This is a genomic window from Lachnospiraceae bacterium KGMB03038, assembly GCA_007361935.1.
In the GTDB taxonomy this organism is placed as follows: domain Bacteria; phylum Bacillota; class Clostridia; order Lachnospirales; family Lachnospiraceae; genus Massilistercora.
On record CP041667.1, the window covers coordinates 230,686 to 288,356 of the forward strand.

Sequence of the window (57,671 nt, forward strand, 5' to 3'; positions counted from 1 at the left end):
CTGGGAAGTTGTAAAAGAACTTCACATCGATATGGAGAATTTTGCCGTACTTTCTTATCCAAAGCTTTTTCACAATCTGAAAGCAGCGGTGAAAGAAGCGGCCGTATCTGACGGGAACCGACATATCTACTATGATGATGTGTCTATTCCGGGAGATGTGATGCGGGAGATCGTCAAAGAGAAAGATTTCTATAAACTTCCCGCAAACATGCAGCATGCGGCGCAGGAGGCGTATGAAGCGCTGCTCCACACGGGAGACGGTCAGTTGTGTGATGTGATCATTGACAGGGCGGCATTGGAAGCGATCTATCAGGCCGGGAAGGAAGCGAAAGCGGATATTATCCGGGCTTACGCAGAGTCCACGGTAGGAGTCGCGGACATCAAGATTGCCGTGCGTTCGCAGAAAACCGCGAAATCGGTAGAGTTTATGAAAAGGGCAATGGCGGAGTGTGACAGTATTAATGTGGATCAACTGTCAAAAGCCGCGCTTGCCGGGATGGAGGCCATCCGGGACTATCTGATGGGGACGGCATACGCGGGGGGAGCGGAAGCGCTTGCCCAATCGCCGTCGGCATTTGAACGCTGGTGTGACAACCGGATCATCGAAACGATCAGTCCTCAGAAATATAACGCATTTACGATAGGTCCTGTGATCGCCTATGTAATTGCGAGACAGAATGAGATCAAAACGGTACGGATCATACTTTCCGGAAAACTGAATGATTTGCCGGAAGATTCCATCCGGGAAAGGGTAAGGGAGATGTATGTATAAGATAGCGGTATTGGGCGACTATGACAGTATTTATGGCTTCGCTGCGCTGGGACTGGATACATTTCCCGTAACGGCCCAGGAAGAAGCAGGAGAAAGATTGCATCAGCTCGCCGCGCAGGGATATGGAATCATCTATATCACGGAAGCGCTTGCGGCTGAATTGAAACATGAGATCGTGAGATATCAAGACCAGATCCTTCCGGCGATCATCCAGATTCCGGGAATCTCCGGCAACACGGGCGATGGTGTGCTGGGAGTCAAGAAGTCTGTGGAACAGGCAGTAGGGTCTGATATCTTGTTCAGTAACTAAGAAAGTAGAGGTGATTCGTCCATTATGAGTAGTGTAGGTACGATAAAAAAAGTTGCGGGGCCGCTGGTCATCGCATCTGGAATGCGCGATGCCAACATGTCTGACGTTGTACGCGTAAGCAGCCAGCGTCTGATCGGGGAGATCATCGAGATGCATGGGGATGAAGCGTCAATCCAGGTATATGAAGAGACATCGGGACTTGGACCCGGCGAACCGGTGGAATCTACCGGGGCGCCAATGTCTGTGGAACTGGGACCAGGACTGATCGCGAGTATCTATGATGGAATCCAGCGTCCGCTCGATGATATCATGAAGATTTCCGGAAATAACCTGCAAAGAGGGGTTGAGGTTGCCGCTCTGAAGAGGGATAAGAAATGGGAGTTTGTTCCTGTGGCAAAAGTCGGTGATGCGGTAGAGGCCGGCGATGTGCTTGGGACTGTCCAGGAAACTGAGATCGTGCAGCAGAAGATCATGGTTCCCTATGGTGTAGAAGGAATAGTAAAAGAGATCAAAGCAGGGGAATTTACGGTAGAAGAAGTGGTGGCTGTCCTTGAGACAAAAGACGGAGACCATGAACTGACCATGATGCAGAAATGGCCGGTCAGAAGAGGCCGTCCTTATGTGAAGAAGCTGCCGCTGGATGTACCGTTGGTAACTGGTCAGAGGGTGGTTGATACCTTCTTCCCTATCGCGAAAGGCGGTGTGGCCGCGGTGCCCGGACCTTTTGGAAGCGGTAAGACGGTCATCCAGCATCAGTTGGCGAAATGGGCAGAGGCGGACATTGTTGTCTACATCGGCTGCGGCGAGCGCGGCAATGAGATGACAGACGTTCTGAACGAGTTCCCAGAACTGAAAGATCCTAAGACCGGCCGGTCTTTGATGGAGCGGACGGTGCTGATCGCCAATACGTCAGATATGCCTTTCGCGGCCCGTGAAGCTTCCATTTATACGGGAATCACTATTGCGGAGTACTTCCGTGATATGGGCTACTCGGTAGCTTTGATGGCAGACTCCACATCCCGATGGGCAGAGGCCCTGCGTGAGATGTCCGGACGTCTGGAAGAGATGCCTGGAGAGGAAGGATATCCGGCGTATCTTGGGTCACGTCTGGCAGAGTTCTACGAGAGAGCTGGACATGTGATCTCTCTTGGAAAAGAAGGAAGAGAAGGTTCTCTTTCCGTGATCGGAGCGGTGTCTCCTCCGGGCGGAGATACTTCGGAGCCTGTTTCTCAGGCAACGCTGCGTATTGTAAAGGTGTTCTGGGGATTGGATTCTAACCTGGCGTATAAGAGGCATTTCCCGGCGATCAATTGGCTGACCAGTTATTCGCTGTATCTTGACAATGTCAGCGGCTGGTTTAACAGTACAGTGGCGCCGGACTGGATGGAGGACCGTCAAAAGATGATGAGTCTTCTTCAGGATGAGGCGGAATTGGAAGAGATCGTGCAGATGGTAGGTATGGATGCCCTGTCTCCGGCAGACCGTCTGAAGATGGAAGCGGCAAGATCCATCCGTGAGGACTTCCTGCATCAGAACTCCTTCCATGAAGTGGATACTTACACGCCGCTCAGGAAACAGTATCTGATGATGAAATTAGTGCTGGCATTCTACGAGAAGTCTCTGGAAGCGTTAAATAAGGGCGCTTCTATGAGGGCGCTTCTTGGAATGGATGTCAGAGAGAGGATCGGCCGCTATAAATATACCGCGGTAGATCAGATTGAGACAGAATACGAGAAGATCATGAGTGAACTTGACGCGGAAATCGCGGGCGCGTTCGGAAAGGAGGACTTCTAATGCCAAAGGAATATAGAACCATACAGGAAGTTGCCGGACCGCTGATGATGGTAAAAGGCGTAGAAGGCGTAGCTTATGATGAATTAGGGGAGATCGAACTCGCCAATGGAGAGAAACGCCGCTGCAAGGTGCTGGAAGTGGACGGAGATAATGTGGTTGTACAGCTCTACGAGAACGCGGCTGGTATCAACTTGAGCAATAGTAAAGTACGTTTCCTGGGAAGAAGCATGGAGCTGGGCGTGTCCGGCGATATGCTGGGACGTGTTTTCGATGGGCTGGGACGCCCCATTGATGATGGACCGGAGATCCTGCCGGAGGAGAGAAGAGATATCAACGGCCTGCCTATGAATCCGGCGGCTCGTGTGTACCCGTCCGAGTTTATCCAGACTGGTGTGTCGGCGATTGACGGACTGAACACTTTGGTACGAGGCCAGAAGCTGCCGATCTTTTCCTGTTCCGGTCTGCCCCATTCACAACTGGCGGCTCAGATCGCGAGACAGGCGAAGGTAAGAGGAAAAGATGAAAACTTTGCTGTTGTATTCGCGGCTATGGGTATTACTTTCGAGGAATCTAACTTCTTCGTAGAATCCTTCAAGGAGACGGGAGCCATCGACCGTACCGTTTTGTTTGTCAATCTGGCGAACGACCCGGCGGTAGAGCGTATCTCAACGCCGCGTATGGCGCTGACGGCGGCGGAATACCTGGCTTTTGAGAAGGATATGCATGTGTTGGTCATTTTGACGGATATCACAAACTACGCGGACGCGCTCCGTGAGATCTCCGCGGCGAAAAAGGAGGTTCCGGGACGCCGTGGATATCCGGGCTACATGTATACAGACCTGGCTCAGATGTATGAACGCGCGGGACGTCAGAGAGGCAAGATCGGAAGTATCACTATGATCCCGATCCTGACTATGCCGGAAGATGATAAGACCCATCCGATCCCTGACCTGACCGGATATATTACGGAAGGACAGGTAATCTTAAGCCGTGACCTGTACCGGAAGGGACTCCAGCCGCCGATCGATGTGCTGCCATCTCTTTCCCGTCTGAAAGATAAGGGAATCGGCGAAGGAAAGACAAGAGCGGACCATTCCAATACTATGAACCAGTTGTTTGCGGCATATTCACGAGGAAAAGACGCTAAAGAGCTGATGACGATCCTTGGCGAGGCGGCGCTGACGGAGATCGATTTGATCTATGCCCAGTTCGCGGACGCTTTTGAGAAAGAATATGTAAACCAAGGGTACAATACAGATAGGTCCATCGAAGAAACTCTGGATATTGGCTGGAAACTGCTGTCCATTCTGCCGAGGTCCGAGCTGAAGCGAATCGATGATAAATTCTTGGATGAATACTATGGGAAACAGTAAGCCATGCGCAGGCGTACAGGTGTAGCCATGCAGGCTTGCCTGCAAATGGATGCACCTGGGCGGATGCATAGGGCGGACGCCCGCCAGCGAGATGGAGCGAAGCGGAATCAAGCTGGGGCATGGCTGTGAAAAGATTCATGCATAGGGCGGACGCCCGCCAGCGGTGCTTGAACACTTGGCGAGGTATTATCGAGCCTAGTGTGAAAGTAGATATCCAGAGCGAAAGCGAAGGATATCTTCCGAAAAGATAAGAAATCAAGCTGGGGCATGGCGTTATGCAACAAAAAGGAGGCAGATATAATGGCATCTACACAGATCACTCCTACTCGTATGGAGCTGACCAAGACTAAGAAAAAGCTTGCCACCGCCAGAAGAGGCCACAAACTTCTGAAGGATAAGCGTGACGAGTTGATGCGTCAGTTCCTGGAGCTGGCAAAGGAGAATATGGCGCTCCGTGAGAAGGTAGAAGCCGGAATCCTCTCTGCAAATAAGAACTTTGTCATCGCGAAAGCCGGAATGGACGCGGCTACCTTGAACACCGCTTTGATGGCGCCGAAACAAGAGGTGAGCCTGGGAGTTGGAAAGAAAAATGTCATGAGCGTGAATATACCGGCCTTTGAGACGAAGACCAGAACGGCGGACGCCAATGATATCTATTCTTATGGATTTGCTTTTACATCCAGTGATTTGGATGGGGCGGTGAAATCCCTGGCAGATATTCTGCCGGATATGTTGAAACTTGCGGAGACGGAGAAGGCGTGCCAGTTGATGGCGGCGGAGATTGAGAAGACCAGACGCCGTGTAAACGCTTTGGAGCACGTGATCATTCCGGAAGCACAGGAGACCATCAAGTATATTACTATGAAGCTGGATGAGAATGAGCGAAGCTCACAGATCCGGCTGATGAAAGTCAAAGATATGATGTTGGAAGAGGCGCATCACTACAGCGAAAGAGCTTAAAGAAAGTGCTGCGAAAAACAGAAGATCAGAAAAGGGACTGCTGTATTTCAAAGATATATAGCAGTCCCTTTTTGCAGATTCAGGTGGGAGACGATCGATGAATTAAAGTATTATATATACGCCTATTCTGATCTAGATACACATACGCCGTTTTATGTGGGAAAGGAGAGACGGAGCGCTTGCTTGACTTACGCGGACACGAGTCAGAAAAGTCGGATCATCCAAGATTTGCTAAAAAGAGAGAAGAGTAAGGGAGGCCCAATACGCGGTGGCTGTATATTTTGGAATGGTATCAGAAGTGCGCGAAATTCAGGAGCAGTTCCCCGCATTTGCGTCTATGACGAATAGAGCGGCAGAAAATCCGGGCGATCTAAAAGGCCGTTTTGAATTTGTAAAAAGGCACATTTGTCTGAGGAACGCATATAATAAGACAGATAGATCATTCAGGGGTGCAGGTAGATGAAGGAAAGACTGCCTTTTTATATGGTTTACCAGACGCCGTTTCTTGGCGATGACGAAGAAAGAACCGCAAGGCGGGATTATGATTATATGAAGAGCATATACCCGGCCACGGCCAAACGGATGATGCCATTTGTGGAAGAGGAATGCGACCGGCTGATGTATGATGGGAGTATGATCTATGACGAATATCCGGATCAACTCCAAATGCGCCTGATGTGCGCGAGAATCTACGACCGGGCAAAGGATGGAGAGGAAAATCCAGGGAAATGGCTGCGGGATCTTACACAGGTCATGGTCTGCCAGGAGCTTTGCCAGAGACGCCGTGAGTACAGGAAGTATAAGAAAACATTCTATATGGGGAAATGATAGTTTTTATTTTGCTGTCGGCAGGAGAGCGCCAAAGAGAAATCTCTTGGACGGCTCTCCTGTCTTTTTCGGTGGACGGATAGGGGAAGATGTGATAAAATAACGTCTGAACATAGGAAAAGGAGTTCTTACATGGACAATATCATCTTGATCGGAATGCCTGCGGCAGGTAAAAGTACGATAGGCGTCATCATCGCAAAGAGGCTTGGATATCGTTTTATCGATGTGGACCTTTTGATACAGGAATCGGAAGGAAAACTTTTGAAGGAAATCATTGCGGAAAAAGGGATCAAGGGATTTCTTGAGGTTGAGGAGCGGATCAACGCCGGCCTCAAAACAGAACATACAGTAGTATCACCAGGGGGAAGCGTTGTCTATTGCGAAAAAGCGATGCGGCATTATCAGCAGATCGGAACGATCGTGTATCTAAAGGCATCGTTTGAGACGATCAATAAAAGGCTTAAAAATGCCAGAAGCCGGGGCGTGGTCTTGGAGGACGGCCAGACACTAAGAGATTTATATGAGGAGCGCTGCGGACTGTTTGAAAAGTATGCGGATATCACTGTCTGTGAAGATGGACTTCGTTTGGATGAAACGATTGAAAAAGTAATTGAAATTCTACAGAAATCGTGAAAATATTACAGAATAGTTACATACTTGTAAAAAATGTTTTACAAACAGAGATTCTGTGTTATAATATCGTGGAATACGAATAAGAAATACGGAATATGGGAGAGTAATAGTAAAGGAATATCGAGGTGTGACATGGAGCAATATATTATAAAAGGCGGGCATCCGCTCGTCGGAGAGGTGGAGATCGGGGGAGCCAAAAATGCGGCGCTCGCGATTTTGGCGGCGGCGATCATGACGGACGAGACTGTTCGGATTGAGAACCTGCCAGATGTGAATGATATCAATGTGCTGTTAGATGCGATCGCTGGGATCGGGGCCTCTGTTCATCGGGTCGACAGACATACGGTGACGATCAACGGCAGAGGAGTCACAGATTTTAATATTGAATATGATTATATCAAGAAAATCAGAGCTTCTTATTATCTTTTAGGAGCGTTGCTTGGAAAATATAGACGAGCGGAAGTTGCTCTTCCGGGAGGCTGCAACATTGGAAGCCGTCCGATCGATCAGCATTTGAAGGGATTTCGAGCGCTGGGAGCGGAGGTTGAGATTGAACACGGGAAGATCATCGCGGAGGCAGAGCGCCTCAAAGGAGAACACATTTATTTTGATGTGGTCAGCGTAGGAGCTACGATCAATGTGATGATGACGGCAACAATGGCGGAAGGCATCACAATCTTGGAAAATGTGGCGAAAGAGCCTCATGTCGTTGATGTGGCAAACTTCCTGAACAGCATGGGGGCGAATATCCGAGGCGCCGGGACGGACGTGATTCGGATCCGCGGGGTACAGAGCCTGCACAGGACAGAGTATTCGGTCATTCCAGATCAAATCGAGGCGGGTACCTTTATGTTTGCAGCGGCAGCGACCAAGGGAGACGTGACCGTTATGAATGTAATCCCCAAACATCTGGAAGCAACAATCGCGAAACTGGTAGAGATGGGATGCGAAGTAGAAGAGTTCGATGATGCGGTAAGAGTGGTTTCCAAGGGCGATTTAAAAAGCACGCATGTGAAGACTTTGCCATATCCAGGATTCCCGACAGATATGCAGCCGCAGATTGGTGTGACGCTTGCGTTGTCTAAAGGAACCAGTACGATCACTGAGAGTATTTTTGAAAACCGGTTCAAATATTTAGATGAATTAGCCAGAATGGGGGCTAACGTTAAAATAGAAGGAAATTCTGCCACGATTGAAGGGGTGAAAGCGCTGTCAGGAGCAAGGGTCAGCGCGCCGGACCTGAGGGCTGGAGCAGCGCTGTGCATTGCCGGTCTGGCTACAGAAGGAATCACGATCGTGGATGATATTGTATATATTCAGCGTGGATACGAGAGATTTGAAGAAAAACTGCGCGGGATTGGAGCATTGATTGAAAAAGTATCCACAGAGAAAGAAATCCAGAAATTTAAATTGAAGGTTGGATAGATTAAAAAGGGACAGGGCATTTTCAATTGGGGCCGGGGGCTTTTTAAAAAGCCCCCGGCCCCAATTGATATAAAGGAGGATTTATAATGAGCCGGAGGAGGGAACAGAATCGGTACTGGATTCTTTTTGTCGCATCTGTCGTGAATTTTGTTCATGGGAATCCTTACATATGGACGGTATTCCAGCCCTATGTAAAAGAAGAATTTCATTTATCAGATGCGGCGTCCAGCCAGCCGTTTACAATTATTATTGGTATTTTTGCGCTTGGAAATATGGCGGGAGGATGGCTTCAGCAGAAGATAGGGGCCAAGAAGACAATTCTGGCGGGAAGTCTATTTATGTGCGCGGGATTTCTTTTGGCGGGAATCGCACCCTATAATATGCCCTGGCTGGTTTCCCTGGGATATGGAGCGATTGGAGGATTTGGATCTGGATGTGCGTTTAGTATGCTGACGGCGGTGCCTCTTGCCTGGTTTCCTGAGAAGCGAGGCCTTGTGTCTGGGATTACAGTGGGAGTTGTGGGAATCTCAGGGATTGTGATGAATCCGTTTTGTGATTTCTTGCTGGCATCTTTCGGATACCGGTTCGCAATGTTGGCTACTACCGCAATCTATGCGGTTTTATGTCTGGGGGGATTTTGGATTGAGGAAAATCCGCAGAACATAAAAGAAACAGCGGGAGATGGAGGAATCGAACGGACAATATCGATCAAACAATACACGACACGGGAAATGATAAAGACAAAAACTTATTATACGATCAGCCTTACAATGGCACTGGCTGTGCCGGCCTATGTCCTGGTCAATCCATTGATGAAATCTCTTGGGATGGAACGAGGACTGACAAATACAGAGGCGCTGGCTGGGGTTACGATTGCTTCTGTCGCGAATATCATCGGCAGGTTCGCGATGCCGTGGCTGTCCGATAAAGTAGGAAGAAAAGCAGTGATCCGCGGGATGTACGTGGCGGCGGCCGCCGCGGTGATCGGCCTCATGGGGGCGGAAGGAGGAATCTTTGTGCTGTTGATTTCCGTAGTCTGTCTGGTTTACGGAGGCGTTGTCAGCGTATTTCCGGTAGTCGTTTCCGATCATTTTGGATTGAAATATCAGGGGATCAATTATGGCGCGGTGATGATCGGATATGGACTCGTATCAATCTTATGTCCGTATGTCCTGGATAATCTCGGATTGGAGATGTCGTTTTTGGCGGCAGGAATCGCATGTGCGGCAGGACTGCTTGGGACGCGGCATTTTTAAAAAGGGACAGGGTATTTTTAATTGGGGCCGGGGGATTTTTAAAAATCCCCCGGCCCCATTGACAATTTGCACAAAAAGGTGTACAGTCTTATGCGTACATAATAAATTTAATAAAGCAAACTTTCTCTTATTCAGAGCAGTGGAGATACAAAGGATCTGTGAAGCTGCGGCAACCCCCGCGAAGCGGGAAGGTGCCAACCTGAGCGAGCGATCGAACAATAAGAGGATTGTTTATGGTGATATAAAACAGTCCGCTTATGCGGACTGTTTTTTTGATCATTGCGATCTCGGCAGAGAAAGAGTGCGGCGAGAAGAAAGGTGAGGAGAAGAATAATGGAGAGACGTTTATTTACTTCGGAATCAGTAACAGAAGGCCATCCGGATAAGATGTGCGATCAGATCTCAGATGCGATCCTGGACGCGCTGATCGAACAGGATCCTATGAGCCGTGTGGCCTGTGAGACCTGTACGACTACAGGAATGGTGCTCGTTATGGGAGAAATTACTACTCAGGCTTATGTGGACATTCAGAAGATCGTGCGGGATACGGTGCGTGAAATCGGCTATACAAGAGGGAAATTTGGCTTTGATGCGGAAACCTGCGGCGTGATCGTGGCTATCGACGAGCAATCTCCGGATATTGCCCTCGGCGTGGATAAAGCGTTGGAGGCCAAAGAAAAGAAAATGTCGGAGGAAGAGATTGACGCGATTGGGGCCGGAGACCAGGGGATGATGTTTGGGTATGCTTCTGATGAGACGCCGGAGTTTATGCCTTATCCGATCGCTTTGGCCCAGAAGCTGGCCAGAAAGCTGGCGGAAGTCAGGAAAAATGGAACGCTGCCTTATCTGCGGCCAGATGGGAAGACCCAGGTGACGATCGAGTATGATGAAAATGGAGCGCCGGCAAGAGTAGATACGGTAGTCCTTTCTACGCAGCATGATCCGGGGGTGTCCCAAGAGCAGATTCACCAGGATATCAAGAAATACGTGTTTGACCCTGTGATCCCGGCAGATATGACGGATGAAAAGACCAGATATTTCATTAATCCTACGGGGCGCTTCGTGATCGGCGGACCTCACGGAGACAGCGGTCTTACTGGCCGGAAGCTTATTGTGGATACATATGGCGGAATGGCGCGGCACGGCGGCGGCGCGTTTTCTGGAAAAGACTGTACGAAGGTAGACCGATCCGCGGCTTACGCAGCCCGGTATGTGGCGAAAAATATTGTGGCGGCAGGACTTGCCAGGAAATGTGAGATACAGCTGTCCTATGCGATCGGTGTGGCGCATCCAACCTCGATTATGGCAGATACTTTTGGGACGGGCAGGATCTCCGATGAAAAGCTGGTAGAGATCATCCGGGAGAACTTCGACCTGAGACCGGCTGGCATTATCAAGATGCTGGATCTGCGTCGTCCGATCTATAAGCAGACTGCCGCATACGGACATTTTGGACGTACAGATCTGGACCTTCCCTGGGAGAAGACTGATAAGGCAGAATTGCTGAAGAAGTATTTATAAAATTTTTATAAAAGTTTATGGGCGCTTTGGTGTGAAGCGCCCATATTCATGCTATACTTACTTTCGGAGGAAAGTCGCATGAAACTGAGGACAAGACTGTTTATCGCTTTTTTGACGGTGATCTTGCTGCCCATTTGTCTGACGCTGCTCATGTTTTTCGCGTTTTCACGCTATCAGATGGGGGCAATCGAGAAGACTTATGGAATTGAAAATACAACAGTGGAAACCCTATCGAACTCTATGCAGGTATTATCCAGATTGACGGAAAGATCCTATCATAATCTGGAGGCGGCCATAGAGAAAAATCCAGATGACTTGGAAGACGCCACGTATTTGGAAGATTTTAACGATAATCTTGAGAAGAAAAACTCCTATCTGCTGGTGCGCAAAGGGAATACACTTATTTATATCGGGACAGACCGGGAAAAGGCAGATCCAGTGATCTGTCAGCTTCCAGAATACCAGGATGCGGATACAAGCTCGGAAAATGGGATTTATCTTGGGGGAGAGGCTCATTCACTGGTGAAACAGATTGATTTTCTATATTCTGATAATGAAGAAGGCAGCGCCTTTATTGTGTCAGACGTAAGCGATGTGATCCCGGAAGTGGAAGAATTGTTTCTGGATACATTGCTTGGGGTGGTCTTGATCCTGGTGCTGACCGCCTCGGTGCTGATGTTCTGGATCTACCGGAGCGTAAAATTGCCGCTGAAGCGGATGCAGGTGGCGGCCAAGAATATCAAAGAAGGAAACCTGGACTTTGAGCTGAAGGCTCAGGGAGATGATGAGCTTGGCCAGTTGTGCCGGGATATGGAGGATATGCGCAGGAGACTGAAGGACAGCGCGGAAGAGAAGGTAGTGTTTGACCGGGAAAATAAAGAACTGATCAGCAACATCTCTCATGATCTGAAGACTCCGGTGACAACGATCAAAGGATACGCGGAAGGGATTATGGACGGGGTGGCGGACACGCCGGAGAAAATGGAAAAATATATCCGGACCATCTACAACAAGGCCAGCGAGATGGATCTTTTGATCAATGAATTAACACTGTATTCCAAGATTGATACCAACAGAATCCCCTATAACTTTAATATTTTGTCTGTCAATGAATATTTCAACGACTGTGCGGAGGATCTTTCGATTGAACTGGAGTCCAAAAACGTAGAGTTTGGATATTTTAATTATGTGACGCCGGATGTGCGGGTCATCGCGGACGCGGAACAGATGAAGCGGGTCATCCACAATATTGTTAATAATTCATTGAAATATATGGATAAAGAAAAAGCGAAGATCAACCTGCGGATCAAAGACGTGGGAGATTTCATCCAGGTAGAACTGGAGGATAATGGCAAAGGGATCGCGGCCAAAGATCTGCCCAATATTTTCGACCGCTTTTACCGTACGGATGCTTCTCGAAATTCTTCAAAAGGCGGAAGCGGGATCGGGCTTTCGATCGTAAAGAAGATTATTGAAGAGCACGGGGGAAAGATTTGGGCGACCAGCCGTGAAAATACGGGGACGACCATGTATTTTGTACTTAGAAAATATCAGGAGGTACCGATTCATGAGTAGGATATTGATCGTAGAAGATGAAGAAAGTATTGCGGATTTGGAAAAAGACTATCTGGAGCTGAGCGGATTTCAGGTAGAAGTCGCGAATGACGGGGAGACGGGACTTAGAAAAGCGTTGGAAGAGGAATATGATCTGTATATTCTGGATCTCATGCTTCCGGGTATTGATGGGTTCGATATCTGCCGGCAGATTCGGGATGTAAAGAATACGCCGATCATTCTAGTATCAGCGAAAAAGGATGACATTGACAAGATTCGGGGGCTTGGCCTTGGAGCAGATGATTATATGACAAAGCCTTTCAGTCCCAGTGAGCTTGTGGCCAGAGTGAAAGCGCATATGGCCAGATACGACCGGCTGACGGAGAGCGCGGTACCCAAGAATAAGGTCATCGAGATCCGAGGACTTAAGATTGATACTACCGCAAGAAGAGTTTGGGTAAACAGCCAGGAAAAAACATTTACTACAAAAGAATTTGATCTGCTTACTTTTCTTGCAAGTCATCCCAATCATGTGTATACTAAGGAGGAATTGTTCCGGGAGATCTGGGATATGGAATCCATCGGGGATATTGCCACTGTCACGGTACACATTAAAAAGATTCGGGAAAAAATTGAAGTGGATACCTCAAATCCCCAGTATATAGAGACGATCTGGGGAGTCGGATACCGATTTAAAGTATAGATTCCAGATGGGCGGGACATTTCCAAAATTTGGCAAAAGGAGGAGGGGGAAATGAAATATAGACGTAAAAGCGTTCGGTGGAATACGATGCGGATTCTGGCGGCGGGATTCCTGGGAGTGATTCTCTTGGGCGGGGTTCTTTTGTGGCTTCCGATCAGCAATCAGCAGCCTATCGCGTTTATCGATGCGTTGTTTACATCTACATCGGCGGTATGTGTGACGGGACTTGTTACCATAACACCGCAGGTGCAATTTACTTTATTTGGGAAAATCGTTCTGCTGCTGCTGATCCAAGTGGGAGGCCTGGGAGTGGTGGCGTGTATCGCTTCTTTTTTCTTCCTGCTTAGGAAACGGATTACAGTAAAAGAGCGGATCGTTATCCAAGAAGCTTATAATATGGACCGGCTGGGCGGAATCGTAGGGATGCTTCGCAGAGTGATCGTGGGCGTCTTCCTGGTGGAAGGAGCGGGCGCGCTTTTCTACGCATTTCAGTTTGTGCCGGAATACGGATGGATCAAAGGGCTGGGGTATTCTATTTTTCATGCGGTTTCAGCGTTTTGCAACGCAGGGATCGATGTGTTGGGAAGCACCAGCCTATCTGTCTATTCGGCGAATCCGCTGGTCAATCTGACGACAATGGCGCTGATCGTTTTGGGCGGCCTTGGGTTCGTGGTCTGGTTTGATGTGCTGGATAATTTCCGGCGGCTGCGGAAACGCCGGAAAACGGTGGGAGCAGGGATCGCGGGTTTGAAATTACATTCTAAACTGGTGATCCTTATGACGGCAGTCCTTCTGGTTGTAGGAACCGTAGTGATCTTTCTGATGGAATACAGGAATCCGCAGACTATGGGTGGAATGTCGACAGGCGAAAAGCTGCTGGCTTCAGCCTTTCAGTCAGTGACTACTAGGACGGCTGGATTTTTTACAATGCCCCAGGGGGAACTCTATGATGAAACAAAACTTTTCTGCAGTATCTTGATGTTTATCGGAGGCTCTCCGGCGGGAACGGCGGGCGGAATCAAGACAACGACCATAGCGATGCTTCTGCTGAGCTGTTTGGCGGTTGTGCGCGGCGGAAAGGACATCGAATGTTTTGGCAGGAAGATCACGTTTGAAAATTTCAGGACAGGATTTGCGGTAACAGTCCTGGCTTTTGGGATTTTTATTGGCGGGACGATGCTGATCGCGGTTTTTGAGGCGGACAGTGTGGCGTTGGTCGATATCATATATGAAACTACGTCAGCCATAGGAACGGTGGGATTGACGGCGGATCTGACGCCGCATCTTGAAAGAGCAAGCCAAGTAGTCTTAATGCTTTTGATGTACACAGGGCGGATCGGACCTATTACATTAGCGCTGGTGTTTGCGGGGAAAACGGATCCGAAAGCCAGGCTGAGGGAACTGCCTGGCGAAAGAGTGATGGTTGGTTAATGGAGGATATGAGATGAAGAAACAGTATGCGGTATTTGGACTTGGGAGCTTTGGCGAGAGTGTCGCCATTACACTGCAGGGGCTTGGATGTGAAGTGATCGCGGTGGATAATCACATGGAACGAATCGAAGAGATTTCGAAATATGTGTCTTATGCGATGAAAGCTGATATTGAAGACCCAGAAGTGATCCGGTCTTTGGGGGCGAGAAACCTGGATGGGGTGGTTGTCGCTATTGCGGATAATATGGAGGCAAGCATTATGGCAACCCTGGTGTCAAAAGATGAAGGAGTCCCTTATGTCCTAGCAAAGGCTAAGAATGATCTTCATGCCACGGTTCTTAGAAAAATAGGGGCAGATTCGGTGATTTTCCCGGAAAAGGAAGCGGGAAGCCGGGTGGCTAGGAGTATGGTTTCGGCAAATTTCGCCGATTGGATCGCTCTTTCACCGGAATACAGTGTGATGGAGGTGGCGCTTCCAGATGCCTGGATAGGAAAATCTTTGGAAGCGCTGGACGTCAGGAAGAATCACGGAGTAAATGTGATCGGAATTCGAGAAAATGATGATGTAGAAGTAAATCCGGAGCCCAAGAAGCCTTTAAAGCGCGATATGATACTGATCCTGGTGGGGGCGAACTCTGATCTGGAGAAATTTGCCAAATACGAAAGGAATAAGTTGGATCATGATAACTAGTACAGCAAACGCTAAGGTAAAGCGGCTTGTTGGTCTGATGAAAAAACGAAGGCTGCGGGATCAGGAAAACGTATTTTTGACAGAAGGACCGCGGATGTTCCATGAGGCGCCGAAAAAACGGGTGCGGGAGGTTTACCTGTCGGAAGGGTTTTTAAAGAAAGAGGCCGGTGTCATAGAAGAGTTGAAGGAATGGAGAATCCCAGTGGAGATTTTGGCGGATCATGTGTTTTCCCATGTGTCGGATACACAGACGCCTCAAGGGATCTTGGCGGTGGTCGAGAGACAGGAGGCGTCTCTGGATAAAGTGACGGGAGGAGAATGTCCGCTGATTCTTGTGCTGGATAGCCTGCAGGATCCGGGAAATCTGGGGACAGTCCTACGGACTGGAGAAGGCGCTGGGGTAACTGGAGTAGTTTTGAGCAGTGACTGTGTGGACATTTACAATCCCAAAACAATTCGTTCCACTATGGGGTCGGTCTACCGGATGCCGTTCTGTCGTGTGAGGGATCTGCTAGGCGCTTTAAAAGAGATGAAGCAAAAAGGCATCTGCGCGTATGCGGCGCATTTAGAAGGGCAGAACAGCTACGATCAGGAAGACTTTACCGTTCCATGCGCATTTCTGATCGGAAATGAGGGAAATGGACTGAGAGAAGAAGTTGCTGCCGCTGCAGATTGTTGGATACGGATTCCGATGCGGGGACAGGTGGAATCCCTGAATGCCGCTGTGGCCGCGGCGGTATTAATGTTTGAAGCAAGCCGGCAGCGTCGGGTGGGGCCGGGGGATTTTTAAAAATCCCCCGGCCCGAATTAAAAATGCCCTGTCCCTTTTTGAAAAAAATTGCTTTATGGCGGGAAGTATAGTAAGATAATGGATAAGGAATACTAATTGCGGAAAAGAGGGCTGACTATGCAAACGGTATATTGGCTGGCAATCTTTGTAATACTGCTGATCATTGAGATCATTACAATGGGTCTGACGACGATCTGGTTTGCCTTTGGCGCGCTGGCGGCGTTTCTGGCAGGGATTTTCGGGCTTGGAACGGCCGCGCAGATTGGTGTGTTCCTGGTGGTGTCGATTATTCTGCTGGCGCTCACAAGGCCGATTGCTGTCAAGTATTTTAACAAGGACAGACAAAAGACCAATGCGGAAAGCCTGATCGGCCAGCAGGGACTGGTACTGGAAGAAGTGAACACTCTAAAATCTACCGGCCTTGTGGAGGTGAACGGGCAAGAGTGGTCGGCTAAGACGGATGAACCGGATGGGCTGATCGCGAAAAATACAGTTGTGGTGATTGATGGAATCCAGGGAGTGAAACTGATTGTGAGAGAGAGGGAGGAGAAAAAATGATACTCAGTATATTAGGAATTATTATCTTGGTCATTATCGTGTTGATCCTGATTTCGTGTGTAAAATTCGTCCATCAGGCGCAGGCGCTGGTGGTGGAACGATTAGGAGCTTATCAGGCTACTTGGGGAACCGGCGTCCATTTCAAATGGCCCATTATTGATCGGGTTGCCAGAAGAGTAGATCTGAAAGAGCAGGTAGTGGATTTCGCTCCTCAGCCGGTGATCACGAAAGATAATGTTACTATGCGGATTGACACAGTGGTGTTCTATCAGATCACAGATCCTAAAATGTTCTGCTATGGTGTGGCAAATCCGATCATGGCGATCGAGAATCTGACGGCTACTACACTGCGAAATATTATTGGCGATCTGGAACTGGACCAGACTTTGACATCCAGAGAGACGATCAACACACAGATGCGGGCGGCGCTGGATGTGGCGACGGATCCCTGGGGAATCAAAGTGAATCGTGTGGAACTTAAGAACATCATCCCGCCGGCGGCGATCCAGGATGCAATGGAGAAACAGATGAAGGCAGAGCGGGAGCGGCGTGAAGCGATCCTGCGGGCAGAAGGTGAGAAAAAGTCCACGATCCTGGTAGCGGAAGGAAAGAAGGAGTCCACTGTTTTGGACGCGGAAGCAGAAAAGCAGGCGGCGATTCTCCGGGCAGAGGCTCAGAAAGAGGCCATGATCCGTGAGGCTGAAGGTCAGGCGGAGGCTATCATGAAGGTACAGCAGGCGAATGCGGATGGTATCCGTTTCCTGAAAGAAGCAGGCGCTGATGAAGCGGTACTTACGATCAAGAGTCTGGAGGCATTTGAAAAAGCCGCGGATGGAAAGGCAACGAAGATTATTATCCCGTCAGAGATCCAGAATATCGCCGGCCTGGTAAAATCTGTGGTAGAGATCGGAAGCGACGACGAAAAAGCAAAGAAACAATAGAAGTCTGACGAGACCATCGTATATTCGAGAAAATATCCGTGGGCGCATGAAACGGCGCCCACGTTTATGTCATTTTAAAGGTACTGTAAACTGGAGGAGAAAGGAAAGACAGATGAATTTAAAGGGAAGAAGTTTTCTTACATTGAAAGATTTTACACCAGAGGAAATCTTGTATTTGATCGATCTGGCGGCAGAACTGAAGGAAAAGAAAAAGCAGGGGATCACGGGAGACAGCTTAAAAGGGAAAAACATTGCGTTGATTTTTGAGAAACCTTCTACCAGGACCAGGTGCGCTTTTACGGTAGGAGCGGCGGACGAAGGCGGCAATCCTACATATCTTGCCGGAAATGAGATCCAGCTTGGACATAAGGAAAGCATCGAAGACACAGCCAGGGTGCTGGGAAGAATGTTTGACGGCATCGAGTTTAGAGGCTTTAAACAGGAACATGTGGAGGCCCTTGCCAAATACAGCGGCGTACCGGTATGGAACGGACTGACGGATGAGTATCATCCAACACAGATTCTGGCGGACCTTTTGACGATGAAAGAACATTTTGGATATTTAAAAGGGCTTAATTTTGTCTATTTGGGAGACGGCCGCAACAATATGGCGAACAGCCTGATGATCGGCTGCTCGAAAGTTGGGGTAAATTTCGCGATCATAGCGCCGGAATCTCTGTGGCCGACGAAAGAATTGATCGCTCTGTGCCAGGGATACGCGGAAGAATCCGGTTCATCCATTACGGTGACAGACGACGTCAATGCAGTGGAGGGAGCGGATGTGCTCTACACGGACGTTTGGGCGTCTATGGGCGAAGAGGATAAGGCGGCGGAACGGATCGCTATGCTCCAGCCGTATCAGATCAATCAGGAATTGATGGATAAGACAGGCAAGAAAGAGACGATTTTCATGCACTGTCTGCCGGCGGTAAAGGGAAAAGAAGTAACGGAGGATGTATTTGAGAGTGAGGCCAGCGTAGTATTTGACGAGGCGGAAAACCGTCTCCATACCATTAAGGCAGTCATGGTTGCTACACTGGGAAATGAATAAGCGCAGATGAAATCAGAGATTTTACGTTTGTTAAGAGAAACGGACGGTTTTCTCTCTGGGCAGCAGCTATGCAGCCGGTTCCAGGTTTCCAGGACTGCGGTGTGGAAGGTCATAGAGCAGTTGAAAGAAGAAGGTTATGTGATCGAAGCGGTCCGCAATAAGGGCTACCGGCTGGTGAAGGCCCCGGATGTCTTATACCAGGCAGAATTAGAAAGCCGGATACAGACGGACTGGGCTGGGAAAAAGGTGGTATATTTTCCCCAGACGGACTCTACAAATCTTCAGGCCAAAACAGCCGGAGAACAGGGCAGTCCTCATGGGACACTGTTTGTGGCAGACCGGCAGACCGCGGGAAGAGGACGCAGAGGCAGAGGATGGGAATCCCCAGCCGGGGAGAATGTCTATATGACGCTGCTGCTGCGGCCAGAGTTTTCTCCGGCCAAGGCTTCTATGCTGACGCTGGTTATGGCATTGAGCGCGGCGGAGGGAATCCAGCAGGCCTGCGGTATTCAGCCTGCGATCAAATGGCCCAACGATCTGGTGGTAAATGGGAAAAAGATCTGCGGCATCTTGACAGAAATGAATGCGGAAGTGGATTATATCCACTATGTGGTGATCGGGATTGGGATCAACGTGAATCAGGCAGAATTTCCGGAGGAGATTCAGGAGACTGCCGCATCTCTGAAAAATGAGGCCGGGATCGATATGGATCGCGGAGAAATAGTTGCGCGGATCCTGGAAAGATTTGAGAAAAATTACGAGATTTTTATAGAAACTGAGGATTTGTCGAGGCTTCAGGAGGATTACAACCAAAGGCTGATCAACCGGGACCAGGATATAAAAGTGCTGGATCCAAAAGAAGCTTATACTGCTCACGCGCGGGGGATCAATGAGCGGGGCGAGCTGGTAGTGGAAACTTCAGACGGAGAGATCAGAGAGATTTTCTCTGGAGAGGTTTCTGTCAGGGGCGTCTACGGATATGTATAAAGCACAGAACCTGGCTGACAGATCCAGGAACATTCCCGGGATCTGAAGGGCTTGTGCGCGCAAAACGGGGAGGAAAGAGAATGTATGAAGATAAAGTTGTGCTGTGCGGCGCCAATTCTTACGAAGAAAAGTATTATCTAAATCCAGATTTCGCAGGACTTCCGGACAGCATCAAAGACGAGCTTAAGATCATGTGTGTTTTATACGTACATGATGTGGGCGGAATTTTGACATTGGTCTATGAAGAAAACGGGGAATTATGCTTTGAAGTGACCTGTCAGGAAGGGGATCCTATGTTCGATGAGATCGGAAGCGGACTGAAGATCAAACAGCTCCAGCAGGAGAAACAAGAACTTTTGCAGGCGCTGCAATTATATTACAGGGTGTTTTTCCTAGGAGAGGAGATAGAATAGATGCTGTTAGTGATCGATGTGGGAAATACGAATATTACGCTGGGAATTTTTCGAGAGGAAGAGCTTCTTGGAACATTCCGCATGACGACAAAACTGCCAAGGACATCAGATGAATATGGGATTACATTAAGGGAATTGGTAGAGCGCCATGGTATTTCCAGCGCGGATATCAACGCGGTGATCGTGGCGTCCGTGGTGCCGGATATCATGCATTCACTGGGAAGCGCGCTGATCAAATATTTTGGGATCAAACCGATCGTAGTATCAGCCGGGATCAAGACGGGAATCAGTATTCAGATGGAGAATCCAAGACAGGTTGGATCGGACCGGATCGTAGATGCGGTGGCGGCGTATACGCTTCATGGAGGCCCGGTGATCGTGATTGATTTTGGAACGGCTACCACTTACGATCTGGTAGGCCCAAAAGGAACCTTCGAGGCGGCAGTGACAGCGCCGGGAATCCGTACTTCCGCTGAGGCTATGTGGGGGAAAGCAGCAATGCTTCCGGCTATTGAGATAAAGACCCCAGATTCTATCTTGGCAAAAGAAACGGTATCCGGCATGCAGGCAGGCCTCATATTCGGACAGGTAGGACAGACAGAATATATCGTCCGAAAAATGAAAGAAGCCTCCGGGTATACAGACGCTAAAGTCATAGCCAGCGGAGGACTTGGGAAAATGATCGCCAAAGAGACAGACATTATCGACGTATATGATTCGCAGCTGACACTGAAGGGGCTTCGGATGATATATGAGAAGAATAAACGTTAAATATTTAACCGGGGACGTAGTAAAATGCAAAAGGGCTACGTCCCAAATTAACGTTTAGGGTGTACCAAATTGGAAGAAGGGGTGTACCAAATTGAACATCGGAAATGTAAAGTTGAATAACCCGTATATCCTTGCCCCGATGGCAGGGGTTACGGATCTGCCGTTCCGGCTGCTGTGCAGGGAGCAGGGAGCGGGTCTTTTATGTATGGAGATGATCAGCGCCAAGGCGTTGATCTATAAAAATAGGAATACAAAGCTGCTGCTTGAGATCCATCCGGAGGAATTCCCGGTTTCTCTGCAGCTTTTTGGATCGGAACCGGATGTGATCTGCGAGGCGGCACGGCAGATCGAACATCTGCCTTTTCAGATCCTGGACATTAATATGGGCTGCCCCGTACCCAAGATTGTTAAAAATGGGGAAGGTTCCGCGCTTATGAACCAGCCTAAACTGGTCCATCAAATCGTGAAAACGCTGGTGCAGGCCATTGATAAACCGGTGACAGTCAAGATCCGCAAGGGATTTGACGACCAGCATGTCAATGCGGTTGAGATCGCCAAGATCATTGAGGATGCGGGAGCTGCCGCAGTGGCTGTGCATGGAAGGACCAGAGAGCAGTATTATTCTGGAAAAGCAGACTGGGAGATCATTGCGAGAGTGAAAGAGGCGGTATCAATTCCGGTCATTGGCAACGGCGACGTTACTTCTGGGGAAGCTGCTTTAGAGTTGCGGCGCCAGACCGGCTGCGACGGGGTTATGGTCGGCCGGGGCGCTCAGGGCAATCCCTGGATCTTTTCAGAACTGGCAGAATATGAAAGAACAGGGAAAATGCCAGAGAGGCCGGGACTGGATGAGATCCGGGAAATGATGCTCCGCCACGCAAGGCTTCAGATTCAATATAAGGGAGAATATCTGGGAATCCGGGAAATGCGCAAGCACGTGTCCTGGTATACGAAAGGGCTGCCAGGTTCCGCTAAGCTCAGGGAGGCCATTAACCGGACGGAATCCTATGAGGAATTGAAAGAGCTCTTGTCCGAAAAAATCCACTGACAAGATAATAAAACCTCCTTGTCTTACATATACTGAATCAGTACATGAAAGAGACGCCGTAAGGCTGATTTTATAGGGCAATAAGGCGGAACTAAGGGCAAAAATATATTGACATTGGAGGGGCCTTTATGTATAATAATGAAATTATGAAAGTGCCTTTATTTTACGAAAATATTTCATAAAAATGGCCAAAAATGAGGGCCAAATGGATTATGAGAAAGTAGAAAAAGAAAGGAAGCAGGACACATGGAAACGAAAAAGAGATTACTTACTTATGCAGGACTGAAAGCGCTGGAGGATGAGCTGGAGAACCTGAAGGTAGTAAAGAGAAAGGAAGTTGCCGGCAAGATCAAAGAAGCAAGAGAGCAGGGCGATCTGTCGGAAAACGCTGAGTACGATGCGGCAAAAGACGAGCAGCGGGATATTGAAGCCCGGATCGAGGAACTGGAAGGAATTCTGAAAAACGCGGAAGTTGTTGTAGAAGACGAAGTTGATTTTGATAAAATTAATGTAGGATGTACGGTAAAAGTACATGACGTGACCTTTGAAGAGGATATGGAGTTTAAGATTGTCGGCTCAACAGAGGCAAATAGTCTGGAAGGCAAGATCTCCAATGAATCTCCAGTAGGCCAGGCGCTGATGGGTAAAATGGCAGGCGATGTAGTAGACGTAGAGACCCAGGCCGGGACAATGCAGTACAAAGTCCTGGAGATCAGCCGTTCCATGTAATGTGAACAAACCGCAAATGAAGAATGACAAAAGACCCCTCAGCAGCATGAGGGGTTCATTCACCTAGGAAGGAGAGAAAAACGTGGGCGAACAGCAGAAGAAAGCACAGGAACCAGATTTAAATCAGTTAAGGAAAGTGCGCCGGGAGAAACTGGCAGATTTACAGGAAAATGGGAAAAATCCGTTTCTTATCACCAGTTACGACGTAACCTGCCATGCGGCAGATGTAAAAGAGAATTATGAAGAAATGGAAGGCAAGCACGTGTCATTGGCGGGCCGTGTTATGCAGAAACGAGTGATGGGCAAAGCTTCCTTCTGTAATATCCTGGATCAGACAGGCAATATCCAGTCTTACGTGGCAAGAGACAGCGTTGGAGAAGATGTTTATAAAGATTTTAAAAAGTTGGATATCGGTGATATCATCGGGCTGGAAGGCGAAGTCTTTAAGACAAAGACAGGGGAGATATCCATCCATGCCTCAAAGATCACTCTTTTATCCAAAAGCCTGCAGATCCTTCCGGAAAAATATCATGGTCTGACCAATACGGATATGCGTTACCGTCAGAGGTATGTAGACCTGATCATGAATCCAGAAGCCAGAGATACATTCATCAAACGTTCCCGTATCATCAGTGCGATCCGGAGATATCTGGACGGAGAAGGGTTCCTGGAAGTGGAGACTCCTATGCTGGTCAGCAATGCGGGAGGCGCTGCCGCGCGTCCGTTTGAGACACATTTTAATGCTCTGGGAGAGGACTTTAAACTGCGGATTTCTCTGGAATTATATCTGAAACGTCTGATCGTAGGCGGGCTGGAGAAAGTATACGAAATCGGCCGGGTATTCCGTAATGAGGGGCTGGATACCAGACATAATCCTGAATTTACCCTGATGGAGCTGTATCAGGCATATACCGATTACCACGGCATGATGGATCTGACGGAAAATCTGTACCGCCATGTGGCTCAGGAAGTTCTGGGAACCACTACCATCAGCTATAATGGCGTAGAAATGGATCTGGGCAAGCCTTTTGAGCGGATCACCATGGTTGAAGCGGTGAAAAAATATACAGGCATCGACTGGAATGAAGTAAAAACGACAGAAGACGCAAAGAAACTGGCGGACGAGCATAAGATCGAGTACGAAGAGCGCCACAAAAAAGGCGATATCCTGAGCAAATTCTTTGAAGAATATGTAGAGGAACATTTGATCCAGCCTACATTTGTAATGGATCATCCGATCGAGATATCTCCGCTTACCAAGAAGAAACCAGAGGACCCGGAATATGTAGAGCGTTTCGAGTTCTTCATGAACGGATGGGAGATGGCCAATGCTTACTCTGAGCTGAACGATCCTATCGATCAGAGAGAGCGCTTTAAGGCGCAGGAAGAACTGCTGGCCCAGGGAGACGAGGAAGCCAACACCACAGACGAAGATTTCCTCAACGCCCTGGAGATTGGGATGCCGCCCACAGGCGGAATCGGTTTTGGCATCGACCGGATGTGTATGCTGCTGACAGACAGCGCGGCTATCCGTGACGTGCTGTTATTCCCGACAATGAAGTCACAGGGCGCAGCAAAGAACGCTGCGAATAACGAAGCACAGGTTGAAAAAACTGTTGCAACGGAAGAAAAGCCGGCTGAAAAAATTGATTTTTCCAATGTGAAAATCGAGCCGCTTTTTGAGGAAATGGTTGATTTCGACACTTTCAGCAAATCAGATTTCCGGGCAGTCAAGATCAAAGAATGTGAGGCGGTACCAAAGAGTAAGAAACTCTTAAAGTTCGTTCTGGACGATGGTACAGGAACAGACCGAGTGATCTTAAGCGGAATCCATGATTATTATGAGCCGGAAGAATTGGTAGGAAAAACGGCCATCGCTATCGTCAATCTGCCGCCAAGGAAGATGATGGGAATTGATTCCTGCGGAATGTTGATCTCAGCGATCCATGAAGAAGACGGAAAAGAAGGATTGAATTTCTTGATGGTAGACGACCGGATTCCGGCGGGAGCAAAATTGTATTAAGATATGTTGTTTAGGCAATCCCTGAGGGGATTGCCTTTTTGCTGGTATTTTTATTGGACAGCTTATCCTGTATTCTATCCGTAACAAGAAAACGAAAGGACGGATAGAAAATGAAAGGATATAATACACCGGATGGATACATGGGATATGTGGATGGAGAATATCAGTTGTTTGCCAGCGAAGCGGATTACCAGGAATGGATAGAAGAGTAAAGAGGAAAGAGAAAAGAAGGAGAGGATGAAAATGTCAAAGATTTATTTCACATTAACGGGGACGAAGTATTATCTGGGAAATGGATTTCTGAAGCGGGGAATGAAGCTGGAGCTGGAAAAAGAGCCGGACAACGACTATGATAAGGAAGCGATCCAGGTGAAAATGAAAGGCCTTGGCAAGATTGGCTATGTGGCAAACAGTCCATATACTGTGATCGGGGAATCCAGAAGCGCCGGCCGCCTGTATGATAAGATAGGAGATACCGCGGCGGCAAAGGTTGTTTTGATAACGCCAGGCGGCGTGCTGTGCAAAGTATGTAAGAAGAGCCTGGCAGAGGGCTGTAAAAATGAGAAGAAAAACGAAAGTGATGTACAATAATCTTCCCGCCTGTGGTATACTGGCCGTAATGTAAACGTTGATTTAAGGAAGGATGCGCTATGCCAAAGGGAGCGAACCAGAAGTTCAAATTATACCGCCTTGCGCAGATCATGCTGGAGCGGACAGATGAGGAGCATTATATCACCATGCCGGAGATCATAGCCGCCCTTGGAGAATTCGAGATCACGGCAGACCGGAAGAGCATCTACCAGGATCTCCGGGATCTGGAGGTGTTGGGAATAGAAGTGGAGGGAGAACCGGTTGGAAAAGGATATCACTATCATGTGACGGACCGGCCTTTTGAACTGCCGGAACTGAAACTTCTGGTGGATGTCATCCAGTCCTCCAAGTTTATCACGGAAAAGAAGACCAACGCCCTGATCCGCAAGCTGGAGAAGCTGGTCAGCAGATATGAGGCGGTAAGCCTGCAGCGTCAGGTGTATGTGTCGGGACGGATCAAAACCATGAATGAGAGTATCTACTATACGGTGGATGCCATTCATAACGCGATTTCCGAAAATAAGAAGATCCGGTTCCAGTATTACCAATGGAACACGAAAAAAGAGATGGAGCTTCGGCGGAATGGGGCGTATTATCACATCAGTCCCTGGGGCTTGTCCTGGGACGATGAAAACTATTATTTGGTGGGCTATGATTCGGAGGCTGGACAGATCCGGCATTACCGGGTAGATAAGATGCTCCATATTCAGATGACGGAGGAAGCAAGAGAGGGAAAGGAACATTTTCAGAAACTGGATATGGCGGATTACGCAAAGAAGAGTTTCGGCATGTTTGGCGGTAAAGAGCAGGACGTCAAGCTGCTGGTGGAGAACAGCCTTGCGGGAGTGATCATTGACCGGTTTGGCAAATCTGTCATGATGATACCGGCAGATGATGAGCATTTTACAGTAAACGTGACGGTTCTGGTCAGCAGTCAGTTCCTGGGATGGATCTTTTCGCTGGGAGAAAAAGTGAAGATCCTGGGACCGGATGAGGTAGTAGAAGAGATGCGGCGGGAAGGAGAGCGCCTGGCGCGGCAGTATGGGGAATAAAAAGCTGTCGGATCGCAGCAGCAATGCGATCCGACAGCTTTCCTCTTTCTAAACCATATAAACTTCAATTCCCTTCTCCTTGTAATACTCCAGATACGCCTGGGGAACATCGGAATTTACGATCACCGTGTTCACTTCGTCCAAATTGCAGAGATAGGTGAAGGTCCTCCGGTCGAATTTGCCTGTGTTGGCAAGAAGGAATGACTGCCGTGTGTTCTGGAACAAATACCCATACAACGGAAGCTGCGCCCGGTTGATGATGGAATATCCATAATGAAGATCCACCCCGTCTACCGTGAAGAATACTTTGTCAAAATACAGCTTTGCCAGCGCATCGGAGGTATATTCCCCGATGGTTTCGATGTGGTTTGTCTCTGTGTGGATATTGCCGCCCAAGAGCAATACAGAAACCTGCGGATTCGAGGCCAGTTCCATGACAGCCGTAATATTGGTGGTGACGACGGTGATGTTTGATTTGCCGCTTTCTGTAATATATTTGCAGAGAAGATTGCAGGTCATGCCGGCCCCAATAAATATAATATCATTGGAATTGATAAATTCAGAAGCCTTTCTTGCGATGCCTTCCTTGTCTTTCAGAGCGCTGTCCGGTTTAGGCGTCCACTTCGTATCGTGATAAAGGATAGAGGAAGCGGCCTCAGCACGTTTCACACCGCCGTGAGTCTTCATCAGCATCCCCTGATCTTCCAGGTCGCTCAGATCCCGTCTGACAGTGGAAAGAGATACGTTCATCAGCTCACCCAGCCGTTTTGTTGAAGCGACCTGATGTTCTTTTAAATAATTGATAATGTATTTCTGCCTCTCAAGTGCTACCATCTCTTGTCCTCCCCGTTTATGATCTTAAGATATTTCAAGATACCAAATAATCACCTATTTTTTAGGGGGGGGGGTAAAAATACGTTTAAAAATCTCCAAAATCAAGCTGTTTTTTACTCCCTGGTATCTATTATCATTATATCATAAATCAAAATCTGTTCCAACATCTTCGCTGTCAGGAAAAGGAATGAAACAGGTGTTACGACTGATTTTTTTCAATCTTGACCAGCCTGCTGGTTCCAAGCCTGGAAGCACCCAGCTCAACGAATTTCTCGGCGTCCGCGAAAGAAGAGATTCCTCCCGCGGCTTTGATCTGTACATCCGGACCTACGTGTTTGGCGAAAAGCGCTACATCGTCAAAAGTTGCTCCGCCGGTGGAAAAACCGGTAGATGTTTTGATAAAGTCCGCGCCGGCCTGGGTGACAAGCTCGCACATTTTTATTTTCTCATCTTCTGTCAGAAGACAAGTTTCAATGATCACTTTTAAGATATGCTGTCCACAGGCTTTTTTGACAGCACAGATCTCATCTCGGACGAATCCATAATCCTTATCTTTCAGCGCGCCGATATTGATGACCATATCAATTTCATCCGCGCCGTTTTCGATGGCGTTCTGAGTCTCGAATACCTTTGTTTCCGCAGTGGAATTACCATTGGGGAAACCGATCACGGTACAGATTTTTATAGTTTCTCCAGCATATGCTTTAGCTTTTTTAACATAACAGGGAGGGATGCAGACAGATGCGGTCTCGTATTTGGCGGCATCATCGCAGATTTCTTTGATCTGCTCCCATGTAGAGGTCTGAGCTAAAAGTGTGTGATCTACTTTTGATAAGATTTCTTTGTGTGTCATAATGTTATCCTTTCTGAAATGTATTTGTTGATACAGTTATACCATTAATATTAGGACAATTAATGTGTTCTGTCAATAACGTTTGGCTGAAAATGATTGAAATTGACAAAATAGTGATTCAAAATAAGCTAAAATTTGAAAATAGTGATTGAAAAATGCTTTTATATGTGATATTATGCATTTATAAAGACGAAAACGTCAAAAAAGAACAAAAAAGAAGCGAAAGGGAGGAAAAAACATGCAAAAGAAATCATCAACTGCAAAACTGAGAAGCAAGATCTTGTCAATCGCATTAGTGTTTGTGCTTGTTCTGGGACTTGCGGCCTGTGGTTCATCCGACGATTCCGGTTCGGATTCGGAAGGAGGCTCTGATGAGAGCTTTTCCGTTGGATTTGCGCTGAGAACTACCAACGGCGCTTATTACGCGACCATCGGCGACATCATTACAGAACAGTGTGAAGAACTGGGCTGGGAGTGCACAGTGCTGGATGCAAACGACGACACAACAACAGAATTGGAGAACATGGAAACTTTGACCGCTTCCGGTGTTGATCTGATCTTCCTGGATTGTGTAGATCCAAGCGCGGCTACGGCAAGCCAGCAGGTTGCTTACGATGCGGGAATCCCAGTGATCAATCTGGACTCTGGCGTAGATGATATGAGTATGCAGGTTACTACCGTATATTCAAACAATGAGCAGAACGGACTTGCGGTAGGGCAGTATTATGCGGCGACTCTGGACGAGGGCTTTGAGATCAGCGCGGTTCTTTTGAGCGGAAACACAGGATCTATTGCCGGAACTCAGAGAAGAGACGGTATGATCGCTGGAATCATCATGGAGCGGACAGGATGTACGGAAGAAGAAGCCTGGGCGGCTGCTGAAGAGATGGAAGCTTCTCTCGTCAGCTCAGGAAAAGCTTCTAATGAAGAAGCTAAGTTTACCATTACCGGTCAGGGATGGGGCAACTGGACTATCGATGAAGGTCTGGTTGCGGCGGAAGACCTGATCACAGCAAATCCAGATGTGAACCTTGTAATGGCAGAAAATGACCCGATGCTGATCGGAGCGATGACAGCGCTGGACAATGCGGGCATCACCTACGGAACAGACGGTACCGCGCAGCTTATCAGCGCGGCGGACGGAAGCAAAGACGGCTATGACGCGATCAAAGAGGGCAAGATCCTGGCAATTGGAGAGAACAGCCCGGTTAAGATCGCGGAGCTGGGAATGCAGATTGCTCAGGAGATTCTGGTAGATGGTGAAGATCCAGAGTCTTACGACGACATTACAATGACAGAAGCAGCGGCCGTTACCGCGGAAAATGTAGATGAACATTACGATTACGGTTTTTAATCATTGAAAATATGAGGACTATGAGCTGGGCCGGTAAAACGGCCCAGCTTGTATAAAGGAGCAATTATGGAGAATGTACAGTATCGGTTAGAAATGCAGCATATTAGTAAAAGATTTGGCGGAATACAGGCACTAAACGATGTTTCTGTCCAGGTGGCTCCAGGAGAGATCCATGCGCTGATCGGTGAAAACGGCGCCGGGAAATCCACCTTGATCAAGATACTGTCGGGCGTCTATACCCGCGATTCTGGAACTATATGCATAGACGGGAAGCAGGTAAATATATCCTCTCCATTAGATGCCAAAATGCTGGGGGTTTCTGTGATCTATCAGGAATTCATGCTGGCTCCGGATCTGACGGTAGCAGAAAATATTTTTATTGACCGTCTCTCCGGCGGTAAGAAATTTATTAATTGGAAGAAATTAAGGGAAGATGCAAAAGAGATCCTGAAAGATCTGGGATTTGAGAATATTCAGGTTACCGACAAGGTGGGACGGCTGAGCGTGGCTCACCAGCAGATCGTTGAGATCTGCAAGTGTCTGACGAGAAATGCCAAAATATTGATCCTGGATGAGCCTACTGCTGTATTAACGGTAACAGAGATCGACAGATTGTTTTCTCTGGTCCGTCTTTTAAAGGAAAAGGGAGTCAGCATTATCTTTGTTTCCCATCATTTGAATGAAATCTTTGAGCTGTGTGACTCTTATACGGTGTTAAAAGACGGTGGCTTTGTCAAGAGGGGGCAGGTGAAGGACACAACGACAGAAGGACTGATCCAGTCCATGATCGGACGGGAATTATCTCAGATGTTCCCCAAGAGGAACGCAAAGATCGGAGACGTTGTTTTAAAAGTCGAGCATTTGAACGTTGGAGACAAAATAAAGGATATCAGTTTTGAAGTAAGACAGGGAGAAGTCCTTGGATTTTCCGGCCTTGTAGGGGCGGGGAGAACGGAAGTCATGCGCGCGGTGTTTGGAGCTGACGTACGGAGTTCCGGGAAGGTTTATTTCCTAGGAGAAGAGCTGCATGCAAAAGAGCCAAAAGACGCGGTAAAGAAAGGACTTGGCTATCTGGCTGAGGACCGCAAGAGCCTGGGGCTTCTTGTAAACCAGAGTATTAAAGTGAATACGACTTTGACCGCTTTAAAGAAAGTCACAAACCACGGCTTTATCAGGCGCAGATATGAGAACCAGCAGGTAGAGTCTCTGCTGAAGAAGATGTCCACAAGATACGGAGGGCTGAATGACGATGTCAACAGCTTGAGCGGTGGAAACCAGCAGAAGATCAGCTTTGCCAAGTGGATCTGGGCGGACTGCAAATGCGTTATATTTGATGAACCTACCCGTGGTGTGGACGTTGGGGCAAAAGTAGAAATATATGAGATCATTAACCGTCTGGCGGAACAAGGGACGGCGGTTATCATTGTATCTTCAGAGATGACGGAGATCATCGGGACATGCGACCGGGCGATCATCATGTCACAGGGCAGGATCACCGGGGATCTGAAGAAAGAAGAACTGACTGAAGATACGATCATTAAGTATGCAGTGAAGGGAGACTAGGTGATGAAAAAAACAAGCAGGATCAAGCAGCTGCTATTGGATAATAATACGTATATCATTTTTTTGGCGTTATTTATCATATGCTGTCTGCTTTCGGACAAATTCTTTTCTTACATAAACTTAAGGAATATTCTTTTGCAGCAGGTGAGCCCTATCCTGGTCGCGCTGGGGATGCTGATGGTCATACTGACAGGCGGGATCGATCTGTCAGTGGGAAGTGTTATGGCGCTGGGATCATCGCTGACAGCAGTTCTTGCCACACAGATGGGCATAGACTGGAGAGTGGCGATTCTGATCACATTGATCGCCGGAATTGTAATGGGAGCTTTTACCGGATTCTTAGTGGCTTACTGTAATTTCCAGGGATTTGTAGCGTCCCTTGCGGTCATGACTATTGCCAGGGGATTGGCGTATACGATCACCAACGCGACGCCGGTCAATCTGGAAAGAAATACATTAAACACATTGACCTCCAGAGATTTGGGATATCCGGTCATCATCATTACACTTTTGATCTTTATCGCATTTGTGATCGTAGAGAAATATACGGTTTATGGAAGGATCGTGATCGCTGTGGGAAGCAACAGCGAAGCCGTGAAGCTTTCCGGAATCCGTGTAAAAAGATATCTTCTGTCTGTATATGTGATCAGCGGATTCTTATCCATGCTGGCGGGGATTTTTATCGCGGCCAGGTCAAATGTAGGAAACTCCACGATCGGAGAAGGGCAGGAGCTGGATGCCATTGCGGCCTGCGTTATCGGCGGCGCCAGCCTGGCTGGAGGAAAGGGATCTGTCACAAAGACGGCCATCGGAGCATTGACACTTGCGTTGATCGGAAATATCATGAATCTTTTGTCTGTTCCTGCGTATCCACAGGAGATCATCATGGGATTCATCATTATCGTGGCTGTATTCCTTCAGGTATTTACAGACCGGGGAAAAGAATGATAAAAAGCACAGCGGTGTGATAAAAGGCTGGAAAGCAGGAAGGAGCAGGGCAGAAATGAAAGCAGCGAGATTTTATGAAAAAGGGAAACTTGTGGTAGAAGAAGTACCTGTAAAAAAACCGGAAGCCCATGAGGTTTTGATCAAGGTAAAATATTGCGGCATCTGTGGGACAGACGTACATATCTTTCAGGGAGAGAAGGGGTCCGCAGAAGTAGATCCGCCGGTCATCCTGGGACATGAATTGTCCGGAGATGTGGCAGAGATCGGAGAAGGGGTCACAAAAGTCAAGGTAGGAGACAGAGTGAGCGCAGATCCCAATACCTATTGCGGGAAATGTTATTTCTGCGCCAATGGGAAGAAACACCTGTGTTCGGATATGCAGGGACTGGGAACTGCGAGAGACGGAGGCTTTGCAGAGTATATTACGGTACCGGAGGAAACCGTATATAAAATCGCGGACCATGTAAGCTACGAAGCGGCCGCAATGACAGAACCATTGTCCTGCTGTCTCCACGGCATGGATCTGGCGGACGTCCAGGTAGGCGACACCGTTATGATCATCGGAACAGGCAACATCGGCCTTCTTATGGTACAGCTTGCCAGGACAGCCGGAGCAGAGAAGATCATTGCGGTAGAACCAAATGACAGCCGCAGAGAAAAGGCGAAAACACTGGGCGCCGATATCTGCATAGATCCAAAGGCGGAAAATATAAGAGAGATAGCAGAAGAAAACGGGATTCAGAATATCGATAAGGTGATCGACTGCGCAGGGCTTACTTCCACAGCAGAAGATGCGGTGGAATACGCCGGAAAAGGGGCGACAGTGGTCTTGTTTGGCCTGACCGGTCCTGACGATGTTATGAGCTTAAAACCATTTGAACTGTTCAAAAAAGAGCTTACCATCAAAGGATCCTTTGTTAATCCAGATACGTTTGAGCGTGCGGGACGTCTGCTCTCCGGAGGCCGTGTCAAAGTAGAGGACATTATTACAGGGATCATTCCGCTGGATAAGATCCAGGAGGTTTTTGAATCAAAGCTCTATGCGAAAGACGGAAAAGTGATCATAAAATGTTTCTGATGGAGGTGGAATAACATGTCTGATTTCTCCAAAATGTCAAGGGGATGGTGTTCGCCGGAACGGTATGTACAGGGACCGGGAGAATTTGACAATTTAAAATTTTATACCGATAAATTTGGCAGAAAAATTCTTGCCTTTATCGATGGGTTTCTATACGATGAGTTTGGAAAAAGACTCAAAGCTTTATACGAGGAAGAAGGATATGTGGTAAATGCCGTGGCTTTCTCTGGCGAAGTGACAGAAGAGCTGATCGATGAAAAGGCAAAAGAATTCAGTGAAGACAGGCCGGACGTAGTGCTGGGAATCGGGGGAGGAAAAACCATTGATGTGGCAAAGGCTGTGGGAACGAAATTAAATCTTCCGTTCCTGGTGATTCCCACCATAGCGGCGACCGATGCGCCCACCAGTTCACTGTCTGTAATCTACCGGACCGACGGTTCCCATGCGGGAGAATTCTTTTATGACCACAGCCCAAGTGTTTTGGTGGTGGACAGCCAGATCATTGCCCAGGCGCCGACGCGGTTCCTGGTATCTGGTATGGGAGACGCGCTTGCCACGCTGATCGAGGCGGAATCTACCAGGAAATCCAATACGCCGAATCTTGTCTATCATAAAGCGGGAGGATTCCGGCAGACTTTAGCGGGACAGGCAATTGCCAGGGCGTGTTATGAATCATTGATGAAGTATGGGGTATTTGCAAAGACCGCCTGTGATCAGAATGTGGTCACAGATGCGCTGGAACATATTATTGAGACCAACATCCTGTTAAGCGGACTTGGATTTGAAAATAACGCTACATCAGGCGCCCATTCCATCAATGACGGCCTGACGGCGGTGGAAAACAGCAGTAAGACTATGCATGGCGAAAAGGTGGCTTTTGGCTGCATTGTCCAGTTGATGATGGAGTGCGCCCCTCAGGAGAAGTTAGAAGAAGTACTTTCTTTCTGTATGGAAGTAGGACTTCCCGTCTGCCTGGAAGATTTGTTTGTGGAGAATACAGACAGCAATATCCAGAAGATCGCGGAAGCCTCCATGCACAGCAATTGGGGAAACATGCCATTTGATGTAACTACGGATCTGGTATATTCAGCCATTAAAACAGCAGACGCATATGGAAAGGGATATAAGGAAGCATGGAATATCAAGCACAAGAAGCAAGAGAATTAGCAGTAAAGATCAGAAAAAATATACTGCGGAGCATTGCGTCAAAGGGGACCGGGCATGTAGGAGGATCTCTGTCGATCGCGGATATGCTGGCAGTACTGTACAGTGGAGTTATGAACATTGATCCCAAAGATCCTGCGAAAAAGGACAGAGACTTTATCGTCCTTTCAAAGGGACATTGCGGACCAGCTTTGTATGCGGCTCTGGCGGCAAAAGGATATTTTGACGAAGCGCTTCTGGAAACATTGAACCAGAATAATACGACGCTGCCAAGCCATACGGACAGACTGAAAACTCCGGGGGTAGATATGACTACCGGCTCACTGGGACAGGGGGCTTCTCTGGCAGCGGGAGCTGCTTTTGCGGATAAACTGAACCATGCCGGGAATTATACCTATTTGATCCTGGGAGACGGAGAACTGGATGAAGGCCAGGTGTGGGAATCCTTCCTTTTTGCGGCCCATCATAAACTTTCAAACCTGATCACTGCTGTGGACGTAAATGGGAAACAGCTTGACGGGACGACAGACAAGGTCTGCGGTCTGGGGGATATTGGGGCAAAATTCAAAGCGTTCGGATACCGTGTCATAGAAGTAGAGAATGGAAATGATACAGACAAGATCTATGAAGCGATCTTAGAGGCGCAGAAAGAAAAAGAAATCCCTTCTGTACTCCTTTTACATACCATAAAGGGAGCTGGGATCAGGAAATATGAGGAGATGGCCAATTGCCATTCTATCCCGGTAAGCAAAGAAGAACTTCCAGATTTTTATAAAGAACTGGATGGACAAGAATAAAGGGGGCGCGGTATGAAGGAACTTAGGAAGGTATTTGCGGAGACGCTGGGGGAATTGATGAAGAATGACCGGAATGTGATCTATCTGGAAGCAGACCTGGCCGGAGCGATCGGAACGGCCGGACTGTTTGAACAATTTCCGGAGCAGGCCTTTGATCTTGGGATCATGGAAGCGAATATGGCGGGAGTGGCGGCAGGAATGTCGGTAAAAGGCAAAATTCCTTTTATGCACAGCTTTGGAACCTTCGCCTCCAGAAGATGCGCGGATCAGGTATTTCTGTCCGGCTGCTATAACCGGGCGAATCTAAAGATTGTGGGATCTGACCCTGGAATCACTGCCGAGTCGAACGGAGGAACCCACATGCCGTTTGAAGATGTGGGGCTTTATCGGTCGTTCCCGGAAATGGTCATCCTGGATGTGGCGGAGGAGACCCTGCTGAAAAAACTGCTGGTAAAAATGGCTCAGGAATACGGGCCTATGTATATCCGCTTCCCCAGAAAAGAGAAGACTGTGTACTATGAGGAAGACCAGGAATTTACCATAGGAAAAGGCGTTATCGTCAGAGAGGGAAGCGATGCTTCTATCATCGCTTCCGGCATAGAAGTAAAGGAAGCCCTGCTGGCGGCGGAAGAACTGGAACAGGAAGGAATCAAGGCAAGAGTGGTAGATATGTTTACCATTAAGCCCATCGATCAGGAGTTGATCCTTGCCTGCGCAGATGAGACGGGAGCTATTGTGGCAGCAGAGAACCATAATAAGATTGGGGGACTTGGTTCTGCGGTCGCGGAAGTTCTGTCGGAAAACCGGGGCGTGCCGTTTAAGCGGATCGGTGTGCCCGACTGTTTTGGAGAAGTGGGAAGCAGAAGTTTCCTTGCTGACAAATTTGGGATTTCCAAAGAGCATATCAAACAGGCGGTGAAAGAAGTGCTTCAGAGAAAGCAGAGGGCATAAATATGAGATATTTAATGGGAATCGACCTTGGAACTTCCAGCGTAAAAGCATTGATCACAGACGAAAAAGGGAATCCAAAGGGAATTGGCCAAAAAGGCTATGAGGTACAGACCCCTATCGTGGGTTATGCCCAGCAGGATCCGGAAGAATGGTGGGAGTGTACGAAACAGGCGGTCCGCCAAGCCCTTGCTTCTGCGGATGTTGGGGGGAAAGAGATCGCCGGGATCGGGTTCTCTGGCCAGATGCACGGAATGGTGGCGCTGGATCGGGAAAAAAGGCCTGTGGGAATGGCGGTCATCCATCTGGACCAGCGTTCAAGAGAAGAAAGAGAAGAGATCTATCGGACGGCGGGAAGTCTTCTGGGGGAGGAACTTTTTAACCAGCCTTCTGCCGGAATGCTGATCTGTTCTCTTCTGTGGATGAAGAAGAATCACCGGGAAGAGTATGACAGGATCGCGGTTGTAATGTCTCCCAAGGATTATATCCGCTACCGTTTGACCGGAGAGATTGCTACCGATCAAAGTGACGCCAGCGCAACCTTAGCGTTTTCAGTCAAAAAATCCCAGTGGTGCTGGGAACTGATCCGGCGGCTTGATCTAAAAGAAGATATCTGGCCAGAGGTATACGGCTCTTGTGAGATCACAGGAACCATTACCAAAGAAGCTGAGAGGGAAACGGGCCTGGCTGCCGGAACGAAAGTAGCTGCGGGAGGCGGAGACTGCGCTGCTCAGCTAGTCGGAAACGGCGTGATAGAAGAAGGGATCGTCTCCTGCAATATAGGAACCGCCTCTCAGTTAGCGGTTGTGACAAGCCGGGCTGTACAGGATGAAAAGATGCGCTGCCAGCTCTGGTGCCATTCGATCCCCGGCCTATGGATCTATCAGGGCGGCGCGCTGAACGGCGGAAATACGCTTGGCTGGCTGAGAAATAAGATCCTGGAAACAAAAGGAGAGTTTGCCAGCCTGGATGAAAGAGCGTCCCAGGTTCCGGCTGGCTGTGAAGGGCTGCTGTTCCTTCCCTATCTGGCAGGGGAGAGGACTCCTTTTAATAACCCTCTGGCCAAAGGCGTCTTTATGGGGCTTAGTATGAAACATGACCAGGCTTATATGGTCCGGGCCGTGATGGAAGGGGTATTGTATAATCTCAGAGAATGCAAAAAGATTTTTGACGAGATGCAAGTCCCCCAGAAAAAAGTAGTGGCCTCCGGGGGCGCGGCAAAAGGAATCTGCTGGAAACAGATTCAGGCAGACATGCTGGATATGCCTGTGCATACTACGGCGGTACAGGAAGAAGCGTGCTTTGGCGCTTTGATCATGGCATCTGTGGGTATTGGAATCTATACGGACATCTATGAGGCCTGCCGCTGTCTGGTGTCCTGGAATCCCAAGGTGACAGAACCGATCCCGGAACATGTGAAGAAGTACCAGGAGCAGCAGGCTGTCTTTGAAGAATTATATGAACGAGTGGAAGGGATATTTCCCAAACTGTAAAACGGGAGGGCTGCCGAGGCAGTCCTCCCGTGATCTATCTTCTTATCAGCCTTCGATCTCAATATATTTCTTCGCGTCTACGGCCGGTTTGACCTCTTTCTTTGGAACAGTGACTTTTAATACTCCATGCCGGAACTTAGCGCGGATGTCTTCTTCCGTCAGATCATCTCCTACGTAAAAGCTTCTCTGGCAGACGCCCGCATACCGTTCCTGGCGGATATAACGCCCGGATTTCTTATCTTCTTCCGGCTCTAATCCTTTCTCGGCGCTGATGGTCAGATACCCGTTATCCAAAGAAAGCTGGATATTATCTTTCTTGAAGCCTGGCAGATCCAGCAGGATTTCATACCGGTCTTTATGTTCCTTGATATCTGTCCGCATCATATGTCTAGCCCCCTGGCCATACAGCTTTTTCTCAACTTTTCTCAAGTTTCTATCGTCAAACCAAGGAAAGTCATTCCAAAGATCATCGAATAAATTATCATTGAAAACGCTTGGTACTAACATAAGTCATTCCTCCTTCTAAAATCAGCCTTCAATAGCGATCTGTTTCTTGGCGTCAACAGCCGGTGAAGCCTCTTTCTTTGGAAGTGTCAGTTTCAGGATACCGTCTTCGTATTTGGCCTTTACATCTTCCTGCGTAAGATCGTCGCCTACATAGAAGCTGCGGCTCATCGCGCCGGAATACCGTTCCTGACGGATGTATTTTCCATTGTCGTCCTTCTGGTCTTTGTCGAGACCTTTCGAGGCGGAAACAGTTAAGTAGCCATTTTCAAGCTGAGCGTTGATTTCATCTTTCTTAAAGCCTGGCAGGTCAATATCAACTTCATATCCTGCGTCCGTTTCACGGACATCTGTTTTCATCATATTTTTTGCGTGCTTTCCATAAAGAGGATTCCTTCCGTTCCAGAATGCTCTGTCAAAGTTATCAAATGGGAAATCCATCCAATCATCAAATAAGTTTTCTCCAAAAATACTAGGCATCATCATAAGTCATTTCTCCTTTCCTGATTGAAACATCTTTATATGCGCCGCTTGCGCGGCTGCCATCAGCACTCTTGAAGTTGTCTCAAGTGTTGTAAGCAAGTGGAAACGCTGGAGTGGGAATTCTTTTTTCATTCCCTTCCTTTGTTCTATCTGTACTATAACACTAGTTATTATCACTGTCAAGAGGTGAGTGCTAAATTTTTTAAAATTTTTCTGGAAGCCAAGAATTTTTCGCTTTGGATATCGAAGGAGCAAAATACTTACCTAATATATACAAGAAAATAGACCAAACTTGCGGGTATATACTTACGAACTTATTGTTTCTTCAACCGTCGGAATAATCGGCTTATAATGAAAATCAGGAAGAAAGGAGAGATTTGTAATGCAGAACTTTACGTATGAGTACCCCACAAAAGTTTATTTCGGAGAAGGAGCGGCCAAAGAGCATCTGGCGGAAGCGGTTGACGGTTATGGGAAAAATGTAATGCTGGCTTACGGCGGCGGTTCCATCAAGAAAAACGGAATTTACGAAGAAATAAGATCGATTCTGGAAGAAGCAGGCAAAACCGTGTTTGACTTCTCCGGTATCATGTCAAACCCAACTTATGCGAAAGTACAGGAAGGGGCAGAACTTGCAAAGAAAGAAAAGATAGATTTTATCCTTGCGGTTGGCGGCGGCAGTGTGGTGGATTGCTGCAAAGTGGTCTCGGCCCAGGCCGTCATGGAGGAAGATATCTGGGAAGCCCAGTATACGAAGCATCAGTATCCGTCCAAGGGGATTCCCATGGGAGCCATCGTAACAGCTTCCGGAACCGGGGCGGAGATGAATTCCGGCGCTGTCATCACCTGTGAGGATAAGAAGTGGAAAGGCTTGATCGTGGGAATCGGTGGAGTGTTCGCGATTCTGGATCCGGCTTACACCCTGTCGGTTCCGCCTATGCAGGTGATCTCCGGAGGATTTGACACCTTAAGCCATGCCATGGAAACTTATTTTGGGAATTCGGATCAGGAGAATGTGTCGGATGATGTATCCCTTGCGATCATGCGCAGCACGGTAGTAAACATGCGGCGGCTTCTGGAGAAGATGGATGATATCCAGGCAAGAGGGAACCTGATGTGGGATTCCGCAATGGCGGAAAACGGAATTCTGAAGGTGGGGAGGCTGACAGATTTCCAGGCCCATCAGATAGAGCATCAGCTGGGCGCTTATACAGACTGTAATCATGGACAGGGCCTTGCTGTGATTCAGCCGGTCTATTACCGTCATATCGTAAAAGACGCAAAAGAAAAATTCCAGAGATTTGGCGAAGCAGTATTTGGAGTGGATACGCCGGAAAAGGCGGTCGAAGCTTTGGCGGATTTTGTTAAAGAGTGCGGTCTTCCATCCAAGATGGGAGAATTACGGTCAAAGATAGAGATCACGCCGGAAGTCTTGAGAGAAGTGGCGGATACCTGCAATGTGATCAAATGTAATCCGCGGGAACTTAGCAGAGATGAGATCTATGATATCCTGATGGAATGTATGTAAGAAAATATATTAAAAAGGACGGAAGACGGAAGCATGACTGATCACGGATGGGAGATGGAACGAACAGTGCTGAATGCAAAGACAAGAATCATAGATGTGATAGACGATCCACTATTTGAAGACTATGGAAGACTGATCTTTCCAACGGCTTTTGGGAGGCCGTCTGCCTCCATGACTCTGGCTGATGCCGGCTCTATGCTGATCTATCACAATGATATCCGCACGGATACAACCATAGACGTGATCAGCGAGATGAAGAGACGGCGCGGCCAGGGTGATCAGATTTTTTTCGATATTTATTCAGAACAGGAAAAAAGAAAAGACCCGGAGAAAAGAGACACGGGTCTATTTTACTTCTCAGGGAAGCCCAACGCGCCTTTTGCGGTTATCTGCGCGGGAGGCGGATTCTACTATGTGGGATCGATTCATGAAAGCCTTCCACATGCGCTGGAAATAAGCAGAAGAGGCTGTCATGGATTCGCCCTTGTATATCGGACCAGAACCGCGGATGCCGCTTGTGAGGATCTGGCCAGGGCAATCTGCTTTATCTTTGACCATGCAAAGGAACTGGGAATCTGTACGGAGGGCTACTCCTTATGGGGAGGATCGGCGGGAGCCAGAATGGCTGCTTATCTTGGATCTTTCGGTACAGAAGGATTCGGAGAAAAGAGGCTTCCCAGAGCGGCGGCCGTGGTCATGCAGTATACAGGGCACAGCCAATACACAAGGAAAGATCCAGCCACATATGCCTGTGTGGGAGGCCGGGATGGGATTGCCGACTGGCGTGTGATGAAGCGGAGACTGGAGTGTCTGGAAAACTTGGGCATTGATACAGAATTCCATCTGTATCCCCGCCTGCGCCATGGTTTTGGTCTGGGGATCGGAACAGAGGCGGAAGGGTGGATCGAGGATGCATTCCGGTTCTGGCAGAAAAATAGGAAGAAAGATGAACAATAGAGGAAAGAAGGCAGATGTGGAATGAGGAAAGAAGAGATATCGGAGAAAGAACTGTTTGAGGATCTGCCGGTGCCAAAAGCAGTGGCAATGCTGGCGATCCCTACGATCATCAGTCAGATAGTTACAATGATCTATAACTTGGCTGACACTTTTTTCGTCGGCCAGATCGGGAATCCGTATATGGTAGCCGCGGTATCCCTGGTTTCTCCCTGGTTCAATCTGCTTACGGCAATTGGGAATCTGTTCGGCCTGGGAGCGGGAAGCCTGATCTCCAGAATGATGGGGAAAAATAATCATGGGGACATTAAAAATGTTTCTGCCTTTGGCATCTGGGGAGGGACGGCGGCAACCCTTCTGTTTTCGGTTCTCACATTCCTTTTCCGAGAGCCCTTGCTGTCTTTTCTGGGAGCCAGTCCGGACACTTACGGATATGCGGAAAGCTATCTGTTCTATGTGGCAGTACTGGGAGGCGTCCCTACTATGCTGAGTTTGACGATGGGGCATCTGCTTAGAAGTGAAGGTCACGCAAGATGGGCCAGTACCGGAATGATGTTTGGAGGAATACTGAATGTAATATTGGATCCGGTTATGATCTTTGGGTTTCATCTGGATGTGACAGGGGCAGCGGCGGCTACCGCGCTTTCCAACCTTGCATCGGTAGTGTTCTTTGTGGCTATATATGTACGTTTAGGGAAAAAAAGCGCGGTATCTCTGAATCCCAAGTATTTTACTTTTCGATTTATCCGTCCGGTCTTTTCTGTAGGAATCGCTTCCGCGCTTGCCACTACTCTGGGAAATGCATCCAATATGGTGATCGTAAAACTGGCGGCCGGATATGGAGATATTCCGGTAGCGGCTTATGGGATCGTCAAACGGATCGATCAATTTCCGCTAAATGTGTCCATGGGCCTGTGCCAGGGATTTATGCCGCTGGTGGGATATAATTATGGGGCGGGCAATTATAAGCGGATGCGGGAGGTGTCATTCTTTTCGTGGAAAGCCGCGGCGGCAATGTCTGCCTGCTTTGTGGTTTGTTTCGCGGTATTTTCCCATCCGATCCTCCATTTGTTTATTCCGGAGGCGGAAACCAGCGCGCTGGGAGCAAGTTTCCTTCGGATCGCTTGCCTGTCCGTCCCATTTACAACGGTAAACTTCCTGATCAGTTATACGCTTCAGGCAATGGGGAAAGGAGTTCAGTCGGCTATCCTGACGTTTAGCAGGCAGGGGCTTTTGAATATTCCCCTGCTGATCCTGATGGATATAACGGTGGGTTTGTATGGAATGATATGGACCCAGTTGATCGTAGAACTGATCATGCTGCCGGTTTCCCTGGGAATGTATATGCATACATGGCGGAGATTGAAGCAGACAGAGAAAAGGTAGAAGTTCTATAGAAAAGAGGCGATAAGAAAATGAGATATAAAATAGTTATATGTTTTTTGGCGGCAGGTCTGCTCCTTCTGGGAGGCTGTGAAAGATCGGACCGGAAAGGCGGCGAGACAGAAACAGTGGCCTCCCAGGAGGAAAACGAAGAAGAGTCTCAGGGAGGGGCGGCGGCTGTTACAGGAGGAACAGAGGAATATCGGGGGTTTACTTTGGATCATGTACTGCACTCCGAGGAAAACGGAGATATTCATTACAATCTCTATGTTCCGGACAGCTATGACGGCAGCGAGCCCTATGCTCTATTTTTCACGCTTCCGGGATATGAGGGCCTGTATTTTCACGGGGTGGGGGAAAACCTGTATCGGGAAGATTTTGGATTTACTGCCAGGGAATATAATTCGGAGATGATTATTGTGGCGCCTCAACTTTCGGACTGGGGAGAGACTTCCGCGGATCAGACCATTGCGTTGGCGGAGTATTTCCTAGCCAATTATAATATTGATCCGGATCAAGTCTATGCAGAAGGGTATTCCGGCGGAGGGGAGACCATGTCCCTGGTAATGGGGAAGCGTCCGGAACTTTTCACCGCTTATCTCCAGTGCAGCTCCCAGTGGGACGGAGCATATGATCCGGTGGTAGAAAGCCGGACCCCTGTTTATCTGGTGATCGGAGAAGATGATGAATATTATGGATCGGGCCCCACGCAGGAGGCCTATGATAATCTATATAGGCGATATCAGGAAGAAGGGCTGTCAGAGGAAGAGATCGATGAACTTCTGGTACTGGATATAAAGCCGGCAGAATACTTTGAAAGCCAAGGGGCGTCAAACCAGCATGGCGGCGGAAGTCTTTTTGCGAAAGATGATGAGATCATGGGCTGGCTTTTTGGAAAATAGAGTGATATCATAGGGGCTAAAGAAGGGAGGACGATTATGTACAATCTGCAGCTGGAAACCTTTATCGTTGTGGCGGACCTGGGAAGCTTTAATAAAGCGGCGGAAGCGCTGTATATCACTCCGCCGGCCGTTACAAAACAGATCAATCTCTTGGAGAAAGATATGGGATTGAAATTGTTCGTCCGGACCCATCGAGGGCTGTCTTTGACAGAAGCAGGAAAATCCCTCTATAAAGATGCCAAATATATTATTCAGTACTGTAAAGAATCTGTAGAACGGGCGAAGAGGGCCATGGAGGAAAAAGATAATGTGATCCGTATCGGAACTTCGCCCATGACTCCGGCGGCCCCTTTGATCCAGACTTGGTCCAAAGTGCAGAAAAAATATCCGGATATCAAGCTTCAGATGGTTCCCTACATGAACAGCCTGGAAAATGCCAGAGAGATCCTGAAGAATCTTGGGAAAAATATTGACGTGGTGGCGGGGATTTTTGACGAGACCATGCTGAAACTGCGCCAGTGCAGCGGGCTGGAACTATCCAGGCAGAAAATCTGCTGCGCGGTTTCGATCAATCACAGGCTTGCGGAAAAAGAGGTCCTTACACTTCAGGATCTGCACGGAGAGAATTTCTTGATGATGCATCGGGGCTGGAGTAAATACGTAGATGAACTAAGGGATGATATCTGGAAGAATCATCCGCAGATCCATGTGGTGGATTTTGATATTTACAGTGTGGATATTTTTAACCAGTGCGAGAATAGCAACGATATTCTTATGGCGGTGGAAAACTGGAAGGACGTACATCCTCTGCTGAAGGTCATTCCGGTAGAATGGAAATACACGATCCCCTATGGGATCTTGTACTCACAGGAACCTTCTGAATTAGTGAAAAGATTCTTAAAAGCGGTGCAAAAAGCTGTTTAGAGCGAAGCGCGTTTTTAGTATAAAGCATAAGGTATTAACTGGGAAACTAATGGAGACTTCTGCTGAGGTCTCTTTTTTTGTACAATAATGCCAGCGATAGCAATAGAAATAGAAACAAGACGGGAGGCGTAAAGATATGAAAAGAATCATAGCAGTGTGTTTCATGATTCTGGCGCTTTGCATAACAGGCTGTTCTTTGGGAGCGGCTCCGGAAACTGGGGAGAGCGGGGAAAACCAGAAACAGGCAGAATCTGGGGAAGAGCAGCAGGAAAAGGCGGAATCCACAGGACCTGTGAATAGGGAGACGAAAGTGGCAGATGTGGTATCTGATCCGGATTTTGAGGGATTTGGACAATTCTTGTTCCCACTGGATGGAAGAGAGGCGGACGAAGATATGACCCTTGAGAATATTGATTCACTGCTTCCATATCACAATGATATCGACCCGGATACGACGGTGGACGTGATCAACGCTATGAAGACCAGTGTAGAGGAAGGCGAGACGATCTTCTATGACATTTATTCTGAGGAAGAGAAGCAGGAGGACCCGGATAAGGAGAACACAGGGCTGTTTTTCTTTCGGGGAGAGGAAAACGCGCCGTTTGCTGTGGTGAACGCAGGCGGTGGATTTGCGTATGTGGGCTCTATCCATGAGAGCTTCCCCCATGCCTTGGAATTAAGCCGTCAGGGATACAATGCCTTTGCGCTCCAATACCGGACCGGAGGAGCGGATGTGGCGTGCGAGGACCTGGCCGCCGCGATTACATTTATCTTTGAACATGCGGAAGAATTGGGAGTTAGTACAGACTGCTATTCGTTATGGGGCGGTTCTGCCGGAGCGAGGATGGCAGCCTATCTGGGATCTTATGGCCCGGCGGCTTACGGCGGGGCAGACCTGCCAAGGCCAGGAGCAGTGATCATGCAGTATACAGGCCATACGGACTATACGGAGAATGACCCGCCCGCATACGCCTGTGTGGGAGAAGATGATAGGATTGCCAATTGGAGGACCATGGAGCAGCGGATCGAGAACCTGGATGCGGCAGGGATCGAGACGGAATTTCATCATTATCCTGGGGTCCAGCATGGATTTGGGCTGGGAATCGGGACTCCGGCTGAAGGATGGATTGGCGATGCGGCGGCCTTCTGGCAGGATCAGATCGAGAATGGGCAGGAGGAAAATGAAAGATGAATAATTTTATCTATGAAAATAAGACGAAGGTTTACTTTGGCCGGGGGTGTGTGAAAGAATTCCTGACCTGCCTGGTCAAGGACCATAAGACGATCATGATGGCATACGGGCAGGGGTCTGTCAAGAGAAATGGAATCTATGACGAGGTCCTTAATATCCTGATGAAAGCAGGCAAAGATGTGGTGGAATTTCCGGGGATCATGCCTAACCCTACCTATCAGAAAGTCCTGGAAGGAGTAAAACTGGCAAGAGAAAAAAAGGTGGATCTGATCTTAGGGATTGGCGGCGGGTCTGTCATGGACTGCTGTAAGGCCATATCCCTTGCGGCCAGGTTTGATGGTGATGCCTGGGAGAACTTCTGGGAGAGAAAGGGGATCGTGGATTTTGAGCCGGTTCAGACGGGTGTGATCGTGACCGCCGCAGGAACCGGAAGTGAATGTAATGGAGCGGCCGTGATCACCAACGAGGACCGGAAGGTGAAAACAGGATATGATTATCCAAAATGTAATCCTAAATTTGCTCTGATGGATCCGGCTTATACGTTTACCGTGCCGAAAGAACAGATGGTATCCGGCGCGTTCGACAGCCTTTCCCACATGATGGAGACGTATTTCAGTGAACCGGATGAACAGAATGTATCCGACGAGATTTCAGAGGCGCTGATGAGAAGTGTGATAAGAAATCTGAAGGCTGCGGTGAGAGACCCGGAGGATTATACGGCAAGGAGCAACCTTCTGTGGGATTCTACGCTGTCTGAGAACCGCCTGATCAAGCTTGGGAAGAAATGTGACTTTACCTGTCATCTGATGGAACATCAGATCGGCGCGTATACGGACTGTAATCATGGGCAGGGAATGGCGGTATTGCAGCCGTCCTATTACCGCCATATATACAGAGACGGCCTTGGAAAATTCGCCAGATTCGCCAGAAATGTATGGATGATCCGGCAGGAAGGGAAATCGGATGAGGAACTGGCAAAAGAGGGAATCGAAGCGTTGGAGGGCTTTATCCGTGAAGTAGGACTTCCTGCAAGCCTGAGAGAACTGGGGGTCAAACAGGAGGATCAGTTAAAAGAGATCGCGGATTCCTGCCATGTATCTCTGGGGAGTTACCGGAAGCTGGAGCCGGAAGAGATTCTGGAGATCTTCCGGGAGTGTTTTTAAAACTGTGTAAATTTTTATACAGAAGGAAATGGCTATTTCCTGTAGACTGGAGTGAGCAGATAAGAAAAAATCCGGAGCCCTCTAAGGCTGGAGGGTCTCCAGAGAACAGTAAGCCTCCAGTGCCTGCTGGTCGATGATCTCAATCCATCGGCGGTGAGGAATGATGATCTTTTCATCCCGAAGCCGGGCCAGATTGCGAGCTGCGTTTACACGTGTCATAGTCAGGATCTGAGCGATATTTTCTTGTGTCAGATCAATGCGCCCTTCCTGGCCGGAAGGAGAATTCTGCGAGAAAAGATAGAGCAGATTGCACAATTTGATGAAAGAGCTGTTGTAGTCCTGGTGCGCGCTTTCGTAAAGGAGAAGATTTACATAAGAAGCGTACCAGTTCAGGGTGCAGAGCATAAGCTGCCTGTTTTCACAGAGCATCTGAAGAAATGCTTCATTGGTAAAACACAGGGTTTCCATCTCCGATACGGCAGTTACAGCGATGGACTGCTCGATTTTGAAGGAAGACTGATGGCTGACAGGGAAAATCGTGCCGCTGCTGTGGAAGGAAGAAATCTTGCGGAAACCGTCCTCGTGTTCCAGCGTGGCGACGGCAACGCCGGATATTACATAGTAGACGTGGGTAAGCGGTTCGTCCAGCCTCCACAGATATTCTTCTTTTTGAAAAATTCTTCTGATATGGGGCTGGGTGAGAAAGTATTCGTAGAAACCGGCGAAAGTATTTGTGAAAAAATAGCGTGGGATCAGCATGGCAGAACCTCCTTCTTTCGGGATGGTTTTATGATAGCACAGGAGGAAACAGACTGCAATTGTAAGGAAAGGAAGGTCATTTCTATGAAAAAGTGTAAGATTACTGTTTTAAAGACAACCTTGGACGAAGAACTGGCAAAGGAATACGGGATTGAAGGATTGACAGCCTGTCCCATGCTGAAAGAAGGCCAGGTATTCTATGCGGATTACGCAAAGCCGGAGGGACTCTGCGACGAGGCGTGGAAAGCGATCTACCAGTATGTATTCGCCCTTTCTCATGGTATGGGGGAAGAGCTGTTCTACTACGGCGATTGGATCCGCAAACCGGGAGTGGCGATCTGCAGCTGTAATGACGGGCTGCGTCCAGTGATCTTTAAGCTGGAAGAGACAGATATTGAGTCTGTTTTGGAGACAGAGTAAAGAGTATCAACCAAAAGGTTTTAACTGCGAAACTAAACGGGTCTTCTTATGAAGGCCCGTTTTTTCTATAATAAGACCAGAAAGGAGGTAGAAAGCAATGAGTAAGAAAGTGCTGATCATATCCGGAAGTCCCCGGAAAAACGGGAATTCTGATATTTTATGCGAACAGTTTAAGAAAGGGGCGGAGGAATCTGGAAATCAAGTGGAAAAGGTGTTTCTGCGCCAATTGACCATCAATCCCTGCGTAGCCTGCTACGGATGCCGGGAAACCAAAGCCTGCATCCAGAGAGATGATATGAAAGAACTGCTGGATAAGATGGTAGAAGCAGATGTGCTTGTCCTTGCCACCCCGGTATATTTTTATTCTATGGACGGTCAGTTAAAGACCATGATCGACCGGACCCTTCCCCGTTATACGGAGATCAGAAATAAGGATGTTTATTTTATCGCCACAGCCGCGGCAGGGCGCAAGGCGATGGAGCGGACCATGGATGCTATGAGAGGGTTCACGGACTGTCTGCCAGGCGCCCGTGTGAAAGGAGAAATCTACGGAGAGGGTGTGTACCAAAAAGGAGAAGTAGAGACAACACCCGCATTTAGTCTGGCCTATGAAGCCGGGAAAGCAGTCTGTTAGGAAAAATTTTTGACCGTTGGAATTCGGCGGTGATAGAGAAACCGGCGGGACAGAGACAGCTCCTTACCATTGCCAGGGTATTCCTGTGTGATCCGCCGATCCTGATTCTGGACGAGGTGACATCCAGCGTGGATACCCGTACCGAGGTGGAGATCGGGAAGGCCATGAAGAAATTTGAGTAAAAGGAGGAAAGGAATATGTATCCGGTGGGTCTGTATATTCAGAGGTTCCGGTAGAGATTGTAGAAAAAAGAAAGGATAAAAACGAGAATACCTGGGGAAGGTTAAGAAGCGGCGCCGGCTGGATCATGCTGGACCAAGAAGGCTAAAATTAACAATTTAGAAACAAAACTCAAATATTGTGGAAATATATCCTGTCTATACTAAAATCCAAAGTAATGAAAAGGCAGGAAAAGAAAATGATAGATATCCTTGTTGTGGAAGATGACGAAAAACTGAACCGGGTAGTGTGTACCTATCTAAATGACAGCGGCTTCCAGGCCAAAGGCTGCCTCAATGCCTCTGACGCCTATGATGAGATGTATGAGAAGCGATACGATCTGATCATCTCGGATATTATGATGCCGGAAATCGATGGACTTGAATTTGCAAGGACGGTGCGGGAGGTCAACGAGAGGATTCCCATTCTTTTTATGTCGGCGAAGGACGATCTTCCATCTAAGCAGAGAGGCTTCCGCCTTGGGATCGACGACTATATGGTAAAGCCGGTAGAACTGGATGAGCTGCTGCTGCGTGTCCGGGCCTTGTTAAGAAGGGCGAATATAGAGTCAGAACATAAGATCCGTGTAGGGAATCTGGAATTGGACGGGGACGGGATGAGCGCTGAGGTGAACGGAGAAGAGATCAGCCTTACTACAAGGGAATTTCATATTATCTATAAGCTGTTGTCCTACCCGAAGAAAACATTTTCACGGGCCCAGTTAATGGATGAATTCTGGGATGTGGACAGTGATACCAGCCTTCGGGCAGTGGATGTATATATGACCAAGCTCAGAAACAAACTGTCCGGGTGCGACGGGTTTAAGATCGTGACAGTGCGGGGACTGGGCTATAAGGCGGTGCTGTTATGAAGGGAAGAGACGAAAAAGGCCGACATATGATCAAAAATACCCTTTTTCCGCCTTCCCTTTTCGCCGTTTTCCTGGGGGTTCTCTTCCTGATGTCGGGGATCCATGTGGGCCTGATTGTTATGATGAATGAGCGGGGATGGAACGAACTCATTCAAGTACTGGTACCTATGCTGTATTGGGGAATTGTGGCAGTGGGGCTGACGATCTTCACAAGAAAGAAGATGAAGGATACCTATGAAGTTCCAATGCACAGGATGGCGGAGGCGGCCAAACAGGTGGCGGAAGGCGATTTTTCCGTATATATACCCACGATCCATACGGCCGCGAACTTAGACTATCTGGATATGATGATCTTGGATTTTAACAAGATGGTGGAAGAGCTGGGGAGCGTAGAGACGTTAAAAACAGACTTTATCTCCAACGTGTCCCATGAGATGAAAACTCCCATCGCCATTATCAAGAATTACGCAGAACTGCTGCAGAAGAAAAATGTAACAGAGCAAGAGCGGCAGGAATATGCCGGAGATATTGAGGAAGCGGCGGCCCGCCTGTCAAATCTGATCAGTAATATTTTAAAATTAAACAAGCTGGAAAATCAAAAGATCGATCCGGAGATCGAGAGATACGATCTGTGTGGACAATTGGAAAATTGTATCCTGCAATATGAGGAACTGTGGGACGAAAAGGAGATGGGCCTGGAAGTGGACCTGGAAGAGCGGGCGATCGTGCAGGCAGATCCAAGTCTTCTGGAAGTGGTGTGGAACAACCTGATCTCTAATGCGCTTAAGTTTACAGAGCCGGGAGGAAACGTGACGATCCGGCAGAGGGCCTTGGAAGGAAAGATCGAAGTGTCTGTTTCTGACACAGGCTGCGGGATGAGTGAAGAAAGCGCCAGGCATATTTTTGACAAATTCTATCAGGGAGATACGTCTCATTCAAAAGAAGGAAACGGTCTGGGGCTTGCGCTGGTCAAACGGATTTTAGACTTGATGGGCGGAGAGATCCGGGTGTCAAGCCAGGAAGGAAAAGGAAGCACATTCACAGTAACACTGCAAGCGGCTGATCCGGCGCCTGAAGAGATTGGAGGGGACAGAAGATGAGAGGATTTGTAGGCTATGAATATAAAGAAGTTCCCACAGACATGGGTCAGATGTCCTTCCTGATCGACAGTTATGCAAACTTTGGCTGGGAAGTGGATGAGAATATAAATGGAGGAACGCCGGAAGGATATCCCAAGAAGGCGGGAGTTTCCCATCATAAGAAAGTAGTGGTTCGGTTGAAACGGGACCGCAAGATCATGAATAAAATGGAACTTACTCGTTTACAGAGAAATTTTGAGGCCTGCGTAGAGGAAATCCGGCAGTTGGAGAAAGAGAAGACCAGTATTCCTACGGCGCAGGCGTTGACCGTAGGATTTCTAGGGACTGTGTTTATGACGGGAGCCACCTTTGCGGTGACGGCCGATCCTCCACATGTTATGCTTTGCGCCATTTTGGCGGTTCCGGGATTCCTGGGATGGATAGCTCCGTACTTTGTATACAAAAGGCGGGCCCGCAGGCAGACAGAGAAGATCGATCCCCTGATCGAAGAGAAATACGATGAGATCTATGAGATCTGTGAGAAAGGGAATAAATTGCTGAACTAAACCACGGAAGAATTGCAGCTATTTGGCCTTACAGCTCGGATTCGCAGTTATCGTGGCTAAATCCTCGCTTATGGCTAAACGCCATATGTCTGACTGATAAAAAACAGTCCCTTTGCAAGTAAACTTGCCGTGCTGTTTTTATCAGTCAGCCGCATGGCTGAATAGTTACAAAAATTACCCGTATTTGGTAAAACAAATTGACAGCACCCGTATATGGATGTATCATATAAATAGAAACAGATTGAAAGATCCAGAATGCGGGAGGGAAGATTATGCTGTACGAAGAATTGAATAAAAGAAAGAAAGAACTGGGACTGACAACGGAACAGCTTTCCCAGCTTTCCGGCGTCCCCACAGGCACGATCAACAAGATCCTGAGCGGAGAGACACGCTCCCCCCGTTATGATACCATTCGGGCGCTGGAGGCTGTTCTGTTTGCGGAGGAATATGCGCGGGAAGAAGCGCTGCGGGACAGCAGAGCGCCGTATTTCGCGAAGAGGCAGGATGAATATACGCTGGAGGATTACAGAGAGCTGCCGGAAGATGTGAGGGCGGAATTAATCGATGGAAAGCTATTCTTCCTTGAAGCCCCCAGTTTTACCCATCAGGAACTGGTCACGGAACTTCTTTTCGAGATCAAGCTGTTCATCCGGCAGCAGGGAGGACCGTGCCGGATCCTGCCCTCTCCTTTGGATGTGCAGTTGGACCGGAATGACAAGACGGTGATACAGCCGGATCTCGCTTTGGTCTGTCAGAGAGAAAAGATTACGAAAAAAGGGGTCTATGGCGCGCCGGATCTGTGTATTGAGATCGCGTCTGAATCCACCAGGAAGCGGGACTATGGGATCAAAGTGCAGAAATACATGACCGCAGGAGTGCGGGAGTATTGGATCGTGGACGTAAAGAGAGAGATGGTTGTATGTTACTGGTTTGAAGGGGAGGCTGCTCCATATATTTCTCTGTATACATTCAAGGATAAAGTACCTGTCCGTGTGTTTGAGGAAAGACTTCAGATTGATTTTTCGGAACTTACGGCAGGGATATGGAAGGAATAAAGAACGGACTCATATCTGACTGTATGGAATTAGGGCAGACAGCATATTTTTTGAATATGTATGTTCTGCCCTATTATTGTGCCTTCAGCGAGCTTGACTTTTCAATACACTTGAGTATAATGTTCTTTTGGAAACGGTTTTTTTAGAAACTAATTACAGAAAAGAGGTATAGAGGTGAAGAGGACAACGGAATTATTTATGGGACTTAGAAGTCTGTTCCGTCTGTATGACAAGATGCTGAAAAAGGTCTGTACAGAGCACGATCTTACGGTCATTGAAGCGGATATCATCAGCTTTCTGCAGAATAATCCGGGAAAAGATACGGCGGCTGATATCGTAGAGCTGCGTATGCTTTCCAAGGGGGCTGTGTCAAAGGCGGTAGAGTCTCTGATACAAAAATCTCTGCTGGAAAGAGAGCCGGATAAGGAAGACCGAAGGAAGATCCATCTTAGGCTGTGCGCTTTGGCAGGACCGGTGACAGAAAGCATCAACGAAGTGAGAGAAGAATTCCTGAGTACTATTCTGGAAGGCTTCAGCGGAGAAGAACTGGAGACGTACACAGAATTTTTGCGCAGGGTATTTACGAATACAAGAAAAGCAATGGAAGGAAGCGAACAGGTATGAAACAGACAGAACAAAACGCACAGAACAATGCGGATAAGGAGTTCCTACGGACAGAACCTTTGGGGAGGCTTCTCCTTAAGCTGGCGCTGCCAACGGTTGCGGCGCAGTTGATCAATATGCTGTACAACATTGTGGACAGGATTTATATCGGACATATTCCGGAGATCGGAGCTGCGGCGCTGACCGGAGTAGGAGTATGTATGCCGCTGATCATGATCGTCTCTACGTTTGCGGCTCTGGTTGGATATGGCGGGGCGCCGCGGGCCTCTATATTTATGGGAAAGCAGGATAAGGAATCTGCGGAACGAACCCTGGGGAACTGTTTTACGCTTCAGATCATAATCTCTATTGTACTTACTGCCGTATTGCTGATCTGGAACAAAGATCTGCTCATGGCGTTTGGAGCAAGTGAGAACACCATTGGATACGGTGTCAACTATATGAATATCTATGCGATCGGAACGATTTTTGTAGAGATCACCCTTGGAATGAATGCGTTTATCACTGCCCAGGGCTTTGCGAAGACAGGAATGCTGTCGGTTCTGATCGGCGCGGTTGCCAATATTATCCTGGATCCGATCTTCATCTTCGGTTTTGATATGGATGTGCGGGGGGCGGCCCTTGCGACGATCATATCTCAGGCGCTTTCCTGCATCTGGGTAGTCCGTTTTCTGTGCGGAAAGAAAACATTCCTGAAGATAAGAAGGAAAAATCTCCGACTGAATCCCAAGATCATACTGCCTTGTCTGGCTCTTGGAGCGGCAACATTCATTATGCAGGCCAGCGAAAGCGTGATCTCTGTCTGCTTTAACAGTTCTCTCCAGAAATACGGCGGAGACATCGCGGTTGGCGCAATGACGATCCTTACAAGCGTCATGCAGTTCGCAATGCTGCCTCTTCAAGGTCTGGGGCAGGGGGCGCAGCCTATTATCAGCTATAATTATGGGGCGGGAGACACAAAGAGAGTCCGGGCGGCCTTTAAACTGCTCTTGAAAGTCAGCTTGGGATATTCCATTCTGCTGTGGACTCTGGTCATGCTGCTGCCAGGAGGGTTTGCGGCCATGTTTACCTCGGATGCCACCCTGGTGGAATATACTAAGACGGCGCTTCGCATCTATATGGGGTCTATGTTCCTGATGGGAATACAGATAGCCTGCCAGTTGACATTTAACGCGCTGGGAAAAGCGACGGAATCCATTGTTGTTGCTGTAATGAGAAAATTTGTTCTGCTGATTCCGTTGATTTATATTATGCCTCTGATTTTAAGAGCGGATCGGGCGATGGCTGTCTATGTGGCGGAACCGATCGCGGATTTGATCGCGGTGACATTCACGGCGATCCTGTTTTCCATTCAGTTTAAGAAGACACTGGAAAGAGCAGGCAGATAGATCTATAAAAGTTTTTTATAGAAGATAACAAATTTCAATTGTACATTTCGAGAATTCAGAGATAAAATTTTCTGTGGGAAATGATTAGGTTGTGAACTGTTTGAACGCGAACAATCCCATGAAAAGATTTATAGGAGGTGCGTATCGAAAATGACGGAAGAGTTCAGAGCAGAAGAACTGATCTTCGTATTGAAGAAGATCGGCTTGAATCTGACAGCGCAGATGGAAGCTGATCTGAAGTACAAGAATATGAGCGGATCCCAGATATATTTCATGGTATACATCCTAAGACACCACCCTCAGGGAACCTATCTTACGGAATTGTGTCATGAAATGGGAGTGTCTAAATCCACTCTTTCTACACTGATCAAAAAATTAAGAAAAGAAGGGTATATTTCTTTTCGGGAGGATCCGGATGATATTCGCAAAAAGGAACTGCTTCCAACCCCGAAACTGATTGAGGAAGGGAACAGATTTTTGAGCCGGGCGGCTCGGATGGAGTCGGAGATCTGCGGCGCCCTGGACCAAGCAGAGAGAGTACAGCTGTGGAAGCTTGCGGGAAAGCTTCTGAAATATTTCTCCAGAACGGAGCAAAGCTATCTAAACAAAGACAGGAGGTTACCTTACAGTGAGAAAAGTTTTACAGCAGCTAGGAGCTTATAGGCGGGATACCTTTTTATGTATAGGACTCACCGCTCTTGAAGTGATCATGGAAATCTTAATGCCTTTTATTACGGCGATGATCATAGATAACGGCCTGGAGGCTCATAACCTTGGCGTTGTCTACAGATATGGAGCGCTTATGGTGCTTATGGCGTTTTTAAGTCTGACATTTGGCGGTCTTGCGGGTAAAAACGCGGCCAGCGCGGCTTCCGGTCTGTCGGCCAATCTAAGAGAAGCTATTTATGCCAATATACAGACGTTTTCTTTCTCTAATATTGATAAATTCAGTGTGCCCAGTCTGGTCACACGTATGACTACGGATATCACCAATGTCCAGAACGCGTTTATGATGGTGATCCGTGTGGCGGTGCGGGCTCCGCTCAACCTGATATTCAGCTTCGGCATGTGTTTGATCATCAGCCCTCGGTTAAGCGCAATGTTCCTGATCGCGGTCGTATTCCTGATCATTGTGATCGGAACGATCATGGTAGTTACATTGAAGATTTTCCGTCAGGTATTCCGCAGGTACGATGATCTGAACGCCAGCGTTCAGGAGAATGTGACTGCCATCCGCGTAGTCAAGGCATTCGTCAGGGAAGAACATGAGAATGTGAAGTTTGGGAAGGCCTCGAAGATGCTCTATGACCTTTCGGTAAAGGCGGAAGCTTTGCTGGCATTCAACAGTCCGGCAATGATGATCGCGGTTTACTTCTGTATCATCTCGGTCTCTTGGTTCGGCGCCCAGTATATCGTGGGCGGGACGTTAACAACTGGAGATCTGACCAGCTTATTCAGCTATATTATGTCGCTTCTGATGAGCCTGATGATGCTTTCTATGGTCATTGTTATGATCAGCATGTCTATGGCAAGTATCCGACGGATTGAGGAAGTCCTGGACGAGAGGCCGGACCTGACCGATCCGGAAGATCCGGTCATGAGTGTGGCTGACGGACAGATTGATTTTAATCATGTGAATTTCTCATATAAGCATGGCAGTGGGAAGAACGCCCTGTCAGACATCGACCTTCATATCAAAAGCGGAGAGACGATTGGTGTGATCGGAGGAACGGGATCTGGAAAGAGCAGCCTGGTCAATCTGATCTGCCGACTGTATGACGTGGATGAAGGTTCCGTCTGTGTAGGAGGTACAGATGTCCGCCAATATGATACAGAAGTCCTGCGGAACCAAGTTTCTGTGGTGCTTCAGAAAAACACATTGTTTTCCGGTACCATTCTCGACAACCTGCGCTGGGGAAATCCTGATGCCACGGAAGAAGAATGTGTCGAAGCGTGCAAGGCGGCCTGCGCTGATGAATTTATCGATCGGATGCCCCAGGGATACCATACTTGGATCGAGCGGGGCGGATCTAATGTATCCGGCGGTCAGAAGCAGAGGCTGTGTATTGCCCGCGCGCTTTTGAAGAAGCCAAAAGTATTGATTCTGGATGATTCTACCAGCGCTGTAGATACAGCGACGGACGCAAACATCCGCGCGGCCTTTGAAAAAGAGATCCCAGGCACCACTAAGATTATTATTGCCCAGCGTGTATCAAGCGTTCAGTCCGCGGATCGGATTCTGGTATTGGACGAAGGGAAGATCAATGCCTTTGATACCCATGACAATCTGTTGGAACATAACGCCATTTACCAAGAGATCTACAATTCGCAGATCGAAGGCGGCGGCGATTTTGACCAGCCTGCTTAAAGGAAAGAAAGGAGGAAAACTGATCTATGAGCGAGACGAGAGACAGAAAGAAATCAAGACCCAGAGTAGCGACCGCTACAAAATTGATCAGCCGGGTCATCGGATATATGCTTCATTATTATAAATACTTATTTGCGCTTGTGGTCGTGTGCATCCTGATCACGGCGATCGCTACCGTAGTGGGCGCCACATTTCCGCAGACTTTGGTAGATGATTATATCACGCCAATGATGAAAAATGGCTCCAGAGATTTTAGCGGCCTGGCATCTGATCTGATCCGCCTGGCCTGTATTATGGGAATCGGTGTTGTCACCGCGTTTACTTATAACCGGATCATGGTCAATGTAAGCCAGGGGACTATGCTGCATCTGAGGGACGATCTGTTCCGCGGGATGGAGTCGCTTCCCATCAAATATTTTGATACCCATGCCCATGGCGATATCATGTCAGTTTATACCAATGATGTGGATACGCTTCGGCAGCTTTTGAGCCAAAGCATCCCTCAGATCATCAATTCTCTGATCACGATGACTGCCACGCTGATCACCATGATCGTGCTGAACCCGGCGCTGACGGTGATCTCAATCCTGACGGCCTGCGTTATGTTGGCTGTTACCGCTAATTTTTCTAAATTATCCGGGAAATACTATATCCGGCAGCAGATCGATCTGGGAGCTGTGGATGGTTTTATTGAAGAGATGATGGACGGCCAGAAGGTAGTTAAAGTATTCTGCCATGAGCAGGCGGCTATGGAAGACTTCCATAAAGTCAATGAAAAGCTGAGAGACAGCGCGAATAAGGCTAACCGGTACGCAAACCTGCTGATGCCCATCAATGCCAATATCGGGTGGATCAGCTATGCTTTGGTCGCCATCGTTGGAGCGATCCTTGGGATCAACGGTCTGGCAGGTGTTACCATCGGTACTGTCGTTACCTTTGTGGGATTGAATAAAAGCTTTACTAACCCCATCACCCAGGTCAGCCAGCAGATCAACTTCGTTGTCAATGCGGCGGCCGGAGCGCAGCGTGTTTTTGACTTGATGGATCAGACGCCGGAAGTAGATGAGGGATATGTGGAGCTGGTCAACGCTAAGGAAGATGAGAACGGAAATCTGACAGAAGCGGATACCCGTACCAATCTGTGGGCCTGGAAACATCCCCACAAGGCGGATGGAACCGTTACTTATACCAAGCTGGAAGGCGGGGTCGTCTTTGATGATGTGGACTTTGGCTATACCGATGACAAGATCGTGCTCCATAACATCAGCCTGTGGGCGAAGCCGGGACAGAAGATTGCTTTTGTCGGCGCTACCGGAGCAGGAAAGACTACCATCACCAATTTGATCAACCGTTTTTACGATATCGCGGACGGTAAGATCCGTTACGATGGTATCAATATCAATAAGATCAAGAAACCG

At 48.2% G+C, this 57,671-nt stretch carries 57 protein-coding genes, 1 pseudogene and 1 riboswitch (2 of these 59 only partly in view); of the genes and pseudogenes, 53 read left to right on the plus strand and 5 right to left on the minus strand.

The genetic code is table 11. The features are described 5' to 3' along the window. The 26 genes from FND36_01145 to FND36_01270 all read left to right on the plus strand — a co-directional run. On the plus strand, positions 1-772 hold the 3' portion of the coding sequence (locus FND36_01145) for a V-type ATPase subunit (GenBank protein QDW72755.1). 197 nt of this gene lie to the left of the window's left edge; only the last 772 of its 969 coding nucleotides appear in the window; its start codon lies beyond the left edge, outside the window; its stop codon occupies positions 770-772. Beyond that, positions 765-1,082, plus strand: a complete 318-nt coding sequence (locus FND36_01150) for a V-type ATP synthase subunit F (GenBank protein QDW72756.1) — start codon at positions 765-767, stop codon at positions 1,080-1,082. The genes FND36_01145 and FND36_01150 overlap by 8 nt, the downstream gene beginning before the upstream one ends. 24 nt (positions 1,083-1,106) lie before the next feature. Continuing rightward, positions 1,107-2,876: a V-type ATP synthase subunit A gene (locus FND36_01155; GenBank protein QDW72757.1), complete on the plus strand. Its 1,770-nt coding sequence runs from the start codon at positions 1,107-1,109 to the stop codon at positions 2,874-2,876. Beyond that, a complete protein-coding gene (locus FND36_01160; protein ID QDW72758.1) occupies positions 2,876-4,249 on the plus strand; it encodes a V-type ATP synthase subunit B in 1,374 nt (457 codons plus the stop codon). The genes FND36_01155 and FND36_01160 overlap by 1 nt, the downstream gene beginning before the upstream one ends. Positions 4,250-4,549: 300 nt before the next feature. Beyond that, a complete protein-coding gene (locus tag FND36_01165) occupies positions 4,550-5,209 on the plus strand; it encodes a V-type ATP synthase subunit D (GenBank protein ID QDW72759.1) in 660 nt (219 codons plus the stop codon). 459 nt (positions 5,210-5,668) lie between these two features. Continuing rightward, complete coding sequence (locus FND36_01170; protein QDW72760.1) at positions 5,669-6,037, plus strand: hypothetical protein; 369 nt, start codon at positions 5,669-5,671, stop codon at positions 6,035-6,037. A 132-nt stretch (positions 6,038-6,169) separates the two neighbouring features. Continuing rightward, a complete protein-coding gene (locus FND36_01175) occupies positions 6,170-6,670 on the plus strand; it encodes a shikimate kinase (protein QDW72761.1) in 501 nt (166 codons plus the stop codon). Between the two features lie 132 nt (positions 6,671-6,802). Next, positions 6,803-8,095: a UDP-N-acetylglucosamine 1-carboxyvinyltransferase gene (locus tag FND36_01180; GenBank protein QDW72762.1), complete on the plus strand. Its 1,293-nt coding sequence runs from the start codon at positions 6,803-6,805 to the stop codon at positions 8,093-8,095. An 86-nt stretch (positions 8,096-8,181) separates the two neighbouring features. Further along, a complete protein-coding gene (locus FND36_01185) occupies positions 8,182-9,351 on the plus strand; it encodes an OFA family MFS transporter (GenBank protein ID QDW72763.1) in 1,170 nt (389 codons plus the stop codon). Between the two features lie 124 nt (positions 9,352-9,475). After that, positions 9,476-9,576: riboswitch (SAM riboswitch) on the plus strand. A gap of 108 nt (positions 9,577-9,684) precedes the next feature. Further along, positions 9,685-10,872 (plus strand): methionine adenosyltransferase, encoded by a 1,188-nt coding sequence (locus FND36_01190; GenBank protein QDW72764.1) that lies wholly within the window; start codon positions 9,685-9,687, stop codon positions 10,870-10,872. Between the two features lie 78 nt (positions 10,873-10,950). Further along, a complete protein-coding gene (locus FND36_01195) occupies positions 10,951-12,447 on the plus strand; it encodes a HAMP domain-containing histidine kinase (GenBank protein QDW72765.1) in 1,497 nt (498 codons plus the stop codon). Beyond that, a complete protein-coding gene (locus FND36_01200) occupies positions 12,440-13,129 on the plus strand; it encodes a response regulator transcription factor (GenBank protein ID QDW72766.1) in 690 nt (229 codons plus the stop codon). Before FND36_01195 ends, FND36_01200 begins: the two co-directional genes overlap by 8 nt. Positions 13,130-13,180: 51 nt before the next feature. Beyond that, complete coding sequence (locus tag FND36_01205; protein QDW72767.1) at positions 13,181-14,560, plus strand: potassium transporter KtrB; 1,380 nt, start codon at positions 13,181-13,183, stop codon at positions 14,558-14,560. Positions 14,561-14,573: 13 nt separating this feature from the next. Then, positions 14,574-15,251 carry a TrkA family potassium uptake protein gene (locus FND36_01210; GenBank protein ID QDW72768.1) on the plus strand — a complete coding sequence of 226 codons (678 nt, stop codon included), beginning with the start codon at positions 14,574-14,576 and terminating at the stop codon, positions 15,249-15,251. Next, positions 15,241-16,041, plus strand: coding sequence for a 23S rRNA (guanosine(2251)-2'-O)-methyltransferase RlmB (gene rlmB, locus FND36_01215; protein ID QDW72769.1), 801 nt, complete (start codon positions 15,241-15,243; stop codon positions 16,039-16,041). The genes FND36_01210 and rlmB overlap by 11 nt, the downstream gene beginning before the upstream one ends. A gap of 117 nt (positions 16,042-16,158) precedes the next feature. After that, positions 16,159-16,599, plus strand: a complete 441-nt coding sequence (locus FND36_01220; protein ID QDW72770.1) for an NfeD family protein — start codon at positions 16,159-16,161, stop codon at positions 16,597-16,599. Beyond that, on the plus strand, positions 16,596-17,540 hold the full coding sequence (locus FND36_01225) for a paraslipin (GenBank protein ID QDW72771.1): 945 nt from the start codon (positions 16,596-16,598) through the stop codon (positions 17,538-17,540). Before FND36_01220 ends, FND36_01225 begins: the two co-directional genes overlap by 4 nt. A gap of 112 nt (positions 17,541-17,652) precedes the next feature. Then, complete coding sequence (gene argF, locus FND36_01230) at positions 17,653-18,591, plus strand: ornithine carbamoyltransferase (protein ID QDW72772.1); 939 nt, start codon at positions 17,653-17,655, stop codon at positions 18,589-18,591. 6 nt (positions 18,592-18,597) lie between these two features. Continuing rightward, positions 18,598-19,578 carry a biotin--[acetyl-CoA-carboxylase] ligase gene (locus FND36_01235; GenBank protein ID QDW72773.1) on the plus strand — a complete coding sequence of 327 codons (981 nt, stop codon included), beginning with the start codon at positions 18,598-18,600 and terminating at the stop codon, positions 19,576-19,578. 80 nt (positions 19,579-19,658) lie between these two features. Beyond that, the gene (locus tag FND36_01240; GenBank protein ID QDW72774.1) at positions 19,659-19,991 is read left to right on the plus strand and encodes a hypothetical protein; all 333 of its coding nucleotides are present in this window, start codon (positions 19,659-19,661) and stop codon (positions 19,989-19,991) included. After that, entirely contained in the window at positions 19,992-20,762 is a 771-nt protein-coding gene (locus tag FND36_01245; protein QDW72775.1) for a type III pantothenate kinase, read from the plus strand. It abuts the gene before it with no gap. A 91-nt stretch (positions 20,763-20,853) separates the two neighbouring features. Then, positions 20,854-21,810, plus strand: coding sequence for a tRNA dihydrouridine synthase DusB (dusB, locus tag FND36_01250; protein ID QDW72776.1), 957 nt, complete (start codon positions 20,854-20,856; stop codon positions 21,808-21,810). Positions 21,811-22,056: 246 nt separating this feature from the next. Then, positions 22,057-22,539, plus strand: coding sequence for a transcription elongation factor GreA (gene greA / locus FND36_01255; protein ID QDW72777.1), 483 nt, complete (start codon positions 22,057-22,059; stop codon positions 22,537-22,539). An 82-nt stretch (positions 22,540-22,621) separates the two neighbouring features. Beyond that, on the plus strand, positions 22,622-24,562 hold the full coding sequence (gene lysS / locus FND36_01260; protein ID QDW72778.1) for a lysine--tRNA ligase: 1,941 nt from the start codon (positions 22,622-22,624) through the stop codon (positions 24,560-24,562). Between the two features lie 243 nt (positions 24,563-24,805). Continuing rightward, complete coding sequence (locus FND36_01265; protein ID QDW72779.1) at positions 24,806-25,153, plus strand: HIRAN domain-containing protein; 348 nt, start codon at positions 24,806-24,808, stop codon at positions 25,151-25,153. Positions 25,154-25,212: 59 nt separating this feature from the next. Continuing rightward, on the plus strand, positions 25,213-26,205 hold the full coding sequence (locus tag FND36_01270; GenBank protein QDW72780.1) for a WYL domain-containing protein: 993 nt from the start codon (positions 25,213-25,215) through the stop codon (positions 26,203-26,205). 48 nt (positions 26,206-26,253) lie between these two features. Here FND36_01270 and FND36_01275 read toward each other — a convergent pair whose 3' ends face one another. Both FND36_01275 and deoC read right to left on the minus strand, forming a co-directional pair. Beyond that, a complete protein-coding gene (locus FND36_01275) occupies positions 26,254-27,039 on the minus strand; it encodes a DeoR/GlpR transcriptional regulator (GenBank protein ID QDW72781.1) in 786 nt (261 codons plus the stop codon). A gap of 199 nt (positions 27,040-27,238) precedes the next feature. Continuing rightward, positions 27,239-27,892, minus strand: a complete 654-nt coding sequence (gene deoC / locus FND36_01280) for a deoxyribose-phosphate aldolase (GenBank protein QDW72782.1) — start codon at positions 27,890-27,892, stop codon at positions 27,239-27,241. A 238-nt stretch (positions 27,893-28,130) separates the two neighbouring features. On the opposite strand from deoC, the gene FND36_01285 reads away from it, so the two are divergent. The 8 genes from FND36_01285 (at position 28,131) to xylB (ending at position 37,237) form a co-directional block, all read left to right on the plus strand. Continuing rightward, positions 28,131-29,246, plus strand: coding sequence for a substrate-binding domain-containing protein (locus FND36_01285; GenBank protein ID QDW72783.1), 1,116 nt, complete (start codon positions 28,131-28,133; stop codon positions 29,244-29,246). 66 nt (positions 29,247-29,312) lie between these two features. Continuing rightward, the gene (locus FND36_01290; GenBank protein QDW72784.1) at positions 29,313-30,809 is read left to right on the plus strand and encodes a sugar ABC transporter ATP-binding protein; all 1,497 of its coding nucleotides are present in this window, start codon (positions 29,313-29,315) and stop codon (positions 30,807-30,809) included. A gap of 3 nt (positions 30,810-30,812) precedes the next feature. After that, positions 30,813-31,757: an ABC transporter permease gene (locus FND36_01295; protein ID QDW72785.1), complete on the plus strand. Its 945-nt coding sequence runs from the start codon at positions 30,813-30,815 to the stop codon at positions 31,755-31,757. A 55-nt stretch (positions 31,758-31,812) separates the two neighbouring features. Beyond that, a complete protein-coding gene (locus FND36_01300; GenBank protein ID QDW72786.1) occupies positions 31,813-32,835 on the plus strand; it encodes a zinc-dependent alcohol dehydrogenase family protein in 1,023 nt (340 codons plus the stop codon). 15 nt (positions 32,836-32,850) lie between these two features. Then, positions 32,851-34,002 carry a glycerol dehydrogenase gene (locus tag FND36_01305; GenBank protein QDW72787.1) on the plus strand — a complete coding sequence of 384 codons (1,152 nt, stop codon included), beginning with the start codon at positions 32,851-32,853 and terminating at the stop codon, positions 34,000-34,002. Continuing rightward, positions 33,969-34,796, plus strand: a complete 828-nt coding sequence (locus FND36_01310; protein QDW72788.1) for a transketolase — start codon at positions 33,969-33,971, stop codon at positions 34,794-34,796. The genes FND36_01305 and FND36_01310 overlap by 34 nt, the downstream gene beginning before the upstream one ends. Before the next feature lie 12 nt (positions 34,797-34,808). Then, complete coding sequence (locus FND36_01315) at positions 34,809-35,747, plus strand: transketolase family protein (protein QDW72789.1); 939 nt, start codon at positions 34,809-34,811, stop codon at positions 35,745-35,747. Positions 35,748-35,749: 2 nt separating this feature from the next. After that, positions 35,750-37,237 (plus strand): xylulokinase, encoded by a 1,488-nt coding sequence (gene xylB, locus FND36_01320; protein ID QDW72790.1) that lies wholly within the window; start codon positions 35,750-35,752, stop codon positions 37,235-37,237. A gap of 45 nt (positions 37,238-37,282) precedes the next feature. On the opposite strand, the gene FND36_01325 is transcribed toward xylB, so the two are convergent. Both FND36_01325 and FND36_01330 read right to left on the minus strand, forming a co-directional pair. After that, positions 37,283-37,744 (minus strand): Hsp20/alpha crystallin family protein, encoded by a 462-nt coding sequence (locus FND36_01325; GenBank protein QDW72791.1) that lies wholly within the window; start codon positions 37,742-37,744, stop codon positions 37,283-37,285. A 21-nt stretch (positions 37,745-37,765) separates the two neighbouring features. After that, complete coding sequence (locus tag FND36_01330) at positions 37,766-38,227, minus strand: Hsp20/alpha crystallin family protein (protein QDW72792.1); 462 nt, start codon at positions 38,225-38,227, stop codon at positions 37,766-37,768. A gap of 379 nt (positions 38,228-38,606) precedes the next feature. Here FND36_01330 and FND36_01335 point away from each other — a divergent pair, with 379 nt between their 5' ends. From FND36_01335 to FND36_01365, 7 genes are all read left to right on the plus strand, one after another. Beyond that, positions 38,607-39,752, plus strand: a complete 1,146-nt coding sequence (locus tag FND36_01335; GenBank protein ID QDW72793.1) for an iron-containing alcohol dehydrogenase — start codon at positions 38,607-38,609, stop codon at positions 39,750-39,752. A 54-nt stretch (positions 39,753-39,806) separates the two neighbouring features. Continuing rightward, complete coding sequence (locus FND36_01340) at positions 39,807-40,709, plus strand: alpha/beta hydrolase (protein QDW75507.1); 903 nt, start codon at positions 39,807-39,809, stop codon at positions 40,707-40,709. Positions 40,710-40,730: 21 nt separating this feature from the next. Then, positions 40,731-42,092 carry an MATE family efflux transporter gene (locus FND36_01345; protein QDW72794.1) on the plus strand — a complete coding sequence of 454 codons (1,362 nt, stop codon included), beginning with the start codon at positions 40,731-40,733 and terminating at the stop codon, positions 42,090-42,092. Between the two features lie 29 nt (positions 42,093-42,121). Further along, entirely contained in the window at positions 42,122-42,991 is an 870-nt protein-coding gene (locus FND36_01350) for a prolyl oligopeptidase family serine peptidase (GenBank protein ID QDW72795.1), read from the plus strand. Positions 42,992-43,027: 36 nt separating this feature from the next. Further along, a complete protein-coding gene (locus tag FND36_01355; GenBank protein ID QDW72796.1) occupies positions 43,028-43,915 on the plus strand; it encodes a LysR family transcriptional regulator in 888 nt (295 codons plus the stop codon). Positions 43,916-44,051: 136 nt separating this feature from the next. Next, positions 44,052-45,107 (plus strand): alpha/beta hydrolase, encoded by a 1,056-nt coding sequence (locus FND36_01360; protein QDW72797.1) that lies wholly within the window; start codon positions 44,052-44,054, stop codon positions 45,105-45,107. Then, positions 45,104-46,270, plus strand: coding sequence for an iron-containing alcohol dehydrogenase (locus FND36_01365; GenBank protein ID QDW72798.1), 1,167 nt, complete (start codon positions 45,104-45,106; stop codon positions 46,268-46,270). Before FND36_01360 ends, FND36_01365 begins: the two co-directional genes overlap by 4 nt. 81 nt (positions 46,271-46,351) lie before the next feature. On the opposite strand, the gene FND36_01370 is transcribed toward FND36_01365, so the two are convergent. Then, positions 46,352-47,029: a Crp/Fnr family transcriptional regulator gene (locus tag FND36_01370; protein QDW72799.1), complete on the minus strand. Its 678-nt coding sequence runs from the start codon at positions 47,027-47,029 to the stop codon at positions 46,352-46,354. A gap of 84 nt (positions 47,030-47,113) precedes the next feature. Between FND36_01370 and FND36_01375 the strand changes: the two genes are divergently transcribed. The 12 genes and pseudogenes from FND36_01375 to FND36_01430 form a co-directional block, all read left to right on the plus strand. Further along, positions 47,114-47,449 (plus strand): TIGR04076 family protein, encoded by a 336-nt coding sequence (locus FND36_01375; protein ID QDW72800.1) that lies wholly within the window; start codon positions 47,114-47,116, stop codon positions 47,447-47,449. Between the two features lie 97 nt (positions 47,450-47,546). Continuing rightward, positions 47,547-48,083 carry a flavodoxin family protein gene (locus FND36_01380; protein ID QDW72801.1) on the plus strand — a complete coding sequence of 179 codons (537 nt, stop codon included), beginning with the start codon at positions 47,547-47,549 and terminating at the stop codon, positions 48,081-48,083. A 47-nt stretch (positions 48,084-48,130) separates the two neighbouring features. Then, positions 48,131-48,265, plus strand: a pseudogene (locus FND36_01385) (ATP-binding cassette domain-containing protein). Between the two features lie 236 nt (positions 48,266-48,501). Then, on the plus strand, positions 48,502-49,173 hold the full coding sequence (locus FND36_01390; protein QDW72802.1) for a response regulator transcription factor: 672 nt from the start codon (positions 48,502-48,504) through the stop codon (positions 49,171-49,173). After that, complete coding sequence (locus FND36_01395) at positions 49,170-50,273, plus strand: HAMP domain-containing histidine kinase (protein ID QDW72803.1); 1,104 nt, start codon at positions 49,170-49,172, stop codon at positions 50,271-50,273. Before FND36_01390 ends, FND36_01395 begins: the two co-directional genes overlap by 4 nt. After that, entirely contained in the window at positions 50,270-50,818 is a 549-nt protein-coding gene (locus tag FND36_01400) for a hypothetical protein (GenBank protein ID QDW72804.1), read from the plus strand. The genes FND36_01395 and FND36_01400 overlap by 4 nt, the downstream gene beginning before the upstream one ends. 272 nt (positions 50,819-51,090) lie before the next feature. Further along, a complete protein-coding gene (locus tag FND36_01405) occupies positions 51,091-51,873 on the plus strand; it encodes a helix-turn-helix domain-containing protein (protein QDW72805.1) in 783 nt (260 codons plus the stop codon). A gap of 174 nt (positions 51,874-52,047) precedes the next feature. Next, entirely contained in the window at positions 52,048-52,497 is a 450-nt protein-coding gene (locus FND36_01410) for a MarR family transcriptional regulator (GenBank protein ID QDW72806.1), read from the plus strand. Continuing rightward, positions 52,494-53,885 (plus strand): MATE family efflux transporter, encoded by a 1,392-nt coding sequence (locus FND36_01415; GenBank protein ID QDW72807.1) that lies wholly within the window; start codon positions 52,494-52,496, stop codon positions 53,883-53,885. The genes FND36_01410 and FND36_01415 overlap by 4 nt, the downstream gene beginning before the upstream one ends. A gap of 150 nt (positions 53,886-54,035) precedes the next feature. Further along, positions 54,036-54,548, plus strand: coding sequence for a winged helix-turn-helix transcriptional regulator (locus tag FND36_01420; GenBank protein QDW72808.1), 513 nt, complete (start codon positions 54,036-54,038; stop codon positions 54,546-54,548). Beyond that, positions 54,514-56,253, plus strand: a complete 1,740-nt coding sequence (locus tag FND36_01425; GenBank protein ID QDW72809.1) for an ABC transporter ATP-binding protein — start codon at positions 54,514-54,516, stop codon at positions 56,251-56,253. The genes FND36_01420 and FND36_01425 overlap by 35 nt, the downstream gene beginning before the upstream one ends. 26 nt (positions 56,254-56,279) lie before the next feature. Next, positions 56,280-57,671, plus strand: the 5' portion of a protein-coding gene (locus FND36_01430) for an ABC transporter ATP-binding protein (GenBank protein QDW72810.1). Its footprint extends 516 nt past the window's final position; 1,392 of the gene's 1,908 nt are visible here — the first part of the coding sequence; its start codon is at positions 56,280-56,282; its stop codon lies off the right edge, out of view.

What these genes read in the sequence shown, in the direction of transcription:
- rlmB (QDW72769.1), top strand. Translation starts at nt 15,241, where the DNA reads ATGATAACTAGTACAGCAAACGCTAAGGTAAAGCGGCTTGTTGGTCTG.
- FND36_01240 (QDW72774.1), top strand. Translation starts at nt 19,659, where the DNA reads ATGTATGAAGATAAAGTTGTGCTGTGCGGCGCCAATTCTTACGAAGAA.
- FND36_01205 (QDW72767.1), top strand. Translation starts at nt 13,181, where the DNA reads ATGAAATATAGACGTAAAAGCGTTCGGTGGAATACGATGCGGATTCTG.
- FND36_01295 (QDW72785.1), top strand. Translation starts at nt 30,813, where the DNA reads ATGAAAAAAACAAGCAGGATCAAGCAGCTGCTATTGGATAATAATACG.
- FND36_01405 (QDW72805.1), top strand. Translation starts at nt 51,091, where the DNA reads ATGCTGTACGAAGAATTGAATAAAAGAAAGAAAGAACTGGGACTGACA.
- FND36_01390 (QDW72802.1), top strand. Translation starts at nt 48,502, where the DNA reads ATGATAGATATCCTTGTTGTGGAAGATGACGAAAAACTGAACCGGGTA.
- FND36_01340 (QDW75507.1), top strand. Translation starts at nt 39,807, where the DNA reads ATGGAACGAACAGTGCTGAATGCAAAGACAAGAATCATAGATGTGATA.
- FND36_01210 (QDW72768.1), top strand. Translation starts at nt 14,574, where the DNA reads ATGAAGAAACAGTATGCGGTATTTGGACTTGGGAGCTTTGGCGAGAGT.
- FND36_01300 (QDW72786.1), top strand. Translation starts at nt 31,813, where the DNA reads ATGAAAGCAGCGAGATTTTATGAAAAAGGGAAACTTGTGGTAGAAGAA.
- FND36_01285 (QDW72783.1), top strand. Translation starts at nt 28,131, where the DNA reads ATGCAAAAGAAATCATCAACTGCAAAACTGAGAAGCAAGATCTTGTCA.
- FND36_01315 (QDW72789.1), top strand. Translation starts at nt 34,809, where the DNA reads ATGAAGGAACTTAGGAAGGTATTTGCGGAGACGCTGGGGGAATTGATG.
- deoC (QDW72782.1), bottom strand. Translation starts at nt 27,892, where the DNA reads ATGACACACAAAGAAATCTTATCAAAAGTAGATCACACACTTTTAGCT.
- FND36_01235 (QDW72773.1), top strand. Translation starts at nt 18,598, where the DNA reads ATGAAATCAGAGATTTTACGTTTGTTAAGAGAAACGGACGGTTTTCTC.
- FND36_01150 (QDW72756.1), top strand. Translation starts at nt 765, where the DNA reads ATGTATAAGATAGCGGTATTGGGCGACTATGACAGTATTTATGGCTTC.
- FND36_01400 (QDW72804.1), top strand. Translation starts at nt 50,270, where the DNA reads ATGAGAGGATTTGTAGGCTATGAATATAAAGAAGTTCCCACAGACATG.
- greA (QDW72777.1), top strand. Translation starts at nt 22,057, where the DNA reads ATGGAAACGAAAAAGAGATTACTTACTTATGCAGGACTGAAAGCGCTG.
- FND36_01310 (QDW72788.1), top strand. Translation starts at nt 33,969, where the DNA reads ATGGAATATCAAGCACAAGAAGCAAGAGAATTAGCAGTAAAGATCAGA.
- FND36_01420 (QDW72808.1), top strand. Translation starts at nt 54,036, where the DNA reads ATGACGGAAGAGTTCAGAGCAGAAGAACTGATCTTCGTATTGAAGAAG.
- FND36_01380 (QDW72801.1), top strand. Translation starts at nt 47,547, where the DNA reads ATGAGTAAGAAAGTGCTGATCATATCCGGAAGTCCCCGGAAAAACGGG.
- FND36_01335 (QDW72793.1), top strand. Translation starts at nt 38,607, where the DNA reads ATGCAGAACTTTACGTATGAGTACCCCACAAAAGTTTATTTCGGAGAA.
- FND36_01195 (QDW72765.1), top strand. Translation starts at nt 10,951, where the DNA reads ATGAAACTGAGGACAAGACTGTTTATCGCTTTTTTGACGGTGATCTTG.
- FND36_01360 (QDW72797.1), top strand. Translation starts at nt 44,052, where the DNA reads ATGAAAAGAATCATAGCAGTGTGTTTCATGATTCTGGCGCTTTGCATA.
- FND36_01170 (QDW72760.1), top strand. Translation starts at nt 5,669, where the DNA reads ATGAAGGAAAGACTGCCTTTTTATATGGTTTACCAGACGCCGTTTCTT.
- FND36_01305 (QDW72787.1), top strand. Translation starts at nt 32,851, where the DNA reads ATGTCTGATTTCTCCAAAATGTCAAGGGGATGGTGTTCGCCGGAACGG.
- FND36_01270 (QDW72780.1), top strand. Translation starts at nt 25,213, where the DNA reads ATGCCAAAGGGAGCGAACCAGAAGTTCAAATTATACCGCCTTGCGCAG.
- FND36_01275 (QDW72781.1), bottom strand. Translation starts at nt 27,039, where the DNA reads ATGGTAGCACTTGAGAGGCAGAAATACATTATCAATTATTTAAAAGAA.
- FND36_01155 (QDW72757.1), top strand. Translation starts at nt 1,107, where the DNA reads ATGAGTAGTGTAGGTACGATAAAAAAAGTTGCGGGGCCGCTGGTCATC.
- FND36_01415 (QDW72807.1), top strand. Translation starts at nt 52,494, where the DNA reads ATGAAACAGACAGAACAAAACGCACAGAACAATGCGGATAAGGAGTTC.
- FND36_01160 (QDW72758.1), top strand. Translation starts at nt 2,876, where the DNA reads ATGCCAAAGGAATATAGAACCATACAGGAAGTTGCCGGACCGCTGATG.
- FND36_01370 (QDW72799.1), bottom strand. Translation starts at nt 47,029, where the DNA reads ATGCTGATCCCACGCTATTTTTTCACAAATACTTTCGCCGGTTTCTAC.
- FND36_01265 (QDW72779.1), top strand. Translation starts at nt 24,806, where the DNA reads ATGTCAAAGATTTATTTCACATTAACGGGGACGAAGTATTATCTGGGA.
- FND36_01200 (QDW72766.1), top strand. Translation starts at nt 12,440, where the DNA reads ATGAGTAGGATATTGATCGTAGAAGATGAAGAAAGTATTGCGGATTTG.
- FND36_01330 (QDW72792.1), bottom strand. Translation starts at nt 38,227, where the DNA reads ATGATGATGCCTAGTATTTTTGGAGAAAACTTATTTGATGATTGGATG.
- FND36_01350 (QDW72795.1), top strand. Translation starts at nt 42,122, where the DNA reads ATGAGATATAAAATAGTTATATGTTTTTTGGCGGCAGGTCTGCTCCTT.
- FND36_01395 (QDW72803.1), top strand. Translation starts at nt 49,170, where the DNA reads ATGAAGGGAAGAGACGAAAAAGGCCGACATATGATCAAAAATACCCTT.
- xylB (QDW72790.1), top strand. Translation starts at nt 35,750, where the DNA reads ATGAGATATTTAATGGGAATCGACCTTGGAACTTCCAGCGTAAAAGCA.
- FND36_01375 (QDW72800.1), top strand. Translation starts at nt 47,114, where the DNA reads ATGAAAAAGTGTAAGATTACTGTTTTAAAGACAACCTTGGACGAAGAA.
- FND36_01165 (QDW72759.1), top strand. Translation starts at nt 4,550, where the DNA reads ATGGCATCTACACAGATCACTCCTACTCGTATGGAGCTGACCAAGACT.
- FND36_01220 (QDW72770.1), top strand. Translation starts at nt 16,159, where the DNA reads ATGCAAACGGTATATTGGCTGGCAATCTTTGTAATACTGCTGATCATT.
- FND36_01180 (QDW72762.1), top strand. Translation starts at nt 6,803, where the DNA reads ATGGAGCAATATATTATAAAAGGCGGGCATCCGCTCGTCGGAGAGGTG.
- FND36_01345 (QDW72794.1), top strand. Translation starts at nt 40,731, where the DNA reads ATGAGGAAAGAAGAGATATCGGAGAAAGAACTGTTTGAGGATCTGCCG.
- argF (QDW72772.1), top strand. Translation starts at nt 17,653, where the DNA reads ATGAATTTAAAGGGAAGAAGTTTTCTTACATTGAAAGATTTTACACCA.
- FND36_01225 (QDW72771.1), top strand. Translation starts at nt 16,596, where the DNA reads ATGATACTCAGTATATTAGGAATTATTATCTTGGTCATTATCGTGTTG.
- FND36_01325 (QDW72791.1), bottom strand. Translation starts at nt 37,744, where the DNA reads ATGTTAGTACCAAGCGTTTTCAATGATAATTTATTCGATGATCTTTGG.
- FND36_01175 (QDW72761.1), top strand. Translation starts at nt 6,170, where the DNA reads ATGGACAATATCATCTTGATCGGAATGCCTGCGGCAGGTAAAAGTACG.
- FND36_01185 (QDW72763.1), top strand. Translation starts at nt 8,182, where the DNA reads ATGAGCCGGAGGAGGGAACAGAATCGGTACTGGATTCTTTTTGTCGCA.
- FND36_01190 (QDW72764.1), top strand. Translation starts at nt 9,685, where the DNA reads ATGGAGAGACGTTTATTTACTTCGGAATCAGTAACAGAAGGCCATCCG.
- FND36_01290 (QDW72784.1), top strand. Translation starts at nt 29,313, where the DNA reads ATGGAGAATGTACAGTATCGGTTAGAAATGCAGCATATTAGTAAAAGA.
- FND36_01245 (QDW72775.1), top strand. Translation starts at nt 19,992, where the DNA reads ATGCTGTTAGTGATCGATGTGGGAAATACGAATATTACGCTGGGAATT.
- FND36_01355 (QDW72796.1), top strand. Translation starts at nt 43,028, where the DNA reads ATGTACAATCTGCAGCTGGAAACCTTTATCGTTGTGGCGGACCTGGGA.
- FND36_01365 (QDW72798.1), top strand. Translation starts at nt 45,104, where the DNA reads ATGAATAATTTTATCTATGAAAATAAGACGAAGGTTTACTTTGGCCGG.